Raw genomic sequence first — 57671 nt, 5'->3', positions numbered from 1 at the left:
GGCGGCAATAATCTCGTCCTTGCTCGCGAAATAGTGATAGATATGGCCGACGCTCATTTTGGCGGCCTTGGCAATGCGTGACATGCTGGAGCCGTGAAAGCCTTCTTCCACGAAACACCGTGCAGCAGCCTGTAAGGCCTGATCTTTTTTGGTGACTGGTTCGGCTTCTGCGGCCTGATCGTCTGTCATTACCATCTTTCTTGCCTATATCCCGTCGCGGGGACCGTCAAATTTTTTGCACTGCAGCGATTGACATTCGTAAGGAAATATTTAGATCGAATGTTCATTCTAGACTGAATATCTATCTATTCGGTGAATTTTCAAGCGGGAATTACATTACATGCCAGCCAGATACGCCCTCCCCGTCAAAGGCTCCTTCAAGTCAGGTCTAGCCGCCACATTGTCCCTCGCCATGCTTGGCGTTGTGATGACAGGCTGCAGCGACCAGCAATCGCAGGCTCAGGAGGCCCCTCCAGGCCAACAGGCGACACAGGTCAAAACGATTACGCTGGATGATGCGAGCGTCGAACTGGCCGAAACCCTGTCGGGCCGAGCAAGCGCCTATCGCATTGCCGAGATCCGCCCGCAGGTGACTGGCCTGATCGAGGAGCGTATCTTTATCGAAGGTGGTGAAGTCGCCGCCGGCGACCCGCTCTATCGCATTGAGGACACTGAATATCGCGCCGCTGTCGACAGCGCCGCGGCTGCCCTCGCCCGCGCCCAGGCAACGGCTGAGGTTACCCGCCAGCAAGCTGCCCGTTTCGAGCGCCTTGTCGAGAACAATGCCGTAAGCCAGCAGCAATATGACGAAGCCGTCGCTGCTGCCCGTCAGGCAGAGGCCGATGTCGGCATGCAGCAGGCTGCGCTGAAAACAGCCCGCACCAATCTCGAGCGCTCGGTCATCCGCGCCCCCATCGATGGCCAGATCGGCCGCTCCGCTGTTACGGAAGGTGCCCTCGTCACCCAGAATCAGGCACAGGCACTGGCAACTATCCGACAGCTCGACCCGGTCTATGTCGACCTGACCGCCTCCTCCGCCGATCTTCTCTCCTGGCGCCGCCAGATGGCCGAGGGCCGCATGGCCTCGACCGGCGAAGGTAATGTTCCGGTGACCATCACGCTGGAAGACGGCACGGTCTATGACCGACAAGGCGAACTGGAATTTACCGAGGTCAGCATTGACGAACGCGCAGGCACTGTTGTCATCCGCGCAACTGTACCGAACCCGGACAATTATATCCTTCCCGGCTCGTTCGTGCGCGCCAGCCTGCCGGTCGGCGAATATGAGAACGCGATCCTCGCGCCGCAAGCTGCCGTACAGCGCACGCCAAAGGGTGAAGCTTTCGCCTATGTTGTCAGCCCGGAAGGCACCGCCGAACAGCGCATGCTGACGGTCGAAACTGCTCGCTCCGGCGACTGGATCGTCACCAGCGGCCTTTCCGAGGGAGAGGAACTTATCGTCAGCGGCCTGATGATGCTGCGCCCCGGCGTGCCTGTGGCGGTCGTCAACGATGCAGGCCCACAGGGTGCGGGCCAGCAAGGCAGTGGCCCTGCTGGCGCCGGTACCAACGCTGCGAACTAGGCAAGACAAGGACTAATACATCATGGCCAAGTTTTTTATCGACAGGCCCGTCTTCGCCTGGGTCATCGCGCTCGTCATCATGCTGGCGGGGATCATCTCCCTGCGCATCCTGCCGGTTGCACAATATCCTGATATCGCACCGCCGAGCGTCAGCGTCTCCGCCGTCTATCCTGGGGCGTCTGCAAAGGCAGTCGAGGACTCCGTCACCCAGATCATCGAACAGCAGATGACCGGTCTTGACGGGCTGGAATATTTTTCCTCCTCCTCTTCGTCCTCTGGCGCTGCCAACGTCACCCTGACCTTCTCCGGCGGCACCGATCCTGACATTGCGCAGGTCCAGGTACAGAACAAGCTTGCCCGCGCAACGCCGCTGCTGCCGGAACAGGTCCAGCGCCAGGGCATCACGGTTGCCAAGGCCAATGCCGGCTTCCTGATCATCGTGGGCCTCGTCGCGGCCGATGACAGCTATGGCTACACCGAGGCTGACCTCGCCGACTACGCCTCCTCCACCCTGATCGATCCGGTCAGCCGTATCGAGGGTGTCGGCAACATCCAGCGGTTTGGTGCAGAATATGCCATGCGTGTCTGGCTCGACACCGACAAGCTGACACAGTTCAACCTGACGCCTTCCGACGTTGTCCAGGCGATCCGTGAGCAGAACACCCAGGTGTCCTCCGGTGCGATTGGTGCTGCCCCGTTCGTCGAGGGCCAGCAGATCACCGCGACAATCACGCTTCAATCGCTGCTGCAGACACCGCAGGAGTTCCGCGACATCACCCTGCTGACGACCGAGAGCGGCGCGACCGTGCGGCTCGAGGACGTTGCCCGGGTCGAGGTCGGCGCTGCCGAATATAGTCGCGTCGCCAAGTGGAACGGCAAGGTCGCGACTGGTTTTGCCGTACAGCTTGCCACCGGCGCAAATGCGCTGGACACGGCAGAGGCTGTGCGCGAGCGCGTGACCGAGCTGACGGAGAACACGCTGCCCCCGGGCGTCGAGATCATCTATCCGGTCGATTCCACACCGTTCATCGACAAGTCGATCCACGAAGTCGAAAAAACGCTTTATGAAGCCGTTTTCCTTGTCTTCCTGGTCATGCTGGTTTTCCTGCAATCATTCCGCGCGACGCTGGTGCCGATGATCGCCGTACCGGTCGTGCTGCTCGGTACCTTCGCGATCATGCTTGCCTTCGGCTTTTCCATCAACACACTGACGATGTTTGCCATGGTTCTCGCCATCGGCCTTCTCGTCGATGACGCCATCGTCGTCGTGGAAAACGTCGAGCGCGTGATGTCGGAGGACGGCTTGCCGCCACGCGAAGCAACACGCAAATCCATGGACCAGATCACCGGCGCCCTGATCGGCATTGCAGTTGTGCTGTCGGCCGTGTTCGTACCGATGGCCTTCTTCCCTGGAACAACCGGCATCATCTATCGCCAGTTCTCGATCACCATCGTTTCCGCGATGATCCTGTCGGTTGTCGTTGCCATCGTGCTGTCGCCTGCCCTGTGTGCCAACCTGCTCAAGCACAAGGATGCCACGCATGAGCCGACCGAGAAAAAGGGCTGGCGTGGTCTCGTTTCCCGCCCTGCCGACTGGTTCAACCGCTCCTTCAACAGCCTGACCGAATGGTATGAGGCAACCGTGGACCGGATCATTCGCCGCCGCTGGCTGTTCGTCGGTGTGTTCGTGCTGTTGCTGGTCTTCGCAGGGCTGTTGTCGACACGTATCCCGACATCCTTCCTGCCGGACGAAGACCAGGGCGGTGCAATTGCCCTCGTCCAGCTGCCGCCCTCCGCCTCCATGGAGCGTACGGAAGAAGTGATGGAAGAAATCCGCACTTATATCCTTGAAGAACAGGGCGATGCGGTGATGGGCCTCTTCACGGCATCCGGCTTCTCTTTCGCGGGCCAGGGCCAGAATATGGGCCTTGCCTTTATACGCCTGAAGGACTGGAAAGACCGCGACATCAGCGCCCAGGATCTGGCCGGACAAGCCATGGGTCGCTTCTCCCAGATCACGGAAGGCATGGTCTTTACCATCGTGCCGCCGCCAATCAGCGAGCTTGGCAACTCTTCCGGCTTCAACCTCTATCTTCAGGATGTCGGTGGCCTTGGCCATGATGCTCTCCTTGATGCCCGCAACCAGTTGCTCGGCATGGCGGGACAGAATCCGAAGCTGATGGGCGTTCGCCCCAACGGCCAGGAAGACAATCCGCAATACAATATCAGCGTCGATTTTGAAAAGGCACAGGCTCTCGGCCTCAATATCGCGCAGGTGAACTCCACGCTATCGGTCGCGATTGGTGGCCTTTACGTCAACGACTATATCGACCGTGGACGGATCAAGCGCGTTTATGTTCAGGCAGATGCCCCGCATCGCATGATGCCGGAAGATATCGCCGACCTGCGGGTCCGTAATGATGAAGGCGAGATGATCCCGCTCAGCGCTTTCACCACAGCTGAATGGACCTACGGCTCCCCGCAGCTGCAACGCTATAATGGTGTGCCGGCCTTGAACATTCAGGGTCAGGCAGCCCCGGGCTATTCCTCCGGCGAAGCGATGAACGAGATCGAGAACATCATCGGTCAGCTGCCGCAAGGCATCAGCTTTGAGTGGACCGGGCTGTCCCTTCAGGAACAGACATCCGGCAACCAGGCGCCGCTGCTCTATGCCCTGTCGATCCTGGTCGTGTTCCTGTGCCTTGCCGCGCTGTATGAAAGCTGGACCGTGCCAATTTCGGTCCTCCTGATCATGCCGCTGGGCATTATCGGCGCGCTTCTCTCTGCCTATTTCCGGGGCCTTTCCAATGACATCTTCTTCCAGGTCGGCCTGTTGACCACGATCGGCCTCGCCTCGAAAAACGCGATCCTGATCGTGGAATTCGCCAAGCTGCTGGAAGAGGAAGGCAAGGAACTGATCGAGGCAACGCTGGAAGCGGTGCGCATGCGCTTCCGCCCGATCCTGATGACCTCGCTCGCCTTCGGCTTCGGTGTCATCCCGCTCGCCCTGTCGAGCGGTGCCGGCGCGGCAGCCCGTGTTGCCATCGGCTCCGCCGTGCTTGGCGGGATGATCGCGGCGACGGTTTTCGGCGTGTTCTTCGCCCCGCTGTTCTACGTGATCATCCGCAAGCTGACGGGTGCCAAGCCGCTGAAAAAGCCGGGCGCAGAAGATGAACCGTCCGCCTCGTTACAGCCGGCAGAATGATTTGAAGGATATCGTGTAATGAAAAAGATCCTTGCCCTTGTCGCGGTTAGCGCCATCGCCCTGTCGGGCTGTGTCTCCCTGGCGCCGGACTATGAGCGCCCCGATGCGCCGGTGCCGGTCGCCCTGCCCGTCGGTGACGTTGATGGCAGCGTTGCCATCATTGGTGCAGACTGGCGCAGTGTCTTCACCGATCCTGCCCTGCAACAGGTGATCGAGACGGCACTCGTCAACAATCGCGACCTGCGCGTTGCCACGCTGAATGTGCAGGCTGCCCGTGCCCGCTACGGCATCACAGGGGCGGCCCGTTATCCGACTATCTCTGCCAGCGCCAGCGCAACGGAACGCGAAGTGTTCGATGAAGGCGGATCTGCGCAAGACCCCTCCGTTGCCTTCCAGCAGGTCGACCAGGCCTCCGCCCAGCTGGCGACCACTGCCTACGAGCTGGACCTGTTCGGACGCGTAAACTCTCTCAACCGGCAAGCGCTGCAGCAATATTTTGCCGCAGAAGAAAACCGCCGCAATGCCGAGCTGACCCTGATCGGCACCGTAGCAAATGCCTGGATCAGCCTCGCCACTAACGAGCGGCTGCTGGCTCTTGCCATCGACACCGCCGACGCGCAGGAAGAATCGCTGGCGTTGACGCAACAACTGTTCGAAGCCGGCGCCGCCAACGAGCTTGACTATCGCCGGGCGCTCGGCAGCGTGGAGACCTCCCGCGCCGATATCGCCCGCTACGAGGCGCTGGTCGCGCAGGCGCGCAATGCGCTCATCCTCCTGACCGGCGCGCCCGTGCCGGAAACGGTAATGGACGAGGCCGAACTGCTGCCAGCTCCAGTCAGTACAGACCTGGCCATTACCCGTTCCTCCGACGTGTTGCTGACCCGGCCCGACGTGCTGGCTGCCGAACGCACGCTGGAAGCGGCCAATGCCAATATCGGTGCAGCGCGGGCCGCCTTCTTCCCACGCATCACCTTGACCGGCAGTGCAGGGTATACCTCGACAGAGCTCGATGGCCTGTTCACCGACGGCACCGGAGTGTGGAGCTTTACGCCTTCTGTCAGTGTGCCGATCTTTTCCGGTGGCGCAAACCGGGCCAATCTCAGGCTCGCCAAGACCCAGCGTGATATCGCCCTCGCCCAGTATGAGCAGGCGATCCAGTCTGCCTTCCGGGAGACCGCCGATGCCCTTGCCGTGTCGCAGACGATCGACCGGCGGATTGCCTCACTGGAGAATTTCGTCAACGCCAATGAGCGGGCGCTGGAACTGTCTGAACTGCGCCTTCGCGAAGGGATTGATTCCTATCTCTCCGTCCTCGATGCACAGCGTACAGTCTATCAGGCCCGCCAGGCATTGATCGCTGCACAGCAGGAACGAGCTTCAAATGCGGTCGCGCTGTACCTCGCCCTTGGCGGTGCAGGCGCGCCTGAGCAGGGCTAACTGGCTTACGGCCTAGGGCTTCGGTGCCGGGCAATACTTCTCGATAAACTGTCGATGGGTCGGTAACTTGCCGACCGCATCGGCGATCTGGCCTTTCATGTTGGCCAGGGACCTGCCTAGCTGATCGCGGCTCATCAGGCGCCCGATATGATGGTGCGCCGCCGGGCTGAGGCGCTGGCCAAGCATGACCTGAAGCCATGAATCGATCTGGAACAAATCGTCCTGATCCTTCCACACCATGGCCTGCTCCCTGAACAGCTCGATGCGAGTCTTCAGCGTATCGGGTATCTCCATGTCCCGGCACCGCCGCCAGAACGGGCTGTCGTCCCGCTCGGTCAGTTTGTAATGCAGGATCAGGAAATCGCGGATATGCTCCAGATTATCCTGTGTCTGACGATTATAGCGGTCCCGCAAGCCCGGCGTGATGCCGCCGAAGGGGAACATCTGTATCAGCTTGGTGATGCCCAGCTGGATAAGGTGGATGCTGGTCGATTCCAGAGGTTCGAGAAAGCCGCTAGATAGTCCAAGCGCAACGCAGTTCCGGTTCCATACTTTGTTACGGCGACCGGTCTTGTAGCGGATCAGGCGCGGCTCGGTAATCGTCTCGCCTTCAATATTATCAAGCAGGCGCTGGCGCGCGGCATCGGCTTCAAGATCTTCGCTGCAGTAGATCAGGCCGTTACCGACCCGGTGCTGCAACGGAATGCGCCATTGCCAGCCTGCATCATGGGCGATTGCGCGGGTGTACGGAATGGGATCGCGCACCGCCTGCGTCTGCACGGCGAAAGCACTGTCGGTAAACAGCCAGTGGCTCCAGTCTTCATAGCCCGTCTCCAGCGTCTGCTCCATGAGGAGCGCGCGGAAGCCGGTACAGTCGATGAACAGATCACCTTCTATGCGCTGGCCGGATTCCAGCACAATGGCAGCGATATCACCGCTATCCCCATCACGCTCCACGCTCTTGATCTTGCCTTCGATCCGTGTCGCGCCTTTTTCCTCTGCCAGCTTGCGCAGATATTTCGCGTAGAGGCTGGCATCGAGATGATAGGCATAGCTGAGCGGTGCCTTGTCGGAGGTATAGAACTTGCCTGCTTCGGCGGCTTTCAGCTCGAAACAGTATTCGCCGATACCTTCCGCGACACCCTCGCCCCGTCCCTGCAGCCAGATATGGTGGAAGTCGGCAACCCATGTGCCTCGCCCTACCTCACCGAAGGAGTGGATATAGCGGTCGCCATCGCGGGCCCAGTTCTCGAACGCAATGGCGAGCTTGAAGGTCGCCTGCGTCGCCTTCATGAATTCCTGCTCGTCGATGCCCAGAAAGTTGTGAAAGGTGCGATGGGTGGGGATCGTTGCCTCACCCACGCCGACCGTGCCGATATCGTCGGACTCGACCAGCGTGATTTCAAGCAGCGGGCCGAGAGACCTTGCAAGCGCGGCAGCGGCGATCCACCCGGCAGTGCCCCCGCCTGCGATAATGACCCGTTTTACACGTTGCTCTGCCACTATCTACTCCCCAATCAGCGGTTCAGCTTGCCCAGCAAGAATGCCCTGAGGCGGCGGGCCTGCATGTCATCGAACGGGCCCAGCGGCCCACGGGCATGCGCCGGCAAATGCTCCCCCGCCCGCTCGGCAGGCCCGAAGACATAATAGTCGAACATCGCCTTCCACGCGTCTTTTTCTGCCTGCGGACGATCACGCAGGCTGAGCAGCCCGTGCAGCAACGTGTTTTGCGGCGTATCCATGAAAGCTGGTGTCATGTTCCACCAGTAATTGACGAGAATGTTGAAGTCGGCGAGCGCTTCTACATGGTGCCACCATAGCGCCGGATAATAGAGTACGTCCCCCGGCTCCATCTCGGCGACCTGGCCTGCCGCTTCAGCCTGCCGGAAGCGCGGATAGCGCTCGTAATCGGGCTCATCGAAGTCGACCATGCTGACGACCTGCCCGCCCGGCGTCGGCTCCAGCGGGCCGGGATAGAGATTGTCGACCTGTTCCGGAGGGAACAGGGTGAAGCGCCTTCGACCGGCGACACAACACGCGAGGTTATAGGACATGTCATGATGGGCGCTGGCGATTGTGCGATTGCCGATCCAGATGCTGGCGAGTGGCGGATGACGCTCAAACATCTGATTGTTCAGCACAAGATCGTTTTCTGTGCGGAAGCTAGGCAGATAGAGATCGAGATCGGTCGAGCCGATATAGTAATGCGGCGCGTCGTCCTGCCCCAGATGATCGCGGATCCCGCTCAGATAGTCGTCCAGCCGAACGCGGGTGGCCCGGAAGTTCAGCCCGGTCACATCTTCGTTGTAGAAGAACCGCCCCTTCATCGAGGCATCCCCGGTTGATCCGACGACGGGCCGGCCCTGATAGAATTTCAGGAGATAGTCCATCGCCGCCTGTGGCGATTGCAAACCTTCGCGCACCAGCGGCCAGCCTTGGGCGACACCTTTCAGGATGACCGGCTCTCCCGCCTCCACCAGCGCGTCATACGGAATCGCCTGGGGGTCAATTCCCTCGACTTCCTTCACCTTGCGCGTGATATTGGCCATCGATCCTCAACTCTGCACGGCTAGGCCGGGCTTTCTGCAGCAGCCCGCTTGCGATTCTTGAGATAGATCAGGTGCCTCATATTGCCCAGCGATGCCGTGACCATATAGGCAGCAGCAAGGAAGCCTCTGCGATTCAGTTTTTCCAGCATCTCGCCAGGGAGATCGCCCAGCTTCTGTTCGTTGATCTGGTAGTAATCCTGCAGGTTATATTGTTCGCGGTCTGACAGCTTGATCTCTATCTTGCAGGGCTCGATCAGGCCTGCCTCCTCGAACGCCTCGAACATCGGCTTTGTAAATTCGACGCCCTGGTGAATGACGTTCAACACCTTGTTGATCCGTTCAAGGAAGGGTGAGTTGCCCCCTTGTGGCAGGAAGACGGGCTCGCCCTCGTCATGGCTGATGCGCGGATGATCCATGTCGACATGCACCATCGCCTCCCGGACGGCTTCGCCATCGATTTCGCGTTCCTGAAAGCCGATCAGGAATGGCCCGCGCTGCTGGATTGCCGGGATATACCGTGCACGCCAGCCATCGCCGTCGAGATAGAGGTTTTCCCCCTTGTCGAGACCAAGAAGCGCAACACAGATCAATTCGTCATTGGCATCCTTGCGAAAAAGGATGGGGTATTCGCGCTGCATATCGGCGAACTCGGTCGGGAAAGTGATCACCATGTTGACGTTATCGCCGAATTGCGGCCCGTGACCCGTGCGGATCTTCAGGTCGTGATGATCGACATTGTTCAGCAGTTCCTTTGCCATGCCAGCCCTTTTGATGATTTTGCCCGTTTGCTCATGATGAAACAAACCGGCCAGCTTCTCAACCGCGACACAAGGCGCCCCTGAGAAAAACCATGGGCGAGGAAAAAGGCCGCTGCGAACAGCGGCCTTCCCCTCGTCTTTGTAGATAGTCCTGTTCGCAACCGAACTAGAACCGGTAGCGCGCACCAATGTTGTAGCGCGGGGACAATTCGTAACCGTAGTAGAACTGTTCCGGTACGCGGTGATAAGTGCGCTGGTCCTCACCAGTCATGTTGATCGCCTCGAATGAAACGACAAACTGGTCCGTCACATCATAGCTTACATTCAGGTCGAACTGGCCATAGTCCTCAACATAGACGCCGGACCGGTCACCGGTCTGGTTGGTCGCTGACAGGAAGGTATCACGCCAGTTATAGGCCAGACGAGCCGAGAAGCCGTAGTTCTCGTAAATCGCCGTGAAGTTGGCCGTATCGGACAGACCGACCAGTGCGAACTGGTTCTCGTTCGGATCCGAAGCCGGGTCGAGATCGACGTCGCCGTCCACGATCGTGTAGTTGGCGGCGAAGCCGAAGCCGGTGTCACCGAAGAAGTGCTGCCAGGCAAGTTCCCAACCATTGATGTTGCCTTCGCGGTTGTTGATCGGCTGCTGGACCGCAAAGGTCAGGAGCGGATCATCCGAAGCGGGAGATACATCGTAGGCAGTCAGGATCTGGTCTACATAGCTCTGCGGTAGAGCACCGTTGACGAGGTTCGCCTCGAACTCGGCCTGAGCGGCGGCGCGGTTGCCGCCATTGGCGTCGATCAGGGCAACCAGCGTGAACAGGTTAGCTTCGGAAGCATCGACACCAAGATCGCCGATGATGTCCAGAGCATCGCCCGAACGCGTACCGGCAGCGCCGGATGTCTGGTCGCGCAGACCGAACAGGTTGCGGTCTACAACGCCCGTACCGATGAAGTTACGGACATTCTTGTCGAAGTAACCGACAGACACGTAGCTCGTATCACCATAGTAATATTCAAGCGACAGGTCGAAGTTGTCGGATTCGAGCGGCAGAAGGCCCGGGTTTTGCGAGCTACCGGTAACCTGACCACCGAGAACCGTTGGACGGTTCGGAGCGTTGGCCGTGGTCGATGCAAACAGGCTGCCGTAACCGACGCGGCCGATGGTCTTGGAGTAAGAACCACGGGCAACGAGATTTTCGGTCACATCGACCTGGAAGTCGATATTCGGCAGCAGGTGATCATATTCACCTTCACCGGAGACATCCTGCAGATCGCCAGACTGCTGAACGAGGAAGTCGTTGTCAGCAAGCCAGAGAATGCCGGATGGCACCGACTGTTCGGTTGCGGAATTAACTTCCGTTTCCTCGTAGCGGATACCGGCGTTCAGGCGTGCCGGACGACCAAGGAACTCGCCTTCCATCTGGAACTGGGCAAACAGCGCCGCAATCGTTTCTTCAACGACGTCATAGCTGGTCGACGGGTTCAGTGAATTTTGCGAGTAGGCAGCGGACAGAAGCGGATAAAGCTCCGTTGCATCGGCCCGGAATGCCGTTTCCGCCTTGCCGACCGGCAGGTCATCAAACAGGCAGGACAGGCAGTAGGATTCAACGACGCCCGGCGCGAACTGTTCGACGTCTTGCGGGTTTGCAAAGCCCCACGAACCAAGGTCCTGCTGGGTCGTACGGGTATTCCGCGTCATCGTCGTGTCGCGATAGTTACCACCGACAGTCAGCGAGCTGTTGTCGAACTCCCATACATAACGCAGGTCGATTTCGTCGACTTCGTGCTTCATGTTGGAGGCGCTGGTACGGCCAACCTGCGAACCGAGGTCGCCGGCATCCAGCATGCCATTGCCGTTGCCCTTGCCGCTATCATCGATCGTGTAGTCCTGGATCGGATAGCCGCTGCGGAAATCGACGGAGTGCTGAACATTGACCGGAGCACCGATAGCGACGAAGGTCGCCGTGTTCCCCAGCGGGTCGTTACCACCTGATTCGGCGGTTGACGTGTGCGCGTCGAGAACCAGAGTACCACCCTCAGTGATTTCCCACTCGGCGTTGAAGCCGAGGGAGTCCAGCTCGTCCTTGGTTGCACGATAGGTCTGCTCGAAGCCGATATCCTTGGTACCGTCATTGTTCTCTTGCAGGAACACGGCGGTAGCGACAGGACCGTCATTGTCGAATATGATCTGATCGAAGGGCGTTGCGAACCAGTTGGTCTGTTCATAGCGCTGTTCGTCCGATTCGTTACGGGCGAAGGTGTAGTCACCCGTCAGGGTCAGCGTATCCATCGGACGGAACTGAACGACAGCCTGACCATTGATACGCTCACGCGTGATGTCAGAGAAGTCATAACGGCTGTCCTGCGGAATCGCGTAGAGCTGGCCAGCGGCTGGTGCATTGGTGATTTGCGTAGAACCGTCACCACGCACATAACCGGAGCCGATCGTGCCATCCTCGGAACGCTGAACGATCCAGTCGTTGACCTGCATCGTCGGCGCGCCGGAATCACGACGCGAATAGGCACCGAAAAGCGAGACGCCGAAGCGTTCCGAATCGTCCGTCCAGCTATAGAGACCCGAGATTTCCGGCGTGATATCGTCGCCATTCTCGTTGCTCGTGTCCATCATCGCCTTGATGGCGACAGTGCCCTCCGCACCCGGAGTATCCAGCGGGCGACGGGTCGCAATGTTTACAGTCGCACCGAGTCCGCCGGACGGCAGAATGGATTGACCGGTCTTGTAGACCTCAAGCGCCGAAACGCCTTCCGAAGCGAGGTTCGAGAAGTCGAAGTTCCGGCCGCCACCAGCGCCATAGTTACCACGCTGACCGATTGCAGAAACTTCTGCAGTCGGCAGGGTACGGCCATTCAGGGTTACGAGGTTGAAGCCCGGACCGAAGCCGCGAACTGTAATCTCGGAGCCTTCGCCGTTAACACGGTTGATGGAAACACCGGTAATGCGCTGCAGCGATTCCGCGAGGTTGGTATCCGGGAACTTGCCGATGTCTTCTGCGGAAATCGCATCGACAACGCCATTGGAATTCCGTTTGACGTCCATGGCGCGGTCGAGAGCGCCACGAATGCCGGTAATGACGATGACATCATCATCGGCGGCTTCATCATCCTGGGCCATAGCCATCGGCGAGAAAGCGCCCATGACTATCATGGATGCACCCGCCATAAGCGCCGTACGGCGCAGACGATTTTTCTGTTCTAGTTCTTTCACTTTCAGTCCTCCCTTTGTTGCTTCCCGGTATCTCACCTGCCCCCGAGGCACTAGAGATACAGAGCCACTATCCGACCCCGAATACTTTCGGAAATCGGCACAATACTTTCCCGTTCTGCAAAATCGCTTTTGCAGAAAAGAAAACATTCCACCTTTCGGTGGTATATGAGCGGTAAGCGCTGAGCGTTTACTTCCCTTACAGGAGGTTGATGCGAACGGCCGTCACGGTAAGCCGAAGGACGCAGCCCTCCCTTGTTATTCTGTTAGCGTTAGCAGCCTTCGCAGGAGTGCGCAATGCCCCTGCAACCCCTTCCGGTCATATTTGCAGGATTGTTGCATTCATGCAGCATCATCTGTGCGATCATCTGCAAACAGAGTTTTACAGGGACCAGTGATATATTGAGTGATACCCTGATATTTATATCAATTTTATTTACTCCTCCACCCGAGGGCTTGGGCCAAACAAGTTTGTGTGCGGTGCAATATACGCCTATAGACTTCGCGAGTAGCAATCCCCCTGTCTCCCGCAAGTCATGCATTGACTAAGCCGAAAGACTACGGCCAAGGTGGCCGCATGATTGTGGAAAGGGCGTCGTAATGAGCAGAATATTCAATGTTGTAACAGGAATTATCATTCTGTGCGGCTTGACGGTGCCAACGGCAACCGGTCAGGACGCGCCCGGACCCGAAATCGTCCTGACCAACTCCGCCAGCCGCGAACATCTAGACCTGACCGGCGCCTGGACTTATTCCATCGACCCCTACCGCGACGGTCTGAAAAGCTTTCATGGCAATGGCCCGGGCCTTGGCCACCGGCGCTATGAGACCACGGATGTCGAAAGCGTAACCCGGGAGAACCCGACTGCCCGCTATGAATATGACATGCGCCGGGAAAAGATCGTCACCCTGCCAGGTTCGTGGGTCAACCATGCGCCGGAACTGCGCCATTATGACGGGCTGATGTGGTATGCCCGCGAATTCGATGCCTCGCCGGAAAGTGGCCAGCGCGCCTTCCTGCGATTCGGCGCGGCCAATTACACTGCCCATGTCTATTTCAATGGCGAGCTTGTCGGACGTCATGACGGCGGCTTCACCCCCTTCGCCTTTGAAGTGACGGACCTGTTGCAGGATGGCGAGAACCTGCTGGTCGTCGGCGTCGATGCCCAGCGCACCGACCAGACAGTGCCGCCCCCGGTGACGGACTGGGAAACCTATGGCGGCCTGACCCGCCCCGTGCGCCTGATCTATACACCGGAGACTTTCATCGACGAGGCCCGCGCCTGGCTCGGCAAGGATGGAAGCATCATGGCAGAGATTGCCCTCGACGGCCCGCGCGCCGGCGGGCGGGATGTCAGCGTCACTATCGACGCCCTCGGCCTGACACTGGATGGCCGCACCGACCGCAATGGCGTATGGCAGGGCAGCACACCTGCGCCTGAGGATTTGTCGCTCTGGTCACCTGAGAGCCCCGCGCTGTACGATGTTGCCTTCACTGCCGGAAACGATACCCTGCCCGAGCGCATAGGCTTTCGCACCATAGAAGCAAGCGGCACGGATATCCTGCTGAATGGCGAGCCGATCTATCTGCGTGGCATCAGCATGCATGAAGAGGAGCTGGGCGCCGATCCGGGCCGGATCATGACGGAACCGGCCATCCGGGCGCTACTATCCGAGATAAAAGACGGGCTGAACGGCAATTTCGTGCGGCTCGCGCATTATCCCCATTCGGAACTGACGACACGTCTTGCAGACGAGATGGGCCTGCTCGTGTGGAGCGAGATCCCCGTCTACTGGCTGATCGACTGGGACAATCCGGACACGCTCGCCGAGGCGCGCACCATGCTGGCCGAAAACATGACACGCGACATGAACCGCGCTTCCATCATCATATGGAGTGTCGCCAATGAAACACCCGTCGGCGATGACCGCAACCGGTTCCTTGGCACGCTGATCGACGATGTGCGAACGCGCGATGACAGCCGCCTTGTCAGCGCCGCCCTGCTCACGACAAGCGAAACCCGCAACGGCACGATGAGAACATGGATCGACGATCCGCTAGCGGATAATCTCGATATCCTTGCGGTCAATACCTATAATGGCTGGTATGGTGGTCCTGCCCTCGACGGTGTCGATGATATCATCTGGGAATCGCGCCACGACAAACCAATGATCTTTTCCGAACTGGGTGCCGGCGCGCTTGCCGGGTTCGCCGATGAGGAAATCCGCCGCAAGTTCTCGGAAAGTTTTCAGGCGGACTATTATCGCGCAACGCTGGCGATGAGCGAGAAGATCCCGCATCTCAAGGGCATGTCCCCGTGGATCCTGAAGGATTTCCGCTCCCCCCGCCGCCAGCATCCCGTCTACCAGCAGGGCTGGAACCGCAAGGGGCTGATTTCAGAGACCGGTCAGCGCAAACAGGCATTTTACGTGCTGTCTGACTTCTATCGCAACATGCAAACAGCGACGCCGGCTGGCGAAGAATAGAACACTGCTTATATCCAGGTGAACGCCAGACGACGTCTAGGGAAGGATATCATGCGCAAATTTCTGATCGGACTGGGGGCATCGCTGCTGGCGATCGGCCACGCCGCAGCAGAGCCAGCAATGTGGAAGGCAAGCGACGAGGACAGCGAGATCTACCTGTTCGGATCGATCCACCTGCTGGATAAAGGTGCGCCATGGCAGACCGAAGCCCTCGACAAGGCCCTTTCGCTGGCTGACTATTATTATTACGAGCTTGCGATGGATGCCGAGGCGCAAGCCCTGATGCAGACCCTCGCCCTGCAATATGGCACGGCCCCTGAAGGCAAGACTTTATCCTCCTACCTGACGGAAGAGCAAAAGACAGCGTTTGATGCGGCAGTCACTTCCTATGGCATGTCACCGGCAACGCTTGAGCCTTACCGCCCGTGGCTGGCTTATCTGACACTGTCAGTCGTCTCGGTGCAGGCTGCAGGTTTCGATCCCGCGAGCGGTGTCGAGACCATCATGATGGCGCAGACCGATGACGAGAAAGAGCGCTACTTTGAAACGGCGGAACAGCAGATCAGGTTTTTCGCCGACATGCCGGACGACGTGCAGGCAAAACTGCTCGTGACGGTTGTCGAGCAGATCGAGGAAGGCCCCGAGGTCATGACAAACATGGCTAATGCCTGGCGCAGTGGTGACGTCCAAACCCTCGACGAGATCGTGAACGATTCCATGGCTGACGTAAGCGACGAGGTCTATCAGACGCTCATCGTCAAGCGCAATAAAGCCTGGGTCGAGGAAATCAGGACGCTGATGGAAGGTGATGAGGAAGCCGTGATCATCGTTGGCGCCGGCCACCTGATCGGCGACGATGGTGTCCCCGCCCTGCTCGAGGCAGAGGGCATAAAGGTCGAACGCATTCAATAGATCACCAACGAACGAGGCAAGAGAAAAGCCGGGTACAGATTTCTGTATCCGGCTTTTTCTCATTCCCCAGCAGAGGGAAGGAGATAGCCAGCCGATGGCCAGTCGGTATCGCCTCGCCGCGTCAGTTCCATGCGGAAGACTTCTATTGGCGGGTTCCCTTCGGCAATGTACTGCCCGACCTCTACCCAGCTCGTTTCATCGATAACGGCAGTGTAGCGTACGATAGCTTCGGGACCTGCCGGGATTTCCCAGACATACCCATCGTCTGTAAGGCGAAAGGGATAGGTGCCCGACCGGCCATCCATATAGCTGCGCATTTCATAGTCGCCGGTCTGGCTGTTCAGGGAGATGATACCAAAAGCATTGAACGACACTGTACCATCATCGTCATATCCCCTGCCCTCGACGACGGTGATCTCGCCGTCCAGCATAGGGCCGACACGCTCTGTCTGCGTCAGTGTGAATGGCTGGCGATCAGGGCCAACACCATTCGCCGCCCCCTCCCACTCGCCCCACATCACGCTGAGCGGGCTTTCCTGCGCCGTCGCTAACCCACAGGACAGGGCAAGGGCCATCCCGCCGGCCATCAGAGATGTAAAAACTCTCTTCATCGATCTCTCCTTGTACCAATCTGTTCTTACAACATAAGAAGCCACAGCGGTTCCGTCTTGAACAAAACGGACATCAGGCAAGGCCCAGATGACGAATGCTGCTCAGATAATCAGTCACTAGACGCTGGGACGATCCGAAAACATGTCGGAATTCCCGGCTCATATGCGACTGGTCGGAGAAGCCGCTCTGCCCAGAAGCCGAAGCTGGCGTACCTTTACCCAGCACAATGCAGGCACAGGCATGGCGCACGCGGCGCAGCCGTGAAAACTCCTTGGCTGTCAATCCGACCTGATACAGGAACCGGCGCCGCAACTGACGTTCGCCAAGGGGCGCTGCCTCTGCAAGGGTTTTCAGGACAACATCGCCCTGTTCCGCGACGATATGGTCGCAATAGTCACGCACCGGGGCATCAATAGGATCTGCCTGGTGCATCAGCCTCGCCACGACCTGACCAAGCAGATCCAGCCCATCGTCGGCTGAAAGGCCGTATTTCAGTTCTGCGCCCAAGGCTTCGGATAGATCAGGAAACGCCTCGGCCATCGGCAGGATCTGGCCTGCCAGTGTGCGGATGTTTCGCCGCAACATACTGCCGGCAACACCTGCGCGTAGCCGCAGCCCACAATAGACAGCCCCCGGCATTACCGGCCGACGATAGGCCAGCACGGACGGCCCGACAATGGCGAGCATTGGCGGCATGCCAGGCAGGATTGCACAGGACAGGGAAATCGTCCCGTCAGGAACTATAACATGCTCGAGCGCCTGCACTTCCTCGTCAATCTCAAACACCCAGCGATTCTCCACCCAATCCGACAATTCATCTGATGGTGGAAACTCCCTATACTGCATGGTGCCCCTCTCCCTTTTAACCCGCTTGAGAGCATACAGAAACTTGATGGACAGCCTACGCTAATCCCGCACGCATTACGAGGCTGACAGCGCATCTACTAGACTGCATATAGTGAGCTGTTTTGGAGGCATCGCGAGCTATTGCGTGACGACGCCCTCGCTTGGATGTAAGACTCAGAGCCTGAGGAGAACCGACCGATCATGGATATTTCTGATACTTCCGTCGATAAGACCGATATCTGGTGGCGCGGTGCGGTCATCTATCAAATCTATCCTCGCAGCTATCTCGACACGACCGGGGACGGTATCGGTGACTTGCGGGGGTGCATCGAGAAGCTCGACTATATCGCGTCACTTGGCGTAGATGGCATTTGGCTATCGCCCTTCTTCACCTCACCCATGGATGATTTCGGTTATGACGTCGCAGATTATCGTGATGTAGATCCGATGTTCGGCACCCTCGCCGATTTTGACGAGCTCGTCGAAAAGGCCCATGGCCTTGGTCTGAAAATCATCATCGACCAGGTTTATTCGCATACGTCCGATCAACATGACTGGTTCAGGGAAAGTCGGCAGTCGCGCGAAAACGACAAGGCGGACTGGTATGTCTGGGCTGATCCCAGGCCTGATGGTTCGCCGCCCAACAACTGGCAATCGGTTTTCGGTGGCGCTTCCTGGGAGTGGGATGCGAGACGGCGGCAATATTACCTGCATAATTTCCTGAAATCCCAACCTGACCTGAACCTGCATAATCCGGTAGTACAGGATGCGCTTCTGGACGTTGCCCGCTTCTGGCTGGACCGCGGCGTTGATGGCTTCAGACTGGATGCCCTGAATTTCGGTATGCATGACCAGCAATTACGGGATAACCCGCCCGCTCGTGTCTTTCACCGTCCGCCGACCCGGCCATTCGACTTTCAGGATCATGTCTTTTCCAAGTCACGCCCGGAAATTACCGGTTTCCTCGAGCGCATACGTGAGCTGACGGATCTGTATGACGGCATTTTCACCGTCGCCGAGATCGCCGGCGATGAATCTCTCGCCGAGATGAAGATGTATACGGAAGGGGCGGCTCGCCTCAACTCTGCCTACAGTTTCGAATATCTCTATGCAAAAACACTGAGTGCAGATCTTGTTCGCACCAAGACAATAGAGTGGCGAGAGAGCGATGGCTGGCCGTCCTGGGCATTCTCTAACCATGATGCACCACGTGCTGTCTCACGCTGGGCCGGTACAGTCCCGGTAGAGAATTACACCCGGTTTGCCATGCTTCTTCTCATGAGCCTGCGTGGCAATGCTTTCCTGTATCAGGGTGAGGAGCTGGGTCTTGTACAGGCTGACGTCCCCTTTGAACGGCTGCAAGACCCAGAAGCGATCATCAACTGGCCGGAAACGCTGGGCCGCGATGGCGCCCGCACGCCGGTGCCGTGGGACAGCGCCAAGCTCCACGCTGGCTTCTCGACAGCCGAGCCTTGGCTGCCCGTTGATCCAGCCCATATTCCGTGTGCTGTCAATGAGCAGGACACCGATCAGGATTCCATGCTGAACTTCACCCGGCAGCTCATAGCGAGGCGCAAGTCATCCCCGGCCCTGCATCACGGGTCGATCCGGTTCCTGGAGACCCCGTCCGACATCGTTGCCTTCATTCGCAGCACCGATAAGGGGGATGACAGGCTGTGCGTCTTCAACCCCTCATCCAGTATGGTCGAATGGCAGGCGGCCCCAAGCTGGTCGATCGACATCGCCGTCAATATTGTCAACGACATCTCCCCGCCAGAAAAATTGCCTCCGGCAGCCGGGTACATCGCACGTCGCAGCTGATGCATTAGCGCGGCCATTATGCCCATGGCCTGCTATCGATGCTTCTTGATAACGCCGAAACGGTAGATCGTCTGCGAACGCAGCGTCTCGCCGCGCTTCAGGGTCGTCGAGGGGAAATCCGGCTTGTTCGGTGAATCCGGAAAATGCTGGGTCTCGAGGCAGAAGCCGGTCCGCTTGCCGAACACAACGCCCTTACCGCGATAGCTGTCATCGAGGAAATTGCCGGAGTAGAACTGCACGCCCGGCTCTGTCGTCAGCACTTCCATCCGCCGTCCGGATGTCGGCTCTTCCACCACTGCAGCCAGTTCCAGACCTCTACCCTTCCGGTTCAGGACGAAATTGTGGTCGTAGCCACCGCCATAGGAGAGCTGCTCGCCATCGGCATCGATTTCCTCGCCAATCGGGCGCATATGGCGGAAATCGAAGGGCGTATCCTTCACGGATGCCAGGTCGCCCGTGGGGATTTGCCTGTCATCGGTCGGGGTATAGCGGTCAGCCTCCAGCCTTAGCAGGTGACCCGTGATCTCCGATCCGAGATCACCTGACAGGTTGAAATATGCGTGCTGGGTCAGGGCGACGGGCGTCGCCTTGTCAGTTGTCGCCTTGTAATCGATCGACAACTCGTCATTGTCCGACAGGAAATAGGTGACAGTCACGCTCAGCGTACCCGGGAAGCCTTCATCCCCGTCGGGACTGATATGGGTCAGGGTCAGGCCCTGACCGTTCTCGGCAACGAACGGGACAGCATCCCAGACGATGCCATGAAAACCGGTATTACCGCCATGCAGCGTGTTCTCGCCCTGACTTTTGACCAGCTCATAGGTCTGCCCGTTCAGCGTAAAGCTGGCCCCGCCGATGCGGTTGCCATAGCGCCCGATCAGCGCGCCGAAATAAGGCGAGTGGTCGATGTAATCCTGCAGATTGTCATAGCCTAGAACGACATCCTCGAACCTGCCCTTGGCGTCGGGCGCATAGAGATGGGTCAGGATGCCACCATAATTGGTGATCTTCGCCATCATCCCCGTCTTGTTGGTCAGGGTATAGAGGAAAACCTCCCTGCCCTCAGTCTCGCCGAACGGCTCGACGATCACTGACTTTGCCGAAGCGGACGTCGTTTCATCTACCATATAACGGAAATCTCCTGCCCGGTTCTGGTGAAAATCACGGGCGACACTGGTGCGCCGCCCGCCTTTTCAATGCTTACCACCACACGGCGTATAGCACGATCAGGATGATCGTCACGATGACGGCGCCGATATTGAAGCCGGGGCCGGTCTTGAAGGAGATGTCGCCGAGGCGCACCACCTTGTCCTCGCCATCCGGCTTCTGCAGGTAGGACACCAGCATGCCGAGGCCGAGGCACAACAGGAAGACAAAGCCGACGCGGTTCATGAACGGCATGTCGGGGAACATCATCGGCCAGGCGAAGGACAGGACGCCCGAGGCGATTACGGCTGCAAGGCCGCCGATCTCCGTTGCCCGCTTCCAGAACATGCCAAGGAAGAAGATCGCACACACGCCCGGCGTCACGAAGCCGGTCCAGTTCTGGATGTTCTGGAACACCTGGCCCGATGCACCAAGCAGCGGCTGGGCGAGGAACACAGCGATGACGAGCGCGGTGAAAGACGCGATCCGCCCGATCATCACGAGGCGCTTCTCCGGTGCATCTTTCGCCAGCAGCGGCTTGTAGAGGTCCATGGTAAAGATCGTCGAGATCGAGTTCATCATCGAGCCGACGGATGAGACTATTGCCGCGACCAGCGCCGCGAAGATCAGCCCGCGAATGCCGACAGGGGCATAGGTCATCATGGTCGGATAGGCCTGGTCAGGCTTGCCGATATCCGGCGCCAGCATGACGGCGGCGATACCCGGAATGACGACGATGAACGGCACGATCAGCTTCAGGAAGGCCGCGAACAGGACGCCGCGCTGGGCTTCCTTGATGTCCCTGGCGCCGAGGGCGCGCTGGATGATGTACTGGTTGAAGCCCCAGTAGGACAGGTTCATGATCCACATGCCGCCGATCAGCACGCCGATGCCCGGCAGGTTCTGGAAGTCCTCGGGCCGTGTCTCGCGATCGATGATCATGTCGAAGCGTTCCGGCAGGTCGGTGACCAGCGTGTTGAAGCCGGCAATGGCGCCGGCATCCCCGCCCAGCTCGCCGAGCACGATCCAGGTGATCAGCGCGCCGCCGAAGATCAGCAGCACGACCTGGATGATGTCGGTCAGCGCCACGGCTTTCAGCCCGCCATAGATGGAGTACGCTGCGGCGAACGCAGCGAGTGCCAGCATGCCGTTGAACATCGACAGATCCGTCAGCGTGTTGATCGCCGTCGCGCCCAGCCACAGCACCGTCGTCAGGTTCACCACCGTGTAGAGGACGAGCCAGAACACCGACATGACATATTTGACCGAGGACCCGAACCGGCTCTCCAGGAATTGCGGCATGGTATAGATGCCGCGCTTGAGGAAGATCGGCAGGAAGAACTTGCCCACGATGATCAGCGTGATCGCCGCCATCCACTCATAGGAGGCGATGGCCATGCCGATGGCAAAGCCGGAGCCCGACATGCCGATGATCTGCTCGGCAGAAATGTTCGCCGCGATCAGCGAGGCGCCGATCGCCCACCACGGCAGCGCCTTGCCCGCGAGGAAGTAGTCCTCGGTATTCTTCTCGTGGCCTGCCTTCTCGCGCGAGACCCATGTGGCGATGCCGATCAGCGCCAGCGCATAGCCGGCAACGATAATGAGATCGATTATTTCAAGAGACATACGGACTGCCCTCCCATATATGGCGGCTTTGCTGCCGCCCTGTTCTTTAGCTTGTCAGGAGCCTGTTTCGCCCGAATCCGTCGCCATGGGAAAGAATTTCTGCGGTTTTTACTCGTAAAAGCCGATTTTATCGACCAATGCCGTTATCACGCCACACCTGGAATGATGATCCGGCAGTGGAAGTGCACAGCCAAAAGCCATTCATCCATTCTTCTTTTCAGTTCAATTGTTTGTGAGCAATCCGTCATTAAAGGCCTGTATGCATTTCTGGTATATATACGACAACATGAAGAGATTTTTTGCCACCACCGCGCTTGCAGGCATGGGCTTGAGCATCGCGGCGTGCACGTCTGTGCCGCCTGCCGATGACCTTGTGCCTGATGCAGGCCTGTATGCATTTCCGGCAGCCGCTGAAGACGGGGTAACCGCTGAAGCCCCGCTCGCCCAGACCAGCACATGGTATGAAACAGCGGTATCGCCGGATCTGGCGACCCTGCTCGGGATCGCGGCCGAACAGAACCCTGCTATTCGCATCCAGGCAAAACGCGTCGAACAGGCAGAAGCCAATCTCCAGTCTGCTGAAGCGAACCGTTGGATCGACGTCGTGCTGACAGGCAGCGGCAGCGCCGAATACGATCTCGACACGAATGACAGTTCCGACTCCCAGCGTGCTTCCCTCGGGCTGGACCTGCCGCTCGATGTCACCGGACGCCTGCGCACGCTGCGCAATGCCGCCCGTTACAATCTGTATACAAGCCTCGCGACTTATGATCAGACGCGCAATACGGCGCTGCGTGACCTGTCGCTGAATGTTGTCAACGCTTCTGAGGCTTCCTTGCTCTATCGCCTGATCGAAGAGCAGATCGAGACCAGCCGCACGTTGCTCCAACTAACGGAATTGCGCTTTGCACAGGGCCAGGCTTCAATCGTGGACGTGCTGCAGCAGCGTGACCAGATCGCGTCGCTTGAACAGCAATTGCCGCCATTGCGGGCAAACCGCGTCACAGCGATCGACGCGATTGCAACTGCCACCGGTACGCCGCCGGCTGAAGACGACATGCCTGCCCTTCTTGCCGACATTCCCGATATCACGCCGGTCGCTACCTGGCCGCAGGCAAACACGCTGCTGGACACGCGCCCGGACCTGCGGGCATCCGTCTATGCCCTGCAGGCCGACAACGCGGCCTATACCGCCGCCATTCTCAATCGCCTGCCTTCATTCAATCTTTCGGGCTCGGCTGTCTCTTCCCTCGTCTCCGGCAATGCCAGCGAGTTCGTGACGGCGACCGTATCCGGCGCGCTGACCGTCTTTGACAGCGGGGCAAAGGATGCGGCAATCGATTTCAGCCGCGCCCAGTATGAAGAAAGCGGCATTCTGCTGCTTCAGGACTGGCTCGATGCGCTTGCCGAGATAAATGGGTTGATAAGCCAGGAAAACGAAGGGCTGGAGAATATCCGCCTGACTGAAGAGCGGCTCGAGACATCGCGCCAGCTGCTGGAATCGGCCCGCCGCCGATACCGCCAGGGCGCCAGTGATTACCTGCCCGTTCTCAACGCCCTCAGCTCGATCCAGACACAGGAACGCCGTCTGATCAATCTGAAGGCAGAACAGGCACGAATTCGCATCAGGCTGCATGCCGCCATCGGCCTGCCTGCAGAGACAATGACCGAGAGGACGATTTGATGACCGGGGATCAACAACAGGGCTCTGACAAGAAGAAAAGCCGCTTCAGGCTGATGACGGTTTTTCCGGTGGTGCTCGCCTGTGGCTTCGCAGTCGCGATCTTTTTCCTGTATGCCACCCAGCCGCGCACACAGATGCAGCGGCCGGAAGCCAGAAAGCCGGTCGTCGAAGCCATGGCGCTGGAAAGCGTCAATCGCGACGTCACGACGACGGCACAGGGCGTTGTCGCACCAGCCAACGGCACCGTGGAATTGCGCGCCCAGGTCGGCGGCGATGTCATCGCGACCCATCCGCAATTCAAGCCGGGCGGCTATATCCCCGCTGGTGAGACGATCCTGCAGATCGACCGCACCGACTACGAACTGGCCCTGGCAGATGCCCGGGCTGCCCTTAATCAGGCAAAAGCTGCGGTCGACATCGAAAAAGGCCAGCAGCGCATCGCCGAAGCGGAATTCGAGTTGCTTGAAGGCGATATCGAGTTCGACACTGCCTCCCGCGCCCTTGCCCTACGCCAGCCGCAGCTGCAGCGCGTCGAGGCTGACTATGAAGCGGCTCTTTCCGCGGTGGACCGGGCGCAACTGAACCTGCGCCGCACCTCGCTGAGCCTGCCTTATGACGTGGTTGTTCTCGGCGTGGACGCCATAGATGGCGAATATCTGGGTGCCCGCGAAATCGCCGGCACCCTGGCCCGGGCAGACGAGTTCTGGGTCGAACTACGTGTTCGTCATGACGTTCTTGGCAGGCTGGAGACGCGTAGCGCCGATGGCACCGGCTCGGATGTACGCATCACTCTGAACGGGACGGAGTATCCGGGCGAAGTCATCCGCATACGGGCTGATGTATCCCAGGAAACCCGCCTTGGCGGGGTCTATGTCGGCATCGACGATCCCCTGTCCATGCGCCCGGAGAATGACGACCGTCCGCCCTTGCTGATCGGCTCCTATGTGGCGGCCCGCCTTCAGGCTGGCAGTGTCGATGATGTGATCGTCATGCCGCGCCGTGCCCTGCAGGACAACAACATGGTCTATGTCGCCACTGCCGAAGACCGTCTCGACATCCGTCCTGTGCAGATCGCCTGGGAACTGGATGACCAGGTCCTCGTCCGTCCGACCTTCGAGACCGGTGACCGGATCATTACGAGCCGGGTATCGGGCATTGCTCCGGGCACGGAACTGAGGGTGCGCATCAATGATGCCGAGACCGGCGGCACTGGCGAGGTTTCGGCTGTTGATACAGCAGGCGACAGCGGCGTTGGTGCCAGCGCAACAAGCGGCAGTAACTAGACACAAACGACGAGACGATCAGCGGAGAACAACCCATGGCGGAAACCAGCGGCGCGCCGGCAAGCAAGACCAGACACGGCTTTGTCGGATGGATGGCGGACAACCATGTCGCGGCCAACCTGCTGATGCTCGCGCTCGTTCTGGGCGGCATCTATTCGATGATGAATGTGCCAAAGGAAATCTTTCCTACCTTTGCGCCGAACTCCGTCGCCGTGTCCGTCTCCTATCCCGGCGCCAGCCCAGAGGAAGTCGAGGAAGGCATTGTTTTGCCAATCGAGGCTGAATTGCGCGCCATCAGCGATATCACCGAGATCAATTCCACCGCCAGCGAGGGCTATGGCCAGGTTACGGCAGAGCTGGTCGAAGGCGCCAGCATCGACCGCGCCCTTCAGGATATTCGCAGTGCCGTCGACCGCATCACATCGTTCCCGGACGATATTGAACCGCCGCGTGTTCGCTATAACCAGTGGACCCGTTCCGTCGTCGAACTGGGCATCACCGGCGATATCTCCGAACAGGCGATGTATGACCTGACCCAGCGCGTGCGCGATGAACTTCTGATGATCGAGGGCGTTTCCGGCGTCAATATCAGCGGCCTGAGGGAACCGGAAATCTCCATCGAGATATCCCAGCGCCAGCTGCGCGCCCTTGGCCTGACCCTGACTGATGTAGCGTCCATCGTCCGCAGCTCCGCACGCGATGTCCCAGCTGGCGGTTTCGAGACCAATGAAGGCGAATATCTGCTACGCACGGAAGGCCGCAAGGAACGAGGCCTGGAATTTGCCGAAATTCCGCTGAAGAGCGATGATGACGGCTCCGTCGTGCGCCTGAAGGACGTCGCCAATATAAATGATGGCTTCACCGAGGCATGGCGTTTTTATCGCTTCAACGGCCAGCCGGGTGTGCGCCTTTTCGTAACCCAGGCAGAAGGCGGCAACCCGGTCGACCTCGCTACACGGGTCAAGGAATATCTTGATGGCGTCAATGCCTCCCTGCCCGAAGCCGTTTCCATCCAGGTAACGGACGATGACTCCGAGAACTATTCCGACCGCGCCAAATTGCTGATCGGCAATGGTGTCGGCGGCCTTCTGCTCGTGATCATAACCCTTGGCCTGTTCCTGAACCTGCGACTTGCTTTCTGGGTATCGGTCTCGATCCCCGTCGTGATGATCGGCTCTTTCGTGTTGCTCTGGCCGACAGGACAGACACTCAACATCCTGACGATGATGACATTCATCCTGACGCTCGGCATCGTCGTCGACGACGCGATCATTGTCGGGGAAAATATCTACGCCAAGGCGCAACAGGGTCTGTCGACCCATGATGCCGTGCTTGAAGGCGTGAAGGAAATGGTCGTCCCGGTCACCTTTGCTGTCCTGACCAATATTATCGCCTTCATCCCGCTGATGTTCATTCCCGGCGAAACCGGCCAGTTCATGAAGGCGCTGCCGATCGTGGCGTGTACGATCTTTGTCGTTTCGCTCGTTGAATCCCTGCTGGTCCTGCCCTCCCACCTCAATGGCAAGGCATCGCTTGCCGGTGGCAATCAGGCGAAAAGCACGAACATGACATGGCGCCGTGTCGGCCTGTTCCGCCAGCGTGTTGCCCGCACCATGGATGATCTTCGCGATACTCATTACCGCAACGGCCTTGTCTGGGCGCTGAAACATCCTGCCAGCATCATTGTCGGCTTCCTTGGTTTCGTCGCCGTCATCTTCGTCTGGTACTCGACCGACAGGATCGAGCTTGGCTGGTCGCCGCGCATCGCTTCAGACCGTGTCGATGGCGAGCTTGAAATGCCGACTGACGCAACGTTCGACGAAACGCTGGCTGTTGCCCTGCGTCTCGAGGCAGCGGGCCTGCGCGCCCTCGACCAGCTTGGTGGCCGCGACCAGATCGAAAGCTGGGAAGTCTCCTCCGGCTGGGGCGGCTATACCCAGGCCGATGTCACCTTCCAGCTTAAGCCTGAAAAGGAGCGCAGCTTCACTCAGGCCGAATTCACCAATCTCTGGCGTCAGGAAATGGGCGAAGTGCCCGAGGCCAAGATGCTGCAGTTCGAATTCGTGTCCGGCCCCGGTGCGGGCAAGGCGCTGCGCTTTGTCCTTTCCCATCCGGACGAGGACACACTTGAAACGGCCGCCCGGGAACTGGCAGACGGCATGGAGAATTTCGCTGGCGTGTTCGACGTTGCCGATGGCACGGCTGAGGGCAAACGCCAGCTGCGTTTCTCCCTCACGCCCGAGGGCCGCGCCCTGGGCCTGACCGAAGCTTCGCTCGGCCGACAGATCCGCGCGACCGGTTACGGCGCAGAGGCACTGCGCATGCTGCGCGATGGCAGCGAGGTACGGGTCTTCGCCCGCCTGCCGCGTGAAGAGCGCCAGTCCGTCAACAACCTGTCGGAATTCGTTGTCTTTGCGCCGGACGGGACGGAAATCCCGCTGCTGCAGGCCGCCGAGATCGAGAACACGCGCGCCTTTACCGATATCCGCCGCGAGAATGGCCAGCGCGTCATCCGCGTCACTGGCGGCGTGAACGAAAGCGTCACCTCCATCACCCTCGCCCGCCAGGGCATCGTCAACGGCCCGCTGCAGGACATCCTGTCGAAGTATCCTGGCCTGACGGCCGATGTCGATGCAGGCTTTGGCGGCCGCGGCGACCGCGACCGCGTCTTCGGTGCCATCTTCGCCGGGGTCGGCGGCATGCTGATTATCATCTATGCGATGATGGCTGCCCTGTTCCGCAACTACATTCAGGGCCTGATCGTGGTACTGACGATCCCCTTCTCCGCCAGCGCCGGCATCGCGGGTCATATCCTCATGGGCTACGACATGGCGGCAACTTCCGTTTTCGGCATGATCGCTCTGGGCGGTCTCGTGGTGAACGGATCGCTTGTCCTGACGACGCGCTTCAACGAGGCCCTGAAAGAGGGCATGCCGCTGCAGGAGGCGATCATCGAAGCCTCGATAAGCCGCTTCCGGCCTATCGTGCTGACATCCATCACGACCACTGTGGGCCTGATGCCGTTGCTGTTCGAGACGTCCGGCTCTGCCCGCTGGCTGGTGCCGATGGCGATCGCCCTGTCCTTCGGTACGGTATTCTCGACCTTCGTGACCCTGTTCCTGATCCCCGTGCTGCACGAGCTGCACCAGAAGGTCAGCAATGCACTGGCGAACAAGGCTGGAATTGGCGAGCCGGTCGAGGAAATCGATCCGGACAAGTTACTGGCTGAGTAAACCGATCTATTCGGCGGGCGCGGCTTCCGGCGTCTCGCCTTTTTGCGGCACCGCTTTTTTCCGCGTGGCTACTTCCATCGTATCGGTACCCATCACCTGGTCCCAGAACCGGAAATACAGCCCGTAATTCCACGAGAACCTTGTATGATGCAGGTTGTGATGTGTCGCCGTGATTAGCTGGCGGCCCGGCAGGGAGTTCATCCACCAGCGCGGGAAGATTTCCCAGCCCGCATGATTCGTGATGCCGACGACGGTCATCAGGGTCAGCAGGAACAGCACGACCCCGATATGGATCGGTATGAAGACAGCACACAGAGGCAGCAGCCATGCCGTGGTCAGTGCCTCCGTCGGATGGAAGGAGAAGCCAGTCCATGGCGTCGGCTGGATCGACTTGTGATGGGTGCGGTGCATCACCTCGAACAGCTTTGGATGATGCATCGCCCGATGGGTCCAGTAGAACCACGTGTCCTGAATGGCCATGTAGATGAAGGCACTGATCGGCAGATAGAGCCAGCCCCAGACACCCGCCGGCAAGCCGCCATAGATCGCCGTGCCATCGGCTTTCCACATTTCCAGCACGAAGGCGGCGGGTGCGGCATATATTAAGGCTGAGATCAGCGACATGACGATCTCGTGGCGCACCACATCGCGTTTCGGGCTGATCCGCGCCAGCTTCACCGCACTGACCTTCTCTTCCGGCCTGCCCCAGAGCAGCCAGTGAAACAGACCGGCAATGGCGACATAGCGCAGCTGGATGATCAGCGTCAGCCCGATATAGCTGACGAGAAATCCCGTGAGTGTGACAGCGCCCAAACTCTCCATGAAACTGTTCTAGCATGGCCCGGCGCCACAGGGTAAGACTGAAACCATGACTGACGGGCAGGATGTTCGCGACAACACGATTACCGCCGATGTCGCCCTCGCCGGCGGCGGCCTTGCCAATGGCCTGATCGCATGGCGGTTGGCGCAGGTCCGGCCTGACCTGAAAATACTGATTGTCGAGGCGGGGCAAACCCTTGGCGGTAACCACACCTGGTCGTTTCACGAGACAGATGTCACGCCAGACCAGCATGACTGGATGGCCCCCTTCATCGTTCACCGCTGGAACAACCAACAGGTCTCTTTTCCCGAACGGCAGCGGCGGCTGGAGACGGGCTATCGCTCGATCACTTCGGAACGGTTCGATGAAGTCCTCAGGTCCGCCCCCAATATAAGCGTAATCACCGGCACGCCGGTCGACTGGCTTTCGAATGATGTCATCGGCCTTACCGACGAGCGTCGCATCGAGGCACCGCTGGTGATCGACGGGCGCGGTTATTACCCCTCGCCACACCTGCAGCTCGGCTGGCAGAAATTCCTCGGCCAGCATGTGCGCCTCGAAAAACCCCACGGCCTGGACGCACCGGTGATCATGGATGCCGATATTCCGCAGGAAGGCGGCTATCGCTTCATCTATCTCCTGCCCTTTACCGACACGGAAGTGCTGATCGAAGACACTTACTACGCCGATGATGATGCGCTCGACACCGATGCCCTGCGCAGGCGCATCGCCACCTACGCCCAGAACCGAGGGTGGCAGATCGCCGAAGTGATCCGCGAGGAAGACGGCATCCTGCCGATCACCCTCGGCGGCGATATCGAGGCCTATTGGAGGGATTACGTGGAAGCGCCGCCATCGGGCCTGCGCGCCGCGCTGTTCCACCCTGTCACTGGCTATTCGCTGCCCGACGCCGTGCGCGTTGCCGACCTCATCGCCGCCCAGCCGAGCCTCAGAAGCAACGATATCGTCGATGCGATGCGAAGCTACGCCATCGAAAGCTGGCACTCCCAGCGCTTCTACCGCCTGCTCAACCGCATGCTGTTCTGGGCAGCAAAGCCGACCGAGCGCTACAAGGTGCTGCAGCGCTTCTACGGCCTGTCGCCCCGGCTGATCGAGCGTTTCTATGCCGGGCAGAACACGCTTGGCGACAAGATCCGCATCCTCGCAGGCAAACCGCCTGTGCCGATACACCGCGCCCTGCCCTGCCTTGCCGGACGCCACCCTGACGGTATATCCCCTGTGACAGAGAGGGCATGAAATTATGACGACAGCAGCAGTTATCGGCGGGGGCTTTGGCGGCCTCGCACTCGCCATCAGGCTCCAGGCCGCAGGCGTTCAGACCACCCTGATCGAGAAGCGCGACAAGCTCGGCGGACGCGCCTATGTCTACGAGCAGGACGGCTTCACTTTCGATGCCGGCCCGACTGTCATAACCGACCCGTCGGCGCTCGAAGAACTGTTCGATATCTCCGGCAAGAAACTGGCAGACTATGTCGAGCTGCGCTCGGTCGCGCCGCTCTATCGCCTGCACTGGGAAGATGGCTTCAGCTTCGATTATACGCAGGATTCAGAGACCCTCGAAGCGCAGATCGCAAAGAAATCCCCGGACGACATTGAGGGCTATCGCAAATTCTATCAGTACTCAGAGGAAGTTTTCCGAGAAGGCTACCTGAAACTCGGCCATGTGCCGTTCCTGAACTTCTGGTCCATGGTCCGCGCCGCACCGCAGCTGATGATGTTGCAGTCCTTCCGGTCGGTCTATGGCCGCGTGTCCGACTTCATCAAGGACCCGCATCTGCGCCAGGCCTTTTCCTTCCACACGCTGCTCGTCGGCGGTGACCCGTTCAAGACATCATCCATCTATGCGCTGATCCATGCGCTTGAGCGCAAATGGGGCGTCTATTTCCCCAAGGGCGGCACCGGCGCAATGATCGCAGGCATGGGCAGGTTGTTCGAGGATCTCGGCGGCACGATCCGCCTCGGCGATGCGGTCAGCGCCATCGAGGCTGACGGCGACACGGTCAAATCGGTAACGACCGAAAGCGGCTGGCGCGGCGAGTTCGATGCCATCGCGTCGAACGCCGACATCGTCCACACCTATGGCAAGCTGCTGGGCAAGTCGGAGCGCGGGCCACAACGAGCGAAACAACTGACCGGCATGCGCTTCTCCAACTCGCTGTTCGTGGCTTACTTCGGCCTGAAGAGGCGCCACGACAATATAGCCCATCACTCGATCCTGTTCGGCCCGCGCTATCGCGAGCTGATCTCGGAGATTTTCTCAGGCCCGACCCTGCCGGACGACTTCTCGCTCTACCTCCACCGCCCGACGGCGACGGACCCGGAACTTGCCCCCGATGGCTGCGACGGCTTCTATGTCCTCTCGCCCGTGCCGAACCTTGGCAAGGCGGAGATCGACTGGTCGGTCGTCGGACCTCAGTACCGGGACAAGATCTTCAAATATCTCGAAGAGCACTACCTGCCCGGCCTGACCGACGATCTCGTCACCCACCGCATCTTCACGCCGGACGATTTCGTCACCGAGCTGAACGCTCACCTCGGCTCTGCCTTCTCACTGGAGCCGGTGCTGACCCAGAGCGCCTATTTCCGCACCCACAACCGCGATGACAAAATCGGCAATCTCTACTTCGTCGGTGCTGGCACGCATCCGGGTGCGGGCATCCCCGGCGTTGTCGGTTCGGCCAAGGCGACGGCGAGCCTTATGCTGGAGGATTTCGGCATGGACCGCAGCAACGCACCCAAGCCTGCCAAAGGCGCTGCCTGATCAAATGGCAGGACAGGAGCGAAATCTCGCCGACCAGAGCCGAGACGCTATAGAACAGGGCTCGCGTAGCTTTGCCCTCGCCTCGCTGCTCTTCACGCCGGACATGCAGCGCGATGCGCACATGCTCTATGCGTGGTGCCGCCATTGCGACGATGTGATCGACGGCCAGAACTTGGGCTTTTTCGAAGGTGACCCGGCGGCACAGAACGATACGCCGGAGGCAATGCAAGCCCGCCTCGCCCATCTTCAGGTCCAGACCATCGCCGCCCTGAATGGCGAACCGGTGGAAGGGGTTGAATTCGCCGCCTTCCAGCAGGTGGCCCTCGCCCATGACATGCCGCACCAGCACCCCCTCGACCTGCTCGAAGGGTTTCGCATGGACGCGACGCATTATCAGTACACGACACTGCAGGATACGCTCGTCTATTGCTACCACGTCGCGGGTGTCGTCGGCGTGATGATGGCGATCATCATGGGTGTCGACCCGGACGACGAGGAAACGCTGCACCGCGCCGCCGATCTGGGCATCGCTTTCCAGTTGACGAATATTGCCCGCGACATTGTCGACGATGCAAAGATCGGCCGGGTCTATGTCCCCGCCGATTGGCTGGAGGGCGCGGGCATCCCCGGGACGCCGGCGGGCATTCTTGATGAGGCCAATCGCGACATGCTGGCTCAGGTCGCCCGCCGCCTGCTGAAGGAAGCAGACCGCTATTACGCATCCTCTGGCTACGGATTGCGCCGCCTGCCCTGGCGCGCCGCCGCCGCCGTTGCTGCCGCCCGTTCCGTCTATCGCGATATCGGCCGGCTGGTGCGCCAGCGCGGCCCCGCGGCATGGGACAGACGCGCCTCGACCTCCAAGCCTCGCAAGATCTGGTGCGCCGGCAAGGGGCTGACGCTGGCTGCAGGTGCCAGCTTCAACCGCCGCCGGGCGTTACCCGAACGCGGCGACCTCTGGACCAGGGTTCTCTGACTAGTAACGGTTTACCGCCAGCCGCGCGACGAGCATCCCGGCAATGCCGGTCAGCGCCAGCGCGACGCACCAGGGCAGGATGGTCGACACGTCCCCGCCACGAATGACCACGCCCGAAAACGCTTCGATCCCCCATGCATTCGGTGTCAGCCCGCCGATCTTCTGGAAGGTTTCCGGCATCAGGATGCGCGGCGCCATCGACCCGCCGAGTGCTGCCATCAGCAGGATCAGGATCGTGCCGATGGAATGGGCCTGCCGCCGTGTCTGGCACAGGGCGACGATGGCGAGCGTGATGCCAGCGGCAGCAAGCGCGCCGCACAGAACAATAACGAAAATCACCCAGAGATAGCTCAGCGCCGGCACATCAAAGGCGAGCCAGCCGAGGGCGAAGATGACTGCGCCCTGCACCAGCCCCTGCAGCGTCAGGAAGGCAAAGCTGCCATCGACGACCACAGCCGGGCCGCCGGGGCTGACCGCCAGCCGGTCGAAAATACCGCTCTCCCGGCTCTCGATCATCGTCAGCGCCCCCTGCAATGAAGACAGGAACACGAACAGCATGGCGACGGCAATGGCATAATAGCTGGCCGACGACACCGCCCCCGCCACCGGCGTGATCGTCACCGACGGGGCGCTGTCGCCAAGGTCGATATCGGCGGGGTCGAGTTCCGACAGCTGCTCGCCGATTGCCCGCTGCTGGTCCGGGGTAAAGGTGATGACCTCTTCCTGCAGGAAGGCGATCGCTTCCTGCAATCTTGTCTGGGGTGCATTCCGCCCGGCCATTTCCGCCACGGCGCCTTCAAGCATGCGCTCTGCAATACGGCGGCTGGGGTCTGAGACGATCTCGAACTCAAGCTTCTCATCCTCACCCACACGAACGATCAGACCCGCATCGGCCTGGCCCAGACGCACCGCCCGGCGAACCGGATCTTCGGTCGTCGCGGTGAGCACGATATCAAGACTTTCTATCCGCCCCATGCCGCTGGCGAAATAGCGGCCCATCTGCGTGTCCGGCACGGCAATCGCCGTCTTTACCGTCAAATCGCCGCTGGTGGTGTTGGCAAAGATCGACGCAAAGACTGCAAAGAAAATCGGCGGCAGGATGAACGCCATGGCGAGCGCGCTGCGGTCACGGAGCAGGTTCAGGAAAAGGGTACGGATAACGGCGAGACGCATCAGGCAATAGCCTTTTCGGCAACTGGTTCATGGGTCACGTGCCGGTAAACATCGGCAAGGCCCGGCTCCCGCACCGAAACGGCGCTGACCGGCGGCACGTCCTGCAGCATCATCAGCCTGTTGAGGATATCTTCGCTTGTCTCGCTCAATCCGTGCCAGCGACTTTGATCCTCCGGTACTGGCTCAAGCCCGAGTTGTTCCAGCGCGTCAGCACTCCCCGGTTCTATCGGCTCAGCGAACCGCGCCTCGACAATACGGCTGCGCCCGAAATGCTGCACCTTCAGAACGTCAAGCGAGCCTTCGGCAATCATGGTGCCAGCCTTCAGGATGCCCACGCGGTCGCACACGGCTTCGGCGAGCGCCATGTCATGGGTCGTCATCAGGATGGCATAGCCCTCTTCGCGCAGGCGACGGATCAGCGCGACGACGCCTTCCAGCGCCTTCACATCGACACCGACGGAAGGCTCATCGAGCAAGAGAAGCGCCGGGCGATGCATCACTGCCGCCGCGATATTCAGCCGCCGCCGCATGCCGCCGGACAATCGCCCCACGCGGGCACTCGCTTTGTCGCGCAGCTCCGTAAGGCTGAGCAGGTCATCGGCCCTCGCCTTGGCCTCACTACCGGACAGCCCGAACAGCTGGCCGAACACTTCGAGATTCTCCCGCGCCGTCAGATTGTCATAGAGCGCCAGGTGCTGGGGCACGAGACCGATATGGCCCCGCGCCTTTTGCTCCCGGCACGGATCATTACCAAGAACGGAAACGCTGCCCTGTCTCGGCGCCAGCCGTCCGGCGATGGTGCGGATCAGCGTCGTCTTGCCCGCGCCATTGGGGCCCAGCAGGGCGAGCACCTCGCCAGACTGCAGGGTCAGGTCGATACCGTTCAAGGTCTTCTGGCCGCGATAATGATGATGAACGCCGCTGACGGTAAGGGGCAGGTCTGTCGTGGACGTCATGAAAGCCTGTCTATTCCGCCGCGGTGCGGGCGAATTTCTCGTCGAACTTGCGGCTGATGAAGTCAGCGAGATCGGCGAGTGGCGCATCGCCGCCACCGGCGCGGCGGGCATGGCCGATGGCATCCTCGATATGCTGCTCGGCCATGGTGCGGGCACGGTCGAGACCATGCAGGCTGACGCTGGTCAGTTTGCCAGCATCGCGGCTCGTTGACTTGCCGGCTTCCGCATCGTCGACGATCTGGTCGAGCACATCGTCGAACGCCTGATAGGCAAGCCCGATGGAACGGGCATAGGCGCAGAGATGATCGGCGGTGCGCTCATCGGCGCCCGCGCATTCCGCACCGGACAGGACGGCGGCAACGAACAGGGCGCCGGTCTTGCAGTGATGCAATTCATCGAGGGTCGCAGCCTTGCGCGCGCCGGCCGACATGGGCTGGCTCATTTCCTGTTCGAGATCGAGCGCCTGGCCGTTGACGAGCCCGGCCCAACCGATGGAGGCGCTGAGAATGTCGACCAGCCGCGTCTTCTGGCCATTGCTGAGCTGGCCATCCCGCGCGATGACCCCGAACGCGCCGTTCATCAGCCCGATCCCGGCCAGGATCGCCACGTCTTCGCCGAAAGCGACATGGGTCGACGGCACACCGCGCCTGAGCGCCGCGTCGTCCATCGCCGGCAGGTCATCGAAAATGAGCGAGGCCGTATGCACCATTTCCACCGCACAAGCGGCATCGAGGGCATCTTCCTCCAGCCCGCCGCACTGGCGCGCCGCCAGCATGGTCATGATCGCGCGCAGGCGCTTTGCCGGGGAAAGCAGCGAGTGACGCGCCGCACGGGCAGGCCCACCCTGATCCGGCACCAGATCGGCAAGCCGCGTCTCGGTCACGCTCTTCAGGCGGGCGAAATCCGCTTCTGTCAGACCGTGATGTTCCGGCGCGAAAGCCATGATACCTCTCCGGGAGCCTGCACCCCCTCACCCAATAGCCCCACGATACGCGAACAACGGATTGATTGGCAACGCCATTGGTGCAAGGCTCTTTAAAGATCTGGCAGACAGGAGCGCCGCAGCGCCGTGAGTGAAATTCAGTCGCGAAAACAGGACCATATCGACATCGTCCTCAACCGGGATGTCGGCTTTCCGGATGTCACGACGGGGTTCGAGAAATATCGATTCGATCATGTCGCCCTGCCGGAACTGGCGCTGGACGATGTCTCGCTGGAAACGCTTTTTCTCGGCCGCACTCTCGCCCTGCCATTTCTCATTTCTTCCATGACTGGCGGACCGGACAAGGCCGAGCAAATCAACCGCAACCTGGCCGAGGCGGCGGCGGAGCTGAAGATCGCCTTCGCCGTCGGCTCCCAGCGCGTGGCACTGGAAAATGAAGGCGCTGGCGGGCTTGGCAAGACGCTGAGAGACTTGGCCGGCGCGATCCCGCTGATCGCCAATCTCGGTGCGGCCCAGATCAGGGGCGCCGACGGGCCGGACCTTGCCGCCCGCGCCGCCGACATGATCGGCGCTGATGCCGTGTTCATCCATCTGAACCCGCTGCAGGAGGCGGTGCAGACCGGCGGCGACACGGACTGGACCGGCGTGCTGTCCGCCATCGAGGCAATCGCAAAATCCGGCATCACCGTTGCGGTGAAGGAAGTCGGCTTTGGCATCAACGGCCGCGTCGCGAGGCAGCTGGCCGATGCAGGCGTGTCGATCATCGACGTCGCCGGGGCCGGCGGCACCAACTGGGCCCGGGTCGAGGCGGCACGGGTCAAGGAAGACGACAGGCACGCCTCGATCAAGGCGCAGGTCGGCGCTGCCTTCCGCAACTGGGGCATCCCAACGGCGGAAGCGCTGGTCGAGGCGGCTATGGTCGCACCCGACGCAACGCTGATCGCCTCCGGCGGCATTCGCGACGGCATAGAAGCAGCGATGGCAATCCGCCTCGGCGCGACACTGGCGGGCCAGGCCGCCCCGGCGCTCGCGCCCGCCCTTCAGGACCCGGAGAAAATCGTCGAACATTTCACCGTGCTCGGCGAACAACTGCGCACGGCGTGTTTCTGTACAGGGAGCAAGGACCTGGCGGCACTGCGCACGGCGCGCCTGCGTGGATTGGATGCGCCTTGAAAGAATTGCGGCGGGTGCCTCCCCTGACTTTATCTGTCAAGGATGCAACCGCTCCGCGGCGCGGGCCTCGCCCGCGTCCTTGACAGATAAAGTCAGGGAAGACAATTGCTCACCAAGCCTGTAAGGCAGATTCTGCCTTACAGGCATTGGCTGACAAGTGACGTACACGACGTTTCAAATCGCCTCGGCGCTTGAATGAAGGTGCAAACCTAAAACCACGCCTCATCCATCTCCATGCATGTCGTATCCAGCGTCGCCAAAAGCTCCAGCATCGGCGTGACCGAGGGCAATTCGTAGGCGAAGAAATAGCGGCAGGCCTGCAGCTTGCCGCGGTAGAAGTTCTGCTCGCCCGTGCCCGCCTCCATCGCCCGCGCCGCGACAATCGCCTGACGCAGCCAGATCCAAGCGACAACCACATGCCCGAAGGCATCGAGATAGATCGTGGCGTTGGCGAGATAGGCCTTCGGCCCGGCCTTGGCCGCCTGCCCCGCCATCTGCATTGTCGTGGCGGCAAGCTTTTCCCAATAGGCTTTCAGCGTATCGGCATGGGCCGCGACAGCCTCCAGCCCGCTTGCCTCATCCAGCGTCTTGCGGATTTCGGCGTCGAGCGCCTTCATCGCCGCGCCTTCCTTCATCACCACCTTGCGACCCAGCAGGTCCAAGCCCTGAATACCCTTCGTGCCCTCATGGATCGGGTTGAGACGATTGTCCCGGTACAGACGTTCGACCGGGTAATCGCGGGTATAGCCATAGCCGCCATGCACCTGGATCGCCTGGTCATTGGCGCGTGGGCCGAACTCCGACGGCCAGGACTTCATTACCGGTGTCAGCAGTTCCAGCAGCAGGTTGAGGTGCGCCTTCTCGGCTTCATCCTCTGCCGTCTTCTCATCATCGATCATGCGCGCGCCGGTCAGGCACAGAGCAACGGCGCCCTCGGCATAGGCCTTTTGCTGCAGCAGCATGCGCTTCACGTCCGCATGCTCGATGATCGGCACCATCGGATTTTCCGGGTTCTTGTCGTCCAGCGCCCTGCCCTGCTTGCGGTCCTTCGCATAGGCCAACGCGTGGAGATAGCCGGTATAGGCGGTCGATGCCGCGCCGAGGCCGACGGCGATGCGCGCCTCGTTCATCATGTGGAACATGGCGGCGAGCCCCATGCCCTCCTCGCCGACGAGCCAGCCTGTCGCGCCGCCCTTGTCACCAAAATTCAGCACGGTGTTGACGGTGGCGCGATTGCCCATCTTGTGGTTGAGCCCGGCGAGCACGACATCATTGCGCTCGCCCGGGTTTCCATCCGCATCGGGAATGAATTTCGGCACGATGTAGAGCGAGATACCCTTTACGCCCGCCGGGCCGCCCGGCACCTTGGCCAGCACCATGTGGACGATGTTTTCCGACAGGTCATGCTCGCCGCCGGAAATCCACATCTTGTTGCCGGTAATCTTGTAAGTCCCGTCCTCGCGCCGCTCGGCTTTCGTACGGATATCGGCGAGCGATGACCCCGCCTGCGGCTCGGACAGGCACATGGTACCGAACCATCGGCCCTCGATCATCGGCGTTGCGAACCGCGCGATCTGTTCGTCTGACCCATGGGCTATGATCAGCCGCGCGGCAGCGCCCGTCAGCATCATGTAGCCGGAAACATTGCCATTGGCCGCGCCCATGGTCGCGCCGACGCCCTGGGAGATCAGGTAAGGCAGCTGCAGCCCGCCGAGGTCTTCCGGAAAGCTCATGGCCGGGAAACCGGCCTCGACATAGGCGTCAAGCGCTTCCTTCGTTTCCTCCGGCAGGATGGTGCGGCCATTGTTGAAGACCGGCTCTTCCCGGTCGGTCAGCGCCGCGATCGGCTGGAAGACATTCTCCCCCAGCTTTTCAGCCGTCTCCATGATCTGGTCGAAGACCTCGCGCGAATGCTCCGCATAGAGCGGTTTTTGCGTCAGGCTTTCGGCATCCAGCATCTCATAGAGCAGGAAATCGAGATCGCGGCGCGAGATGATATTGGGCATCCAGACTACCTCGACAGTTATGCGACTTCAAAAAGACCGGCAGCACCCATGCCGCCGCCGACACACATGGTGCACACGACATATTTCGCGCCGCGCCGCTTGCCTTCGATCAGGGCGTGGCCGACCATGCGTGCACCCGACATGCCATAGGGGTGGCCGACGGAGATCGCGCCGCCATTGACGTTGAGCAAGTCGTTGGGAATTCCCAGCTTGTCGCGGCAATAGATAACCTGCACGGCAAACGCCTCGTTCAGCTCCCACAGGCCGATATCGTCCATGGAGAGGTTATGTGCCTTGAGGAGTTTCGGGATCGCATAGATCGGGCCGATGCCCATCTCGTCCGGCTCCAGCCCGGCAACGGCGATGCCGCGATAAAGCCCGAGCGGCGTCAGCCCGCGCTTCTCTGCTTCCTTGGCTTCCATCACGACAGCGGCCGACGCGCCATCGGAGAGCTGGCTGGCGTTCCCGGCAGTAATGAAGGCATCCTCGCCCATCACCGGCTTCAAGCCTGACAAGCCCTCAAGCGTCGTCTCCGGACGATTGCCCTCGTCCTTTGCCAGCGTGACTTCCTTTTCGGAGATGTTGCCGGTCTCCTTGTCCTTGACCATCATTTTGGAAGGCAACGGCACGATCTCGTCATCGAACTTGCCCACAGCCTGCGCTGCAGCAGTTCGCTCCTGCGACTGCAGGGCGTATTCGTCCTGCGCCTCGCGGGAAATGCCATAGCGGGTGGAGACGATTTCCGCCGTTTCGATCATGGAGATATAGGCCTTCGGGTGCATCTCCACGAGCGACTTGTCGGCCTGGATGCGGAACTCCGGCGTCTGCACCAGCGAGATCGACTCAACGCCGCCGCCAACGACGATTTGCATGTTGTCGGTGATGACCTGCTTTGCCGCCGTCGCGATCGCCATCATGCCGGACGCACACTGACGGTCGATCGACATGCCTGCAACGGTCACCGGCAGCCCGGCGCGCAACAGCGCGTTGCGGGCGATGTTGTTGGCCTGATAGCCCTGCTGCATTGCTGCGCCGAGGATCACGTCATCCACCTCCGCGCCATCGATCTTTGCGCGCTCCACGGCATGCTTGATCGCGTGGCCGCCGAGCGTCGGCGACGGGGTGTTGTTGAACGCCCCGCGATAGGCGCGGCCGATGGGCGTGCGGGCGGTCGAAACGATGACGGCTTCTCTCATGATTAATCTCCTGATTTTTTCTGGTGGGCCGCGATCTTCCCGAGGAAGTTCATGTTCGGCCCGTTAGAGTCCTGATAGAAATTGATGTTCGATGTATCGGAAATGGCATTCCAGTGCTCGGCAACAGCCTCTGGTGACAGCTCGCCCGGCGGCAGGTAGATACCGTCCGTCTCCGCCATATAAGCGCGGGCGAACCCGCCGGCGGCGCAGGACAAGATCGCCTTGGACGGCCCGTTGGCGCTGACCAGCCAGATGACCCCGGCGGTCACTGCCTCCGGCTTCATTTGCTCGAAGACCTGATCGGGGATTCCCAGATCCTCCGTCATCCGTGTTGCCGCCGTCGGGGCGAGTGCATTGACATGGATGTTGTATTTCGCCCCTTCCAGATGCAGCGCGTTCATGAAACCAATCAGCGCCGCCTTCGCTGCACCATAATTTGCCTGCCCGAAAATGCCGTAGAGGCCGGAGGGCGAGGAGGTCATCAGGATACGGCCATAGTTCTGTTCGCGCATGACAGGCCAGACGGCCTTGGCGCAATTGGCGCTGCCGGTGACATGGACATCGAGCACCAGCTCGAAATCCTCCATGTCCATCTTGGCGAAGGTCTTGTCGCGCAGGATACCGGCATTGTTGATCAGGATATCCACGCGGCCCCATTCATTCAGGGCATCGGCGACCATCTTCTCGACCTCGTCGCGCTTCGTCACATTCGCGCCATTGGCTATGGCCTCGCCGCCTGCAGCGCGGATTTCCTCGACGACCTTCAGCGCCGCATCGCTGGAGGCTCCGGTGCCGTCACGCGCGCCGCCGAGATCGTTGACGACGACCTTCGCGCCGCGCCTGGCAAGCTCGAGCGCGTGTGACCTGCCGAGCCCGCCACCGGCGCCGGTAACGATTGCGACCTGGCCGTCGAACCTGATTTCATCCGTCATCGTCTCGTCACTCCGTCTGTTACTGTTGCTGCACCACTTGCATGGTCAGCCATTCGGCGGCAAGGGCGGGCTTCTCCTCACCCTCGATCTCGACCGTGACCGCGAATTTCAGGGTGAAGCGGCCATGGCTGCCCTCCTCCACCGCGCCCAGAACGAACCGTCCGCGCACGCGCTTGCCCGCCCGCACCGGCTGGACGAAGCGCACCTTGTCGAAACCGTAATTGATGCCCATGACGAGGTCTTCCAGCACCGGCATGCCCGCCGTCGCCGCCAGATGCGACAGCATGGACAGGGTCAGGAACCCATGGGCGACCGTGCCGCCGAAGGGCGTCTTTGCCGCCGCTTCCTCATCGACATGGATGAACTGATGGTCATGGGTGACATCGGCGAACCGGTTGATCGTCTGCTGGTCGATGGTGAACCAGTCGGAGACACCCACCTCGCCACCGATCATTTCTTGAAGCGCGTCGCGGCTGACGGTTTTCATGCTGCATCCTTCCTCAGGCCGGTCAGCGCTTCATACCGGCGCTGGTGATAGTCGCGATTGCCGAACAGTGTGTCGAGCATGGTCGCATGCATGAAGTAATGGCCAATAGCCATTTCCTCCGTAATGCCCATACCGCCATGCAGCTGCACCGCTGTCTCGCCGACGAACTTGCCGGTCTTGCCAATGAAGACCTTGGCCATGGCAGCGGCCTTTGCCCTCTCGGCGGGGTCGGCATCGGCGAGTGCCGTGGCGCGCACGGCCATGGACTTCATCTCCTCGCCCGCCATGAACATGTCGGCCATGGCATGCTGCAGGACCTGCTGCTTTGACAGCGGCACGCCGAACTGCTCGCGCTGGCGGGTATAGTCCACCGTCAGCTCGGTCATGCGCCTGGCAAGGCCGGTCATCTCCGCTGCACAGGCGATGATGCCGCGATCGACAGCCATTTCCAGCAAGGCCAGCCCCTCGCCTTCGGCCCCGATCAGCGTCGCTGGCGCCTTGTCGAGGATGACATCGCCAGCGGCAAAGCCGTCGATAGTGCTATAATCCTTCACCGTCACGCCGTCCGCCTGCGGATCGATCAGGAACAGGCTGATGCCATCCCGGCCTCGCGTCCCGCCGCTCGTGCGGGCCGAAACAATTAACCTGCCCGCCAGTGGCGCGGCGAGCACGACCGATTTGTGGCCTGTCAGCGTATAGCCATCGCCCGACTTTTCGGCGGTCGTTTCAACATGGAACAGGTCATAGCGACTGCGCGGCTCGGCATAGGCAAGCCCCATGACCAGTTCGCCACCGGCGATCTGCGGGATTAGTTCTTCTGCCACCGCGCCGCCAACCGCCTGCAGGATAGACCCTGCCAGCACCACGGTCGGCAGGTAGGGCTCGACCACCAGTGCCCGGCCCAGTTCCTCCATCACCACCATGATGTCGGTCGGCCCGCCATCGAGCCCGCCATGCACTTCTGCGAACGGCACGGCCATCAGGCCAAGCTCTGCCAGCTGCCCCCACACCTCGGGGCTCCAGCCCTTTTCCGACTTGATAATCTTGCCCCGCGCCTCGAAATCATAGCGGTCACGCAGGAAGCGGGAGAGCGACTCCCGGATCATGTCCTGTTCTTCTGTCAGATCGAAATTCATCAGTGTCGCTCCTAAAGGCCCAAAATCATCTTGGCGATGATGTTGCGCTGGATTTCATTGGTGCCGCCATAGATCGTTGTCTTACGCATGTTGAAATAGCGCGCCGCGGTTTCGACTGCGAAGTCCGGGCCTTCCGTTGCTTCATTATGGCCAAGCTCGCGCTGGAACGGCAGGCCGTAATTGCCCGCCGCATCGAGAAACATGTGCGAGATGCGCTGCTGGATCTCCGTACCGCGGATTTTCAGCAGGGAGCTTTCCGGCCCCATGCCGCCACCGGATTCTTCCCGTGCCAGTGCCCGCAATTCGGTAAACTCGAGCGCCGTCAGGTCGATTTCCGTCTCGGCAATCCGGCGGACGAAATCACCATCCTCCATCAGGCTCGGGGCATCGCCATAGAGGTCCTTGTCAGCTGCGATCTTCTTCAGCCGGTCGAGCGCCCGCCATGATTGGTGAACGCCGGCAATATTGGAGCGCTCATGGGTCAGCAGGAACTTGGCATAGGTCCAACCCTGGTTCTCTTGCCCTATGAGATTTTCTGCCGGCACACGGACATTCTCGAAGAACACCTCGTTGACCTCATGGTCGCCGCCAAGGGTGATGATGGGACGCACGGTGATGCCCGGCGACTTCATGTCTACGAGCAGGAAGGAAATCCCCTGCTGTTTCTTTTCGGCGTTGGGGTCGGTCCGTACCAGACAGAATATCCAGTCGGCATGCTGGGCCAGCGTCGTCCAGGTCTTCGACCCGTTTACGATGTAATCGTCGCCGTCGCGCACGGCTTTGGTGCGCAGGGAGGCAAGATCGGACCCGGCCCCCGGTTCGGAATAGCCCTGGCACCACCAGATATCGCCCGACAGGGTCGGCGGCAGGAAGCGCTCTTTCTGCTCATCGGAACCGAAGGTGTAGATCACCGGGCCGACCATGGAGATGTTGAACGGCAGGATCGGGAAGGCATCGGCGGCGGCGCATTCCTTGTCGAAAATATAGCGCTGGGTTGGCGTCCAGCCCGTACCGCCATATTCTTCCGGCCACGCTGGCGCAATCCACCCACGCGCATGCAGCTTGCGGTGCCAACCGAGGTAATTTTCCCGGGTGAAGTCGGTCTTGCCGCCGCGTTTTTCCGCTGGCCAGGCCTCATCAAGGAAAGCTTTCACCTCCTGCCTGAACGCTTCTTCCCTGTCGCTGAATTTCAAATCCATACTCACACCTTCTTTCCCGGGGTATGGACCCAACTTATCCCCTGCATGGGGGGTGTCAAAACAATGGTGCAGTTGGCACTGTAATTGCTGGAAAGCCCATAGATTACGGAACTTTAGGGGGCCTTGCGCTTTTCATGTGATATTAATCAGGGCGCCCTAAATATGGATAAGAATTCTTTACAGTTATCAGCGTGTTTTTGAAGTTGGGCCAGACCAGACGATCCCGCCGGATATCCCGGCTCGCGACCTGTGCGTTCGTTGCAGCGGCCCTCGCCGCCGCGCCATTTTGCACATCTGCATGGGCAATAGACTTCGAGCGCGACGTGACGATCGAAGGGCTGACCAGTCAGAGCTTGCGCAACGAGCTGCGCGCCCTGTCGAACCTCGTAGAAACAGACCGCAATTACACCAGCCTCGCCGCCATCCGCCGCACCGCGCAGGATGATGCCGACCGCATGCTGGAGGCGCTAACCTCCAAGGGCTATTACGCCGCTTCCATCGTGCCTAAAGTCGTTCGCAGCGATGACCGTGCACTGATCACGTTCGAGATCGACCGCGGCCCACGCTTCAACATCACCGATTACCGCATATCCTATCAGGACGAGATTGCCGCCGACCGACCTCAGACCTTCTCCGAAGCAGATGTGAAAACCGAAAACGACCCGAGCGGCGAGGCGCTGGTACGGCTCGAAAACCAGTTTCTCACCTGGCTGCAGCAAAACGGCTACCCCGCCGCCCGGGCAAACCGGCATTTCGTGGAGGCGAATTTCGACACCGGCAACGCCGTTGCCGTATTCGAGATCACCACCGGTCCGGAAGCTTATTTCGGCGAGGCGATCGTTCAGGAGACGGATCGTACGCGTGAGACTTTCATTGCTGCCTATGCACCATGGGAAGAAGGCACGCTCTATAATCGCGACGAGGTCGTCGACTATCGCGAGAAACTGGGCAAGACCGGCCTGTTCCAGCAGATCACTGTCGAGCCGGGGCAGACGCAGCCTGATGGCCGCACCGACCTGATCGTGACGGTGACGGAACGTGACCACCGCACCGTCGGTGCCGGTGTCTCCTACGCTACAGATGTCGGACCGGGTGTCAGCCTGTACTGGCAGAACCGCAATCTCATGCGCCGGGGCGAGACCCTGACGGCGCAGGCAAAACTTTCCAGCCCCGAACAGATTGTCGGCCTGACCTTTGGCAAGCCATTGCCGACCCTGCCCGGCCGGTTCGAGAGCGCGATCTCCTTCACCAACGACATCACCGATGCGTTCGACGCGCAGACGCTGGAACTGTCGTCTTCCCTGAGCAAGACATGGTTCGCTGAAAAGCTGGAAGCCTCCGGCGGGCTCGGCATCGTCTATTCCGAGGTCGAGGATGCCCGCGCGCGCCTGTCGACGACCGATGAGTTCGAGGCGGATACGTTCACCTTCGCCAAAATCCCGTTTTCGCTTTCGTGGAACAGCGACAATGATCTGCTGAACCCGACGCGCGGCTTCCGCGCCGGCATCGGCCTGACGCCCTATGTCGGCGACGTCAATTTCCTGCGCGGCACACTGACCGGCGCAACCAGGACGACGCTGGGTGATGAAAACCAGTATACACTCGCCATTCGCGGCCTCGTCGGCTCCAGCTTCGGTGTCGATACCAATGACATTCCGGCAACGGAGCGTTTCTATGCCGGTGGCGGCGGCTCCGTACGCGGCTTTGCCTATCAGGAGGCCGGTCCGCTTGATGCCGAAGGCAACCCGCTCGGCGGGGCCTCCATCATCGAGGTCAACACCGAGGCGCGATATAATCTCCGCGAGAAGATCCAGCTTGCCGTCTTCCTTGATGGCGGCACGGTGTCGGACAGCGAAGTGCCCGACTTTTCAGAGGAAGTGCTGTGGGGTGCCGGTATCGGCGCGCGTTACCTGACGCCCATTGGTCCGTTGCGCGTCGATCTCGCCACGCCCCTGAACCCTCGGGATAGCGATGACGCAGTCCAGTTCTATATCGCGCTGGGGCAGCCCTTCTGATGCGGCTTGCCTTCAACATAGTCCTGATCATTGGTGCCTTGATCATTGGCGCAGTGATCGTCACGTGGCTCTATTTCGTGCACACGCCGCCGGGGCGCGACTTCCTCAAGACACGCGCGGAAAGCGTTGCCCAGCAGGTCGTCCGTGACCAGTTGCAGAGCGAGCTGACCATCGGCGAGCTTGAAAACGGCCTGCCGGGCCGCATCGCCATCAATGACATCACCCTCAGTGCCGATGGCGAAGTGTGGTTCGAGGCCGACCGCGCCGTCATGGTGTGGAACCCGTTCGCCCTGATGAACCGCAAGGTACTGATCCGCGAGTTTACCCTGCAGGATGCCGACCTCTACGCCCTGCCCCCCGAACGTCCGGCCCCGGAGGAAGAGACGGAAGACGAGCCCTTCTCCCTGCCGCAGGAACTGCCGTGGATCGACATCGAGCGCATCTCCATTTCACCGTTGCGGCTTGCAGACGGTATCGCGGGCGATGCCCGCACGATCCGTGCGGAAGGGCGCTTCTCTACCGCCGATAACCGCCTCTCCTCCGACCTCACCGTCACGACAGGCGACAATGACGACCTGATCCGCGCACTGGTGAAGACCCAGCGCCGTATCCTGACCGTCGACCTGACGGCGAAGTCCTCCGAGAGCGGCCTCGTCAATCACTACCTCGATGCTCGCGGTCCGGTGGATATTGCCCTGACCGGCAAGGGCCCCTTGAACAAATGGGCGGGTACGTTGAGCGCCGATGCCGCCGCCTATGGCACTGCAGAGCTGGAGTTTACCGGCGACCTTTCCTCTCGCGACAGCCTGTCCCTGACAGGCAGCGTGTCCCCCGGTACGCAATGGCCGGAAGCGGCCAGCGAGGCAGCAGGCGACACGCTGATCCTCGACCTCGCTGTGACCACCAGTATGGGCCGCCGCACTGTCAGGATGCAGACGATAGAGGGTGCCTTCGGCACGCTGTCGGGCGAAGTGACCGGCATCGGCGACGATGGCACCATCGACAATGGAAATGTCGAGCTGACGCTGGACCTCGCCAGCACCTATGCACAGACGATAGGCGCCAGCACCATAGCCGGCCAGAACGTGCTGGCCGGGCAAGTCACCTATGACAGCGATGGCGATGTCGCCGCAACGGGCACGCTGCAGACACCGGCAGGCCAGATCGCCTTTACCGATCTCGATTATGCTGAAGAGACGCTGACAGGCGATATCTCCGTCAGCATGGCGCAATTGCCCATCGATGACGAAACCCTAAACGAGCTTTTCCCGCGCGGCCTGAATGCCAGCGCCAATATCACCTATGGGCAAGCTCGTGTACGGGCACAGAATATCGATCTCTATTCAGGCCAGCAGCGTGGTAATGCCGGTATAGTCCTCAGTGGCAGTGCAGACTATGACATGGATGCAGAGCGCGTCTCCTCCTCCGGCTCCCTCAGTGTCGCGCCGCGCATCGTCGCAATCTTCACCGACGCTGTCAGCTTTGATGGCCCCCTGCGCAACAGGTTCTCAGTCAACGGTCCACTCGACAATCTGGCGCTGGAGCTTACCAGTGACTATGCCGCCGGGTCGCTGTCCGACCAGGCATTTGCTGCAGGTGTATTGGAAGCCAGTTTCAATGGCCTGCCCGGGCGGCCCGATGGCAGTCTGCGCCTGCAGTCGGCAGACAATTCCTATACCGGGCGGGTCATCCTTGATACGCTGCAGTCTGACGATATCGTCGCGCGGGACATCTCGTTTTCTTCGTCTTTTCTGACCGTCGCCGGTGACGCCCGGGTCAACCCTGAAACCATGGCGGCAACAGGCACGCTGCAACTGGAAACAGCGGGCGATGTTGCCGTCAGTGCCGAGCGCACTGTCTCCGGTACCGCGAACCTGACCTTCGATACGGCAATGCAAGGCGAGACACGGACCGTAAGCGCCGACATTACCGCCAGCAATTTCCGGACGACCGATGCCAGCCTCGAAGCACTGGAGTTGTCGGTGCGAGGCACGGCTCAGAACGCCGATGTGAACCTGACCGCTCAGAACGTGATCCTGCCCAATGACTATCTCGTCACCAGCCTGACAAGCGAGGCCACGATCGGCCAGACGGAGGAAGGCTTTGCCGCTGACATAGCCAGTTTCGTCGCCCGCACCGGAGCAGGCACGCCGGACGAGACCATCCGCCTTCTCGCCCCCACGCGCGTTGCCTATGCCGATGGCGTCGTCACCTTCGCCGAGACAAGGATCGACAGTTTCGACCGCAGCGAGTTCATCGTCGCCGGCCAATACGGCCCGAACCGATGGGTACTCGACGCATCAGGCTCCGCCGTGCGCATTCCCGGGCTGCAATCGCCGCTGACCTTCGAGATCGATCTCGATACGGACGAGGCCGTACCCGGTACCGTCACCCTGTCCGGCGAAGTGCAGGACCAGAATGACGAACTGCATCGCCTGACGGCGCGCGGCGAATGGAACGGCGAAACGCTTGCCCTGCGTGCCCGCCTGCGAGATGCCAGCAACGACTTCCCCGGCGAACTCAATCTCTCCATTCCGGTCGCGCTGGTGCGGGGCGAAAGCCTTTCGGTCTCCACTGGCGACGGCGCCATCAATGGCCGCTTCGTCTATGACGCCGGGATCGAGAATATCGTCGCCTTCGTGCCCATGGACGAAAATTTCCTGACCGGTCAGCTTGTCTCCGAGATCGACATTTCCGGCACGGTTGATCAGCCCGCGATCACCGGCAGCGCTCGCCTCGTCGATGGCCGCTTCGAGGAGCCGCGCTCCGGTGCCGTTCTCAACGACATGAATGGCAACCTGACTTTCTCCTACGACGCAGGCGGATCGACCGGGTCCTTCACCGTGACGGCCAGCGATGCGACCGGCCGGGCCAATGCCTTCGACCTTTCAGGCGACCTCCTGTTCGGCGATGTCGCTGGCGAGGCCGGCTCCAGCGTCGAGGGCACGCTGGCGCTGAACCGGGCGACGCTGATCGAATCCTCCGACCTGTCGGTTACCGTCTCCAGTAATCTCGACCTCAGCGGTACGGCGCGCGACATGCTGCTCGCCGGGAACATCGATATACAGAATTTCGATGCGATCATCCCGGAGACGCCATCACGCAAGAGCTATACGCCCGTCACGGTCGTCAGGGTCGACGAGAACAACGACCCCGTCAGACCGGAACGCGAGGAAGTCGAAGCACCGACGCCTGTCACCGTCTCTCTCGACCTGACCATCTCTGCGGACAACCAGATTTACATCAGCGGTCGCGGCCTGCAGAGCGAATGGCAGGCCGACCTAGATGTCACCGGCACGGCGACGTCTCCGGTGCTCAATGGCCAGATCGAGAATGTCGATGGCGTGTTTGAATTCGCTGGCCGTCGCTTCGAGATCACCAATGGCGATATCATCTTCAACGAGCCGAACGGCCTGACACCGCGCCTCGACCTATCCGCCAGCTATGAAGCCGAGACGGCGGCGCGCGGCGATGTTACGGCGACGATCCGTGTTACCGGCTCAGCCGAGTCACCGACGATCCGCCTAACCTCGACCCCGACCCTGCCGCAGGAAGACATCATGTCCCTAATCCTGTTCGGCAAGGACCCGGGCCAGCTTACGGCCTATGAGTCCCTGCAAATCGCCCAGTCCGTTGCGACCCTGACGGCGACCGGTCCGTTCGGTGGTGGCGGTATCACCAATTCCCTGCGCCGGTCCGCCGGTCTGGACACCCTGTCATTCGGCGAGGATGCAGAAACTGGCGGCGGCACGCTGACCGTGGGCAAATATGTCTCTGATGATGTCTATGTTTCGGCGACACAAGGCCTCGGCGATGCGGGCAATTCGGTCAGCGTGACCTATGAGGTCTCGGACCACATCACCGTGGAATCGACGCTGGAGGAAACCGGCGCCCAGAGCGTGTCGGCGAATTACAAGAAGGACTATTAGTCCTGCCTAGCCTTTTATCTCTTTATACAGAGCAACCGCCTCTTTTGATTTGGCCGTGATCTCGCCCCATTGGTGGCCATCGATCATCTGCTTCGTCGCGATCCACGATCCGCCTGCGCAGACGACGTTCGGCAACGACAGGTAATCCTTGGCATTATCCGGCGAAACGCCGCCGGTCGGGCAGAAGCGCAGACTCTTCAGCGGACCGCCCAGCGCCTTGATATAGGGCGCGCCACCGGCGACCTCAGCAGGGAAGAATTTCAACGCCGTAAAGCCATGATCCATCGCCGTCATCGCCTCGCTCGCCGTCGCGATACCCGGCAGGATCGGCACGGACTGGGTGGCGGCATAGGACAAAAGCGGCAGGGTGATGCCCGGCGAGACGATGAAGTCGGCGCCATTGTCGACAGCGCCCTTGTAATCGCGCTCGTTCAGCACCGTGCCCATACCGGTGATCAGCGACGGCGCCGCCTTCTTGATCGCGGCCAGCGCATCGAGTGCGGCTGGCGTGCGCATGGTCAATTCGATCACTTCCAGACCGCCATCGAGGAAAGCCTGGGCAAGGTCACCGGCTACGCCTGCATCGGCGATCTCGATGACCGGAATGATAGTTGCCTTTTCGAGTACGGTGTCGATCGTCATTATCCGAAATCCTTCAAGAGCTTGGCTGCCCCGATCAGGGCTGTGTTGGGCGATGTGATGAGATGGACGGGGATATCGTCGAAATAATGGTCCATCGGCGACTTGTCCGAGAACGCCTGACGGAAGGAACTGGCCTCGAAGAAATCACGAATCTTCGGAAGGATACCCCCGGCAAGGCTGACCCCGCCCCGCGCGCCGGTCGATAACACGATATTGCCGGCATAGATGCCGAGCGCATCGCAGAACATGGTCAGGGTTTCTTCAGCCAGCTGATCATTATGCTCCAGCGCGGCGGTGGTCACCTCTTCCGGTGTCTTGAGGTCGCAGTGATGACTGTCTATGGCGCATAGCGCGCGATAGGTATTCAGGATGCCCTTGCCAGACACGATCCGCTCGAAGGTTACGTGACCGAACATGCGCGTCAGGTGCTGCAGCACGGCAATCTGGCGCTCCGTACGCGGTGAAAAGCTGACATGGCCGCCCTCCGTCGCCACGACACGGTAATTGCCCTCGAACGGCACGATCAGGCCGAGGCCGAGACCCGTTCCCGGCCCGAGGACGGCGCGGGGATAATCCTGCAGGATATCACCCGGCTTGATCTCTTCCTTGTCTTCATCCGGCAGGAACAGCGTGCCATATGTCATGGCGCGGAAATCGTTGACCACCATCATGTGATCGAGCGACAGGCTCTTCTCCAGCCTGTTACCGTCCAGCATCCAGGCGGAATTGGTGAAGTCCACCACCCGGTCCTTGATCGGCCCGGCGACGGCAAAGCACGCATCCTTCAGGTCGGTTTCGGAAATGCCGCCGAGATAATCGTTCAGGGCGTCTTCCAGCTTGTCGTACTCGCTGGATTTGTAATCCTTGCGCTCGAACAGGTGCACGCCATCGGCGGAATCGTCGAGGCTGGCGAGGCAAAAGCGGGCATTGGTGCCGCCAATATCCGCTATGAGAAATGGCTTACTCAACGATTTCTTCCCTATTCAGTTCGTTCCGTGACGATTTTCAGAAAGCCACGGTGGAGGCAAAGGTCACTGCCCCGGTTTCGGCGGTCGAGGCGACCTGGCGCATGCCGGCGAAGAGCTCGCGCCCCATGCCGGTCTCGTTGGCGATGATATCCGATGGCGGCGCTTCGCGGGCGTTCAGTTCCTCGTCACTGACATCAGCAGTCAGCGTGCCGTTGACGGCATCGAGGGTGATCATGTCGCCGTCGCGGATCTTGCCGATGATGCCGCCCTTGACCGTTTCCGGCGACAGGTGGATCGCCGCAGGCACCTTGCCCGACGCGCCGGACATACGGCCATCGGTGACGAGCGCGACCTTGTAGCCCTTGTCCTGGATGACGCCGAGCGGCGGTGTCAGCTTGTGCAGTTCCGGCATCCCATTGGCACCCGGCCCCTGGTTGCGGACGACGGCAACGAAGTCCCGCTCCAGCTCACCCGCCTTGAACCGTGCCAACAGATCGCCCTGGCTTTCGAAAACGATGGCAGGCGCCGTGACTTTCTGGTGCTCCGGATTGACGGCGGAAATCTTGATCACGGCACGGCCGATATTGCCGGAGAGGACCTGCAGCCCACCCGTCGGCTGGAACGGCTTGTCGAACGGGCGCACGATAGCCTCGTCTTTCGATTCCTTTTCGGCCTCGACCCAGTGCAGCTTGCCTTCCTTCAGGAAGGGCTCTGACTTGTAGTCTTCCATGCCACCGCGCGACACGGTCTTGACGTCCGTGTGCAGAAGGCCGTTTTCCATCAGCTCGCGCATCATGAACGGCAGGCCGCCGGCCTGGGCGAAGTGGTTCACATCCGCCGGGCCGTTGGGATAGACACGGCACAGCAGCGGCGTGATGCCTGAAAGGTCAGAGAAATCATCCCAGTCGATGACGATGCCAGCGGCGCGGGCAATGGCGACAAGGTGGATCGTGTGGTTGGTCGACCCACCGGTCGCGTTCAGGCCGATGATTGCGTTGACGATCGCCTTCTCGTCGACGACTTCATAGAGCGGGGTATATTCATTCCCATGCTTCGTAATCTCGGCAACGCGCTTGGCGCTTGCCGCCGTCATCGCATCGCGCAGCGGCGTACCCGGATTGATGAAGGCAGACCCCGGCAGGTGCACGCCCATGACTTCCATCAACATCTGGTTGGAGTTTGCTGTACCGTAGAAAGTACAGGTGCCCGGCGAGTGATAGGACGCGCTCTCCGCTTCCAGCAATTCCTTCTTGCCGATCTTGCCCTCTGCGAAAAGCTGGCGGATGCGGACCTTTTCCTTGTTCGGCAGGCCGGACGGCATCGGCCCCGCGGGCACGAAGACGAATGGCAGGTGACCGAAGCGCAGCGCGCCAATCATCAGTCCGGGAACGATCTTGTCGCAGACGCCAAGGCACAGCGCCGCATCGAACACGTTGTGGGACAGAGAGATCGCCGTCGACATCGCGATCACGTCACGCGAGAACAGCGACAGCTCCATGCCCGGCTCGCCTTGCGTGACCCCGTCGCACATAGCCGGCACACCGCCCGCAACCTGGCCGACAGCGCCGACCTCGCGCAGGGCCTGCTTGATAATATCGGGATAGGCACCGAGCGGCTGGTGGGCGGACAGCATGTCATTGTAGGAATTGACGATACCGACATTGATGTTATCGCCATGCAGCAGCGCCTGCTTGTCCTCGTCAGGGCAACCGGCGAAGGCATGGGCGAGGTTGCCGCAGGAAATTTCGTTCCGGTTCGGTCCTTCCGAGGCAGCCTTCTTCATCAGGCTCACGTAAGAATCGCGGCTCTTCTGGCTGCGCTCCTGAATACGCTCGGTCACCTCGGCGATAACGGGGTGGAGGCGGTCACTCATGGTTCTTTCTCCTCACGCCGTCCAGCAGGGCCAGAATGGCAGGGAACGGCTCTCATGCAGTCTCAATAGGGCACGCACGGGCATGTCCGCAACCGCACCCTCGCCTAACGCCTTTTCATAGGCGTCGCGCTTGCCCTCGCCCTTCATCATCAGGACGATCAGGCCGGAATTCGCGACCGGCGGCAGCGTCAGTGTCATGCGCTGCAGGAATTTGCCGGTCACCTCACTCTCGGTCGCGGTAATGGCAGCGGCACGGTCCCTGCCGTTCGGGTCGAGGGCGGCGTCGAGGCCCTGCGCATTCGGGAACCACGAGGCCGTGTGCCCGTCCCCGCCCATGCCCAGCACGGTCACATCGAGCGGAAAGGAAATGCCAGACAGGCATGCTTCCATGGTCGACAGGCCCTCGGCGGGGCTGGCCGCCTTGTTTTTCATACCGGTCAGGCGCGCGGCCGAAGCGCGGTTCTGCATCAGGTTCTCCACGATGAAGGTCTCGTTGGAGCCTTCCTCGCCCGGCTCGACCCAGCGCTCATCGACGAGAACAACATCGACCTTCGACCAGTTCAGATCACGTTGCGACAGATGCTGATAGAGAAGCTTCGGCGTCGAGCCGCCGGAGACGGCAAAGCTTGCCCGGCCCTTGTCCTCGACCGCGGCAGCCAGTTGCGCCGCGATCAGGTCAGCAAGGCGCGCGGCCATCGCCGCCTCGCCGGGAAACGAAATCAGTCCTGTGTCACCGCCATCATGCGCCATCGAACCACTCCCTTCCGTCGCGATCGAGCAGGACCGATGCCTGTACCGGACCGTCCGTTCCAGCCGTATACAGATGCACCGGCATATCATCCCTCGACCAGGCATCGAGAATACTGTCGACCCAGCGCCACGCGGCCTCGACCTCGTCGCGGTGCATAAACAGGCCGAGGTTGTTGCGCACGACAGCCATCAACAGGCGCTCATAAGCATCCGGATAACGCGGCGCGAAGGTTTCCGCATAGGAAAGGTTCAGCGGCACATAGCGCAGGCGCATGCCGCCGGGACCAGGGTCCTTGGTCATCAGCATCAGCTTGACGCCTTCGTCCGGCTGCAGGCGGATGATCAGGCGCGAGGGCTGCACGCGGCCGGATTCCGGCGCCAGCATCAGGTGATCGACCGACTTGAACTGGATGACGATTTCCGACCAGCGCCCGCTCATGCACTTGCCGGTGCGGATATAGAACGGCGTCTCCGACCAGCGCCAGTTGTCGATATGAACCTTTAGCGCGGTAAACGTCTCTGTATCGGTCGGATTGCCAACTTCCTCGGCATAGCCCTTTTGCGGCTTGCCCTTGACCGAGCCTTCCTTGTACTGGCCGCGCACCGTATCGGCGCGCACCGTACCTGAGTCGATCTTGCGCAGGGATTTGAGCACCTTGATCTTCTCGGCACGGACGGAATCCGCTTCCAGGTCGATCGGTGGCTCCATCGCCACGAGGCAGAGCAACTGCAACAGGTGATTCTGCACCATGTCCCGCAGCGCACCGGCCTTGTCGTAATAGGACGCGCGCTCACCGGCCGGTACTGTTTCGGCCACCGTGATCTGCACATGGTCGATATGGCGGGAATTCCATACCGGCTCGAGCAGCGAGTTGGCAAAGCGCAGGATCAACAGGTTCTGCACTGTTTCCTTGCCGAGATAATGGTCAATACGGAAGATCTTGTCTTCCTCGAAGACCTCGCCGACGGAATCGTTCACTTCGCGGGCAGAATCAAGGTCCGAGCCGATCGGCTTTTCCAGCACGATCCGGGTGTGGTCGGTCTTCAGGCCATTGGCATCGACATTGGCGCTGACCTGGCCATAGATGCCTGGCGGCAGGGCGAGGTAATAGATACGCAGCTTCTCGTCGCTGCCGGCCAGCAATTCCTTCAAGTCGTCCCAGTCGCTGCTTTTCTGGTCCAGTGCATCGACGCCAACATAGTGAATATGCTCGGCAAACGCATTCCAGGTGTCCTCCTCCAGCTTGTCGTCCGGATAGAACTCCTCGAACTTGTCACGCACAAGCTGGCGATACTCTTCGCTCGACATCTTCGTCCGCGCAGAACCGATAATCTTGGAGGTCGCCGGGATCTGCTGGTCCTGCCAGCGGTGATAAAGGGCCGGCATCAGCTTGCGCAGGGCCAGGTCGCCCGACCCGCCGAAGACAATAATGTCGAATGGCTCGACGGGCAGAAACTTGGAACTGCCGCTGTCGGCTGAGGTTTTTTTGCTCATGAAACCTTCTCGTGATTTGGCGTTTGTCTGTCGCCCCAAGCTCTAGAGTAATATGATATCTCGCGGCAAGCCGGAAAGGCGCAGTTATACGCTGTTATAAAGCACTCTGAGCCAAAATAGGACACCTCAAAGGCCCTTTGTTAACCACTTATTCGTTGTTATCCACAGGCCCCTGCCGTAAAATCCTTAAGTCTTTTTTAACGATTGCGGGAGGGTCCCGTCATGGCCTTTGTCAGAATTCTCGACCTGAAGAATTTCAAGACTGGCGAAAACAAGATTCGCGCAAACCGCCTGGCTGGCCAGTACATGGTCTATAATGTCGACTGGACATCGCTGATCTCCGGGTCCGCCGCCCTGCTGGCGATTTTCCTCGTGTTCTTCTGGGGCGTGACCCTCGACAAGGTCTGGCAGAAAGCGCTGCTCGGCGCGACCGCGCAGACCTGGCTGATCCTGTTCTGCTTCAATGTCAGCCATGATGTCGCCCACGACCTGATATTCAAGCGCAACCCGAAATACCGGATGCTCAACAATATCTTCGGCTACATGATGGCAACGCCGACACTGACGCCCTATCACGGCTTCAAGGAGACCCATCTGGAGCACCATCGAAAGACGAATACGCCGGTCGATGACCCGAACCACTGGATCGTGCGTGGCTCCCTGCCCTGGCTGCTGGGCAAGCTGCTGATTGCTCCGTTTGGCGACTACAAGGAAATGCTGCGCTACTCCCGCGTCAAGCCGATGCCCCATGTGGCAAAGACATTCTTCCTGTTCTGGATCGGCACCGCGCTGTTCACGGCCGCCCTGATCTGGCTGTTCGGCTTCACCAATGTGCTCTTCATGTGGTTGATCCCGGCCTATATCAATTACGTGATCGTTTTCGCCTTCGTCGCCGTCATCCCGCACCGGCAATCGCCTGATGCCCCGGGCGAACAGGTCGAGCGGATCGCGATCTTCCCGTCCTACCTGCAGTCGCTGTCGAGCTTCCTGCATGCGGGGCATAATTATCACTTGCTGCACCACATGTATCCGCGCGTGCCGAGCCATAAATACGCAGCCTTCGCCAAGCATCTGGTGGACATTCAGGAAGAACAGGCCGCAGAACGCAAGAAGGCTGACGCTCCTCAACAGGATAATGATGGCAGCGCCGTTGCGGCACTTGCGGAATAGGCTTGCGCCTAGGCGGCCTGCACCCTTGCCGTCGCGATGAAGTTCGCAATGTCCTGATGCACGGATTTCGCCTCCGGCATCGACCAGTGCAGATGGAACATGTGGAACATGCCATCGAGGACGCGCAGGGTGGCATTCACCCCCGAAGTTCTCGCCTTCTCTGAAAGACGGGCACTGTCGCCCAGCAAGGTCTCACGCGAGCCGACCTGAAGCATCATCGGCGGCAGACCTGAAAGGTCCGCATAGATCGGCGAGATCCGCCAGTCACTGACTGGCGTACCATTGGCGTAGTACCCGAAGATGGACTTCAGGCTGTTTCCGCCGCGTATACGGATCAACGGGTCGTGCCGCTGCATGGTGATCATCGTATCGCTCGAGGCCGTACCATCGAGGCAACCTGAAATCAGCACCGCACAATCCGGCAGGGCAATACCATTATTGCGCCACTGCACCATCGAAGAGAGAGCGATATTGGCCCCGGCGGAATCGCCCATGATCACGATCCGTCGGCCATTGCCGACATGCGAACGCAGGGCGCAATAAAAATTGCGGACATCTTCCAGCCCACGGGGAAATGGAAACTCAGGCGCAAGCGAATAGCGCACGGCATAGACTTCCGCGCCCGCAAGCTCACATTGCGGCAAGG

General features: G+C 60.4%; 41 protein-coding genes (2 of these 41 cut by a window edge). 16 read left to right on the top strand and 25 right to left on the bottom strand.

The genetic code is table 11. The features are described from left to right. On the bottom strand, nucleotides 1-189 hold the 5' portion of the coding sequence (locus tag FF098_RS02795; protein WP_166426286.1) for a TetR/AcrR family transcriptional regulator. It extends 402 nt beyond the left edge of the window; the window shows 189 of its 591 coding nt (coding positions 1-189); the start codon lies at nucleotides 187-189; its stop codon lies off the left edge, out of view. A gap of 151 nt (nucleotides 190-340) precedes the next feature. Between FF098_RS02795 and FF098_RS02790 the strand changes: the two genes are divergently transcribed. The 3 genes from FF098_RS02790 to FF098_RS02780 are packed head-to-tail and all read left to right on the top strand — an operon-like array spanning nucleotide 341 to nucleotide 6224. Beyond that, nucleotides 341-1582, top strand: a complete 1242-nt coding sequence (locus FF098_RS02790; RefSeq protein WP_155137058.1) for an efflux RND transporter periplasmic adaptor subunit — start codon at nucleotides 341-343, stop codon at nucleotides 1580-1582. Between the two features lie 22 nt (nucleotides 1583-1604). Further along, nucleotides 1605-4787 (top strand): efflux RND transporter permease subunit, encoded by a 3183-nt coding sequence (locus tag FF098_RS02785; RefSeq protein ID WP_155137055.1) that lies wholly within the window; start codon nucleotides 1605-1607, stop codon nucleotides 4785-4787. An 18-nt stretch (nucleotides 4788-4805) separates the two neighbouring features. Continuing rightward, complete coding sequence (locus FF098_RS02780) at nucleotides 4806-6224, top strand: efflux transporter outer membrane subunit (protein WP_155137052.1); 1419 nt, start codon at nucleotides 4806-4808, stop codon at nucleotides 6222-6224. Between the two features lie 12 nt (nucleotides 6225-6236). On the opposite strand, the gene FF098_RS02775 is transcribed toward FF098_RS02780, so the two are convergent. From FF098_RS02775 to FF098_RS02760, 4 genes are all read right to left on the bottom strand, one after another. Continuing rightward, a complete protein-coding gene (locus FF098_RS02775; protein ID WP_166426285.1) occupies nucleotides 6237-7727 on the bottom strand; it encodes a tryptophan halogenase family protein in 1491 nt (496 codons plus the stop codon). A 14-nt stretch (nucleotides 7728-7741) separates the two neighbouring features. Then, nucleotides 7742-8773, bottom strand: coding sequence for a cupin-like domain-containing protein (locus FF098_RS02770; RefSeq protein WP_155137049.1), 1032 nt, complete (start codon nucleotides 8771-8773; stop codon nucleotides 7742-7744). 20 nt (nucleotides 8774-8793) lie between these two features. Then, nucleotides 8794-9531 (bottom strand): SapC family protein, encoded by a 738-nt coding sequence (locus FF098_RS02765; RefSeq protein ID WP_155137046.1) that lies wholly within the window; start codon nucleotides 9529-9531, stop codon nucleotides 8794-8796. Nucleotides 9532-9697: 166 nt separating this feature from the next. Continuing rightward, on the bottom strand, nucleotides 9698-12760 hold the full coding sequence (locus FF098_RS02760) for a TonB-dependent receptor (protein WP_205967350.1): 3063 nt from the start codon (nucleotides 12758-12760) through the stop codon (nucleotides 9698-9700). Nucleotides 12761-13357: 597 nt separating this feature from the next. On the opposite strand from FF098_RS02760, the gene FF098_RS02755 reads away from it, so the two are divergent. Both FF098_RS02755 and FF098_RS02750 read left to right on the top strand, forming a co-directional pair. Further along, nucleotides 13358-15244 (top strand): glycoside hydrolase family 2 protein, encoded by a 1887-nt coding sequence (locus tag FF098_RS02755; protein WP_155137043.1) that lies wholly within the window; start codon nucleotides 13358-13360, stop codon nucleotides 15242-15244. A gap of 51 nt (nucleotides 15245-15295) precedes the next feature. Next, the gene (locus tag FF098_RS02750; protein ID WP_155137040.1) at nucleotides 15296-16156 is read left to right on the top strand and encodes a TraB/GumN family protein; all 861 of its coding nucleotides are present in this window, start codon (nucleotides 15296-15298) and stop codon (nucleotides 16154-16156) included. Nucleotides 16157-16215: 59 nt separating this feature from the next. On the opposite strand, the gene FF098_RS02745 is transcribed toward FF098_RS02750, so the two are convergent. Next, a complete protein-coding gene (locus FF098_RS02745; protein ID WP_155137037.1) occupies nucleotides 16216-16767 on the bottom strand; it encodes a DUF1579 domain-containing protein in 552 nt (183 codons plus the stop codon). A gap of 73 nt (nucleotides 16768-16840) precedes the next feature. Further along, complete coding sequence (locus FF098_RS17910) at nucleotides 16841-17614, bottom strand: helix-turn-helix domain-containing protein (RefSeq protein WP_155137034.1); 774 nt, start codon at nucleotides 17612-17614, stop codon at nucleotides 16841-16843. A gap of 201 nt (nucleotides 17615-17815) precedes the next feature. On the opposite strand from FF098_RS17910, the gene FF098_RS02735 reads away from it, so the two are divergent. Next, a complete protein-coding gene (locus tag FF098_RS02735) occupies nucleotides 17816-19435 on the top strand; it encodes an alpha-glucosidase (RefSeq protein WP_155137031.1) in 1620 nt (539 codons plus the stop codon). A 32-nt stretch (nucleotides 19436-19467) separates the two neighbouring features. Here the strand turns inward: FF098_RS02735 and FF098_RS02730 are convergent, their stop codons facing one another. Next, a complete protein-coding gene (locus tag FF098_RS02730) occupies nucleotides 19468-20562 on the bottom strand; it encodes an aldose epimerase family protein (RefSeq protein WP_155137028.1) in 1095 nt (364 codons plus the stop codon). 73 nt (nucleotides 20563-20635) lie between these two features. Next, nucleotides 20636-22207, bottom strand: coding sequence for a sodium/sugar symporter (locus tag FF098_RS02725; RefSeq protein WP_155137025.1), 1572 nt, complete (start codon nucleotides 22205-22207; stop codon nucleotides 20636-20638). Nucleotides 22208-22493: 286 nt separating this feature from the next. On the opposite strand from FF098_RS02725, the gene FF098_RS02720 reads away from it, so the two are divergent. From FF098_RS02720 to FF098_RS02710, 3 genes are read left to right on the top strand one after another with little or no spacing between them, the layout of a single operon-like run. Beyond that, the gene (locus tag FF098_RS02720) at nucleotides 22494-23891 is read left to right on the top strand and encodes a TolC family protein (RefSeq protein ID WP_166426283.1); all 1398 of its coding nucleotides are present in this window, start codon (nucleotides 22494-22496) and stop codon (nucleotides 23889-23891) included. Continuing rightward, nucleotides 23891-25174: an efflux RND transporter periplasmic adaptor subunit gene (locus FF098_RS02715; protein ID WP_155137019.1), complete on the top strand. Its 1284-nt coding sequence runs from the start codon at nucleotides 23891-23893 to the stop codon at nucleotides 25172-25174. The genes FF098_RS02720 and FF098_RS02715 overlap by 1 nt, the downstream gene beginning before the upstream one ends. A 35-nt stretch (nucleotides 25175-25209) precedes the next feature. Continuing rightward, nucleotides 25210-28407, top strand: coding sequence for an efflux RND transporter permease subunit (locus FF098_RS02710; protein WP_155137016.1), 3198 nt, complete (start codon nucleotides 25210-25212; stop codon nucleotides 28405-28407). A 6-nt stretch (nucleotides 28408-28413) separates the two neighbouring features. Here FF098_RS02710 and FF098_RS02705 read toward each other — a convergent pair whose 3' ends face one another. Beyond that, on the bottom strand, nucleotides 28414-29229 hold the full coding sequence (locus FF098_RS02705; protein WP_155137013.1) for a sterol desaturase family protein: 816 nt from the start codon (nucleotides 29227-29229) through the stop codon (nucleotides 28414-28416). A 46-nt stretch (nucleotides 29230-29275) separates the two neighbouring features. Here FF098_RS02705 and crtY point away from each other — a divergent pair, with 46 nt between their 5' ends. The 3 genes from crtY to FF098_RS02690 are packed head-to-tail and all read left to right on the top strand — an operon-like array spanning nucleotide 29276 to nucleotide 32982. Continuing rightward, nucleotides 29276-30484, top strand: a complete 1209-nt coding sequence (gene crtY / locus FF098_RS02700; protein WP_155137010.1) for a lycopene beta-cyclase CrtY — start codon at nucleotides 29276-29278, stop codon at nucleotides 30482-30484. A 4-nt stretch (nucleotides 30485-30488) separates the two neighbouring features. Then, the gene (locus tag FF098_RS02695) at nucleotides 30489-32009 is read left to right on the top strand and encodes a phytoene desaturase (protein WP_155137007.1); all 1521 of its coding nucleotides are present in this window, start codon (nucleotides 30489-30491) and stop codon (nucleotides 32007-32009) included. A gap of 4 nt (nucleotides 32010-32013) precedes the next feature. Continuing rightward, nucleotides 32014-32982: a phytoene/squalene synthase family protein gene (locus tag FF098_RS02690; RefSeq protein WP_155137004.1), complete on the top strand. Its 969-nt coding sequence runs from the start codon at nucleotides 32014-32016 to the stop codon at nucleotides 32980-32982. Here the strand turns inward: FF098_RS02690 and FF098_RS02685 are convergent, their stop codons facing one another. From FF098_RS02685 to FF098_RS02675, 3 genes are read right to left on the bottom strand one after another with little or no spacing between them, the layout of a single operon-like run. Further along, complete coding sequence (locus tag FF098_RS02685) at nucleotides 32983-34155, bottom strand: ABC transporter permease (protein ID WP_155137001.1); 1173 nt, start codon at nucleotides 34153-34155, stop codon at nucleotides 32983-32985. Then, nucleotides 34155-35111, bottom strand: a complete 957-nt coding sequence (locus FF098_RS02680; protein WP_166426282.1) for an ABC transporter ATP-binding protein — start codon at nucleotides 35109-35111, stop codon at nucleotides 34155-34157. Before FF098_RS02680 ends, FF098_RS02685 begins: the two co-directional genes overlap by 1 nt. Before the next feature lie 10 nt (nucleotides 35112-35121). Beyond that, entirely contained in the window at nucleotides 35122-36054 is a 933-nt protein-coding gene (locus FF098_RS02675; RefSeq protein WP_155136995.1) for a polyprenyl synthetase family protein, read from the bottom strand. Nucleotides 36055-36180: 126 nt separating this feature from the next. Between FF098_RS02675 and fni the strand changes: the two genes are divergently transcribed. Continuing rightward, complete coding sequence (fni, locus tag FF098_RS02670; RefSeq protein WP_166426281.1) at nucleotides 36181-37227, top strand: type 2 isopentenyl-diphosphate Delta-isomerase; 1047 nt, start codon at nucleotides 36181-36183, stop codon at nucleotides 37225-37227. 209 nt (nucleotides 37228-37436) lie between these two features. On the opposite strand, the gene FF098_RS02665 is transcribed toward fni, so the two are convergent. The 6 genes from FF098_RS02665 to FF098_RS02640 are packed head-to-tail and all read right to left on the bottom strand — an operon-like array spanning nucleotide 37437 to nucleotide 44183. After that, nucleotides 37437-39233 (bottom strand): acyl-CoA dehydrogenase, encoded by a 1797-nt coding sequence (locus FF098_RS02665; RefSeq protein ID WP_155136992.1) that lies wholly within the window; start codon nucleotides 39231-39233, stop codon nucleotides 37437-37439. Between the two features lie 17 nt (nucleotides 39234-39250). Next, nucleotides 39251-40429: an acetyl-CoA C-acyltransferase gene (locus FF098_RS02660; protein ID WP_155136989.1), complete on the bottom strand. Its 1179-nt coding sequence runs from the start codon at nucleotides 40427-40429 to the stop codon at nucleotides 39251-39253. A 2-nt stretch (nucleotides 40430-40431) separates the two neighbouring features. After that, entirely contained in the window at nucleotides 40432-41361 is a 930-nt protein-coding gene (locus FF098_RS02655; protein ID WP_155136986.1) for an SDR family oxidoreductase, read from the bottom strand. Nucleotides 41362-41380: 19 nt separating this feature from the next. Next, the gene (locus FF098_RS02650) at nucleotides 41381-41848 is read right to left on the bottom strand and encodes a MaoC family dehydratase (RefSeq protein WP_155136983.1); all 468 of its coding nucleotides are present in this window, start codon (nucleotides 41846-41848) and stop codon (nucleotides 41381-41383) included. Then, entirely contained in the window at nucleotides 41845-42984 is a 1140-nt protein-coding gene (locus FF098_RS02645) for an acyl-CoA dehydrogenase family protein (RefSeq protein ID WP_155136980.1), read from the bottom strand. The genes FF098_RS02650 and FF098_RS02645 overlap by 4 nt, the downstream gene beginning before the upstream one ends. An 11-nt stretch (nucleotides 42985-42995) precedes the next feature. After that, complete coding sequence (locus FF098_RS02640; protein WP_155136976.1) at nucleotides 42996-44183, bottom strand: acyl-CoA dehydrogenase family protein; 1188 nt, start codon at nucleotides 44181-44183, stop codon at nucleotides 42996-42998. 191 nt (nucleotides 44184-44374) lie between these two features. On the opposite strand from FF098_RS02640, the gene FF098_RS02635 reads away from it, so the two are divergent. Beyond that, entirely contained in the window at nucleotides 44375-46198 is a 1824-nt protein-coding gene (locus tag FF098_RS02635) for an autotransporter assembly complex protein TamA (RefSeq protein WP_155136973.1), read from the top strand. Then, a complete protein-coding gene (locus FF098_RS02630; protein WP_155136970.1) occupies nucleotides 46198-50127 on the top strand; it encodes a translocation/assembly module TamB domain-containing protein in 3930 nt (1309 codons plus the stop codon). The genes FF098_RS02635 and FF098_RS02630 overlap by 1 nt, the downstream gene beginning before the upstream one ends. Nucleotides 50128-50133: 6 nt before the next feature. Here FF098_RS02630 and eda read toward each other — a convergent pair whose 3' ends face one another. Genes eda through zwf form a run of 5 tightly spaced genes read right to left on the bottom strand, consistent with a single transcriptional unit; the run spans nucleotide 50134 to nucleotide 55855 of the window. Then, nucleotides 50134-50769 carry a bifunctional 4-hydroxy-2-oxoglutarate aldolase/2-dehydro-3-deoxy-phosphogluconate aldolase gene (gene eda, locus FF098_RS02625; protein WP_155136967.1) on the bottom strand — a complete coding sequence of 212 codons (636 nt, stop codon included), beginning with the start codon at nucleotides 50767-50769 and terminating at the stop codon, nucleotides 50134-50136. Beyond that, the gene (glk, locus tag FF098_RS02620; protein WP_155136964.1) at nucleotides 50769-51737 is read right to left on the bottom strand and encodes a glucokinase; all 969 of its coding nucleotides are present in this window, start codon (nucleotides 51735-51737) and stop codon (nucleotides 50769-50771) included. Before glk ends, eda begins: the two co-directional genes overlap by 1 nt. Nucleotides 51738-51774: 37 nt before the next feature. Then, on the bottom strand, nucleotides 51775-53610 hold the full coding sequence (edd, locus tag FF098_RS02615) for a phosphogluconate dehydratase (protein WP_155136961.1): 1836 nt from the start codon (nucleotides 53608-53610) through the stop codon (nucleotides 51775-51777). 12 nt (nucleotides 53611-53622) lie between these two features. Beyond that, nucleotides 53623-54360 (bottom strand): 6-phosphogluconolactonase, encoded by a 738-nt coding sequence (pgl, locus tag FF098_RS02610; protein WP_205967349.1) that lies wholly within the window; start codon nucleotides 54358-54360, stop codon nucleotides 53623-53625. Next, the gene (gene zwf / locus FF098_RS02605) at nucleotides 54350-55855 is read right to left on the bottom strand and encodes a glucose-6-phosphate dehydrogenase (protein WP_155136958.1); all 1506 of its coding nucleotides are present in this window, start codon (nucleotides 55853-55855) and stop codon (nucleotides 54350-54352) included. Before zwf ends, pgl begins: the two co-directional genes overlap by 11 nt. A 222-nt stretch (nucleotides 55856-56077) precedes the next feature. Here zwf and FF098_RS02600 point away from each other — a divergent pair, with 222 nt between their 5' ends. Then, complete coding sequence (locus FF098_RS02600; protein ID WP_155136955.1) at nucleotides 56078-57025, top strand: fatty acid desaturase family protein; 948 nt, start codon at nucleotides 56078-56080, stop codon at nucleotides 57023-57025. 8 nt (nucleotides 57026-57033) lie between these two features. On the opposite strand, the gene FF098_RS02595 is transcribed toward FF098_RS02600, so the two are convergent. Next, nucleotides 57034-57671 carry the 3' portion of an alpha/beta hydrolase gene (locus tag FF098_RS02595; protein ID WP_166426280.1) on the bottom strand. Its footprint extends 319 nt past the window's final position, so the window shows 638 of its 957 coding nt (coding positions 320-957); its start codon lies beyond the right edge, outside the window; it ends in the stop codon at nucleotides 57034-57036.

It is taken from the genome of Aquisalinus luteolus (assembly GCF_009712425.2).
GTDB classification, from domain to species: domain Bacteria; phylum Pseudomonadota; class Alphaproteobacteria; order Caulobacterales; family Parvularculaceae; genus Aquisalinus; species Aquisalinus luteolus.
Note: the sequence above shows the minus strand (reverse complement) of the source record. Positions and strands in the feature narration are given on the sequence as shown.

What these genes read in the sequence shown, in the direction of transcription:
- FF098_RS02790 (WP_155137058.1), top strand. Translation starts at nt 341, where the DNA reads ATGCCAGCCAGATACGCCCTCCCCGTCAAAGGCTCCTTCAAGTCAGGT.
- FF098_RS02785 (WP_155137055.1), top strand. Translation starts at nt 1,605, where the DNA reads ATGGCCAAGTTTTTTATCGACAGGCCCGTCTTCGCCTGGGTCATCGCG.
- FF098_RS02780 (WP_155137052.1), top strand. Translation starts at nt 4,806, where the DNA reads ATGAAAAAGATCCTTGCCCTTGTCGCGGTTAGCGCCATCGCCCTGTCG.
- FF098_RS02770 (WP_155137049.1), bottom strand. Translation starts at nt 8,773, where the DNA reads ATGGCCAATATCACGCGCAAGGTGAAGGAAGTCGAGGGAATTGACCCC.
- FF098_RS02765 (WP_155137046.1), bottom strand. Translation starts at nt 9,531, where the DNA reads ATGGCAAAGGAACTGCTGAACAATGTCGATCATCACGACCTGAAGATC.
- FF098_RS02755 (WP_155137043.1), top strand. Translation starts at nt 13,358, where the DNA reads ATGAGCAGAATATTCAATGTTGTAACAGGAATTATCATTCTGTGCGGC.
- FF098_RS02750 (WP_155137040.1), top strand. Translation starts at nt 15,296, where the DNA reads ATGCGCAAATTTCTGATCGGACTGGGGGCATCGCTGCTGGCGATCGGC.
- FF098_RS02745 (WP_155137037.1), bottom strand. Translation starts at nt 16,767, where the DNA reads ATGAAGAGAGTTTTTACATCTCTGATGGCCGGCGGGATGGCCCTTGCC.
- FF098_RS17910 (WP_155137034.1), bottom strand. Translation starts at nt 17,614, where the DNA reads ATGCAGTATAGGGAGTTTCCACCATCAGATGAATTGTCGGATTGGGTG.
- FF098_RS02735 (WP_155137031.1), top strand. Translation starts at nt 17,816, where the DNA reads ATGGATATTTCTGATACTTCCGTCGATAAGACCGATATCTGGTGGCGC.
- FF098_RS02730 (WP_155137028.1), bottom strand. Translation starts at nt 20,562, where the DNA reads ATGGTAGATGAAACGACGTCCGCTTCGGCAAAGTCAGTGATCGTCGAG.
- FF098_RS02725 (WP_155137025.1), bottom strand. Translation starts at nt 22,207, where the DNA reads ATGTCTCTTGAAATAATCGATCTCATTATCGTTGCCGGCTATGCGCTG.
- FF098_RS02720 (WP_166426283.1), top strand. Translation starts at nt 22,494, where the DNA reads ATGAAGAGATTTTTTGCCACCACCGCGCTTGCAGGCATGGGCTTGAGC.
- FF098_RS02715 (WP_155137019.1), top strand. Translation starts at nt 23,891, where the DNA reads ATGACCGGGGATCAACAACAGGGCTCTGACAAGAAGAAAAGCCGCTTC.
- FF098_RS02710 (WP_155137016.1), top strand. Translation starts at nt 25,210, where the DNA reads ATGGCGGAAACCAGCGGCGCGCCGGCAAGCAAGACCAGACACGGCTTT.
- FF098_RS02705 (WP_155137013.1), bottom strand. Translation starts at nt 29,229, where the DNA reads ATGGAGAGTTTGGGCGCTGTCACACTCACGGGATTTCTCGTCAGCTAT.
- crtY (WP_155137010.1), top strand. Translation starts at nt 29,276, where the DNA reads ATGACTGACGGGCAGGATGTTCGCGACAACACGATTACCGCCGATGTC.
- FF098_RS02695 (WP_155137007.1), top strand. Translation starts at nt 30,489, where the DNA reads ATGACGACAGCAGCAGTTATCGGCGGGGGCTTTGGCGGCCTCGCACTC.
- FF098_RS02690 (WP_155137004.1), top strand. Translation starts at nt 32,014, where the DNA reads ATGGCAGGACAGGAGCGAAATCTCGCCGACCAGAGCCGAGACGCTATA.
- FF098_RS02685 (WP_155137001.1), bottom strand. Translation starts at nt 34,155, where the DNA reads ATGCGTCTCGCCGTTATCCGTACCCTTTTCCTGAACCTGCTCCGTGAC.
- FF098_RS02680 (WP_166426282.1), bottom strand. Translation starts at nt 35,111, where the DNA reads ATGACGTCCACGACAGACCTGCCCCTTACCGTCAGCGGCGTTCATCAT.
- FF098_RS02675 (WP_155136995.1), bottom strand. Translation starts at nt 36,054, where the DNA reads ATGGCTTTCGCGCCGGAACATCACGGTCTGACAGAAGCGGATTTCGCC.
- FF098_RS02665 (WP_155136992.1), bottom strand. Translation starts at nt 39,233, where the DNA reads ATGCCCAATATCATCTCGCGCCGCGATCTCGATTTCCTGCTCTATGAG.
- FF098_RS02660 (WP_155136989.1), bottom strand. Translation starts at nt 40,429, where the DNA reads ATGAGAGAAGCCGTCATCGTTTCGACCGCCCGCACGCCCATCGGCCGC.
- FF098_RS02655 (WP_155136986.1), bottom strand. Translation starts at nt 41,361, where the DNA reads ATGACGGATGAAATCAGGTTCGACGGCCAGGTCGCAATCGTTACCGGC.
- FF098_RS02650 (WP_155136983.1), bottom strand. Translation starts at nt 41,848, where the DNA reads ATGAAAACCGTCAGCCGCGACGCGCTTCAAGAAATGATCGGTGGCGAG.
- FF098_RS02645 (WP_155136980.1), bottom strand. Translation starts at nt 42,984, where the DNA reads ATGAATTTCGATCTGACAGAAGAACAGGACATGATCCGGGAGTCGCTC.
- FF098_RS02640 (WP_155136976.1), bottom strand. Translation starts at nt 44,183, where the DNA reads ATGGATTTGAAATTCAGCGACAGGGAAGAAGCGTTCAGGCAGGAGGTG.
- FF098_RS02630 (WP_155136970.1), top strand. Translation starts at nt 46,198, where the DNA reads ATGCGGCTTGCCTTCAACATAGTCCTGATCATTGGTGCCTTGATCATT.
- eda (WP_155136967.1), bottom strand. Translation starts at nt 50,769, where the DNA reads ATGACGATCGACACCGTACTCGAAAAGGCAACTATCATTCCGGTCATC.
- edd (WP_155136961.1), bottom strand. Translation starts at nt 53,610, where the DNA reads ATGAGTGACCGCCTCCACCCCGTTATCGCCGAGGTGACCGAGCGTATT.
- pgl (WP_205967349.1), bottom strand. Translation starts at nt 54,360, where the DNA reads ATGGCGCATGATGGCGGTGACACAGGACTGATTTCGTTTCCCGGCGAG.
- zwf (WP_155136958.1), bottom strand. Translation starts at nt 55,855, where the DNA reads ATGAGCAAAAAAACCTCAGCCGACAGCGGCAGTTCCAAGTTTCTGCCC.
- FF098_RS02600 (WP_155136955.1), top strand. Translation starts at nt 56,078, where the DNA reads ATGGCCTTTGTCAGAATTCTCGACCTGAAGAATTTCAAGACTGGCGAA.